Raw genomic sequence first — 55,173 nt, forward strand, 5'->3', positions numbered from 1 at the left:
AGCATATCAAGACGGTTTATGAGGCGCTGGAACCGGCGCTCAGTGTGGCGCTGGGGCGCTCGTGGGAGCCGGTGCTGCGCGGTTACTGGCTGAATGGCACGCCGCACGAGCAGCAGATCAATACGGTGATCGCCATGGTGCGGCTGGGGCTGAACGACGACAACCCGCAGGCGCTGCTCGACCGGCTGCTGGATACGGGCGCGCCGGGCGTGAAGCTGGCCTCGTCGGAGGCGTCTGCCCCCGCGCCGGTGGAGGTGGCCAGTCTGAAAGACGCGGTGCGTCTGATCAAAAACCCGCCGCCGCCGCCTCTTGAGGCCGACGGTCCGGTGGCGCTGGAGGCCGTGGAACCGGAGGTAACGGCCACCGAAGCCCACCGCACGCAGCAGGCCTTTGATGCGCTGGGGCGGTTTGATGCGCTGGTGCGGGCGCGGCTGGAGGCGGCGTTTGAGCTGGCCGACCATGACTATCGCGCCAAGGCCCGTCTGTCGGCGGCGGTGGTGTCGCTGGGGCTGGCATGGGTGTGTGGTGGGGCCTTTGTCTATGCGGATGCAGCGACCTCAGTGCCGCCTCAGACGGTGATGTTGGGTGCTACGATTCTGGGCCTGCTGGCCGTGCCTCTGGCCCCGATCGCCAAGGACCTGACCTCGGCCCTGCGTGCGGCCAGCGACGCCCTGAAAACCGTGACGAACAAGGGGTAGGCCGTGTGGTTTTTCGATGTGCGCGGCGGCCCCAATCCGGGGACCACGGCGGTCGCTGACCTCGGGCAAGCGCGGCTGCATTACGTCACCAAACGCGATGGCGAGGTGATCAAACCCTATGCCAGCGGCGTGCAAACCTATGCCGATGTGGCGCTGCTGGCCCGTTATGTGGCCAACCGCCGGCTGGTCTTTGTGACGCACGGCTACAATGTCACGATGCGTGATGGTCTCAACGCCCTGTCCGGCGTGCGGCAGTTCCTCAGCCTCGATGAAAGCTATCTGGTCATCGGCGTGCTGTGGCCGGGCGAGGGGGGGACGCCGCTCAACTATATCACCGAGCACCACGACGCGATCGCCGCCGGTAAACGCCTCGCTGAGCTGGTCGATACCCATTGCGGCGCGGCGGCTGAGGTAAACTTCATCTCGCACAGTCTGGGCGGGCGGGTCGGTCTGGAGTGCCTGAAGACGGTCAAGCGTCGCTTCCGCGAGGTGTGCCTGACGGCCCCGGCGGTCAATGCCGACGCCTTTGCCAAACGCTATAAGGGCGTGGAGGCCAAGGCCGAACGCATCTCTATTCTGGCCTCAAAGGCCGACAAGATTCTGATGCTGGCCTATCCGCCGGGCAATTTTGCCGCGACCTTTACGGGCGAAATCGACGCGCCGCTGACCGCCGCCCTGGGGCGGACGGGGGCCAAACCACGCCCGGCCAATGTCTCAAACTATCAGATTCCCTCAACCTTCCTGTGGCTCGACCCGGCGGTGGACCGCAATTTCGACCATATGGACTACTATCCGGGGCAGACGATGCGGACCTCGCCCGCCGTGACCCTGCCCGCGCCGATCGACCGCAACAATGCGCGTCCGGCGCAGGCCGCGCGCAATAATCTTTGGCCGCTAATGACCCACGCCCTGCCGAACTGGCCGGCTTAGAGCGGAATGATTTTAAATGGAAACATCATCCCGCTCTAAATTTTTGTTTTGTCGCGATATTTTTGTCGAAAACCGCTCACACTTTTCGACATATCGCTCTAGGAGCCAAAATAGAAAAGGCGCTTGAGACCAGGGGGGAAGTCTCAAGCGCCATCTTCAGCCGGACAGTTCAGGGGGGGGACGTCTGACCGGCTGGTAAGCTGTAGATAGGGTCACCCAGAGGGATTTCCAGACCTTCAGCTCGAAAAAAAGAACTTCAAGGTGCGGCAGGACGCCGCACCCTGTGACCGCCTGTGCCTCAGGCTACAAACGGCAGGCCGAGCGCCTCGGCCACGGCCGCGTGGCGGATATGGCCGCCCGCCACATTCAGCCCGGCCTTCAGGTGCGCATCGGCATTCAGCGCTTCGGCGACGCCCAGCTTCGCCATCTTCACCACAAAGGGCAGGGTGGCGTTGTTGAGCGCCAGAGTCGAGGTACGCGCCACCGCCCCCGGCATGTTGGCGACGCAATAGTGCACAATGCCGTCCACAAGGAAGATCGGGTCCTGATGCGTGGTCGGGTGCGAGGTTTCAAAACAGCCGCCCTGATCAATGGCGATATCAACCATCACCGCGCCGGGCTTCATGGTCTTCAGCATGTCGCGCGTGACCAGCTTGGGCGCTGCCGCGCCGGGGATCAGCACCGCCCCGATGACCAGATCGGCCTCAGCCACGGCAGCGGCCAGAGCGGCGCGCGCCGAATAGGCGGTCTTGACGCGGCCGTGGAACAGGCGGTCGATCTCGATCAACTTGTGCGCCGAGACGTCGAACACGGTTACGTCGGCCTGTAGCCCGGCGGCCATCTGCGCCGCGTTGATGCCCGCAACGCCCGCGCCGATGATGACGACCTTCGCCGGTTCGACGCCCGGCACACCGCCCACCAGCACGCCGCGTCCGCCATAGGCCTTGTGCAGATAGCTGGCCCCGACATGCACCGAAATACGCCCGGCGACCTCCGACATGGGGCGCAGCAGCGGCAGGCCGCCTTGCGCCTCGGTCACGGTTTCATAGGCGATGCAGGTGGCGCCCGACGCCATCAGCGCCTCGGCTTGCGGCTTGTCGGCGGCGAGGTGCAGATAGGTGAACAGGGTCTGATGCGGTTTCAGCCAGGCGCATTCGTGCAGTTGCGGTTCCTTGACCTTGACGATCAGGTCACCCGCCGCAAATGTAGCTTCGGCGGTATCCACGATTGTGGCCCCGGCGGCCTGATAGTCGGAATCACTGAAACCGATGCCCGCCCCGGCCTGTGTTTCAACAAAGACCTGATGCCCGTGGTGGGTGAGTTCCGCCACGCTGCCCGGCGTCAGCCCGACGCGGTATTCGTGGTTCTTGATTTCCTTCGGCACGCTGATTTTCATGGGGTTCCTCCGTCACTTTTGTGATCACAACCTGATTGTAGATAATGATGCGAATTTCGGTGGATTTTCTTGCAATTATGTGGCTTGTGCTGCCGATTTGCGGGATATATTCTCAATTCCATGGCGAACGCTGATAAATTTTCCGATCTCGATTCCTTTGACCGCGAACTGATCAAGGTTTTGCGTAATGACGCGCGGGCCACGGCGGCGGAGCTGGGGGAAAAGGTGGGCCTCAGCCCTTCGGCGGCGCACCGTCGCGTCAAGCTGCTGGAACAGCGCGGCATCATCACCGGCTACCGCGCGGTGATTGCCGAAAGCGTGCATGGCAAGCAGGGCATGGTCTTCGTGCACGTCACGCTTCAGGACCAGCGCCGCGAAACCTTCGAAAAGTTCGAAAAGGCGGTGGTGCAGATCGCTGCCGTCGAAGAATGCCACCTGATGTCGGGTGAGGCGGATTACCTGTTGAAAATCGTGCTGCGCGAAAGCCTGTCCTATGAGGACGTGCACCGCGACGTGCTTTCGACCATGCCGGGCGTGTCCAAGCTGGTGTCGCAGTTTTCGATCCGCACGGTAAAGGCGGTCTGAGTTTTCAGCAGACCTTGGCCCTGAAATTTTGGCCACGAAAAGCACAAAAAATCTGAGTCTTAAAGGGCCGCAGGTCCTTCATCTCGCCTCATTCAAGGGCGCTCCGCGCCGTTATGTGGCTAAGATTTTCGTGTCTTTTCGTGTTTTTCGTGGTTCAATTTACGTCTTACCCGTTCTTGGCCACCCAGTTTTCAAACATCAGGCTGGCCACGGCGCTCAGCTCTTCGCGGCTGAGCGTCCCGTCGCGGTTCATATCGACCAGATCGAAATAGGCCGCGTTTTTGGGGCTGACCGCCGTCAGTTCGGCGCGCGAAATCTTGCCATCCCTGTTGCTGTCGGTCTTGCGGAACTGCTTATCGACCTCGGCATCAAGGCGGCTGCGCAGGGCCTGTTTTTCAGCGGCGGTCCTGGGTGGCGCAACGGTTTCGGCCACAACGGGCAGGGCCGACAGGCTCAGGGCGGGGATCAGCCAGATCAGGGTCTTACGCATGAGGTCACCTCCGGTTCAGGGTGACATCCTAATGCCGGTAAGCGGCAGAATTATAGCGACGCCTCAGATTCCGACGATAAAGGCCAGTTCGTCGAGATCGGCCTCCTGCACGGCGGGCTGGTTCAGGCTGACCGACACGCCAACACCGATGACGACACAGGCGGCCAGCGCCGCGGCCTTATAGACCAGACCGTAGCGCCATTCGGTCAGGCTGCGCTGCGCCACTTCGCGCCAGGCAAAGCCCTGCGGCTGGCGCATGGCCTCACGCGCGATGCGGTCAGACAATCCCGTCGCCGGTTGCGGGGTCTTCCACTGCTGCAATGTGCGTTCGAACTCAGTCATCCTTTACTCCTAACACAGTCTTCAACTGCCGTCTTGCCCGCACGAGCAGCGATTCCACCGCTTTTACGCTCATATTGAGGCTCTGGGCGGCCTCGGCATTGCTGAAGCCTTCGAAATAGCACAGGGCCACGGCCATACGCTGATTGAGCGGCAGTTGCGCCACGGCGGCCCGCACGGCCCCGGCGGCCTGTCTCTGCGACAGTTGCGTCTCCGCATCCGGGTCGCCGTCGCTCAGCGCCTCGGCCCAGTCGTCTATAGACTGGGTTTTGGGCCTGAAACGCCGCGCCCGATCGAGGCAGGCGCGGGTCACGATGGTATAAAGCCAGGTCGAAAAGGCCGAGCGGTCCGGCTCATAACGCCCGGCATTGGCCCACACCTTGGTGAAGGCCGCCTGCACGGCGTCTTCGGCGTCCTCCCGGTTGAGCAGGACGCGGTAAGCCACGGCGTGCGCGCGCGGCAGGTGACGCGCCACGAGCTGACGGAAGGCGGCGGCATCACCCTCCGCCGTCAGCCGCATAAGCTGCGCATCACCGACCGTATCGCGCATCACTTGTCCTTGGGCTCCAGCGGGCGCTTGGGGCCTTTCAGTTCGGCCCGCACCTCTTCGCGCGACAGCTTGCCGTCCTTATTGACGTCGAGGCGATCGAAACGCTCATTGGCCTGTTTCAGGAATTCCTCGCGAGAGATGAAATTGTCCTGATTGGCGTCGGTGCGTTTGAACAGACGCTCCTCGAACTTGTCTCGCATCTCGTCGGCGCGTTTGCGGTGTTCCTGCATCCGCTCCTGCCACAGGGTGGCCTGAGCGAAGACGGGGGAGGCCGCCATTATAAGGCCAGCGGCCATCAGGCTGAAGACGACGGGTCGCATGGGCCTTAGTTCCCTCCGCTCGAAGACGATGAAGACGATGATGCGCCGCCGTCACGCGGGCCACCCCCACGCGGACCGCCCGGACCCATGCGCTCTTTCATGAAGGCGATCATTTCGTCCTTGGTCAGCTTACCGTCCTTGTTGGCGTCCATCATGTCGAAGGCTTCGGGGCGGCGGCCCTTGAACTCATCGCGGGTGATAAAGCCGTCCTTATTGGTGTCCATCTTCGCAAAACGCTCATCAGGCGTCATGCGCGGGCCGGGGCCGCCATTGCCCCAGCCGCCCGGCGGCGGGGATTGGGTCTCGACCTGCGCCATAGCGGCGGCCGGCAGCAGGAACAGGGCGGAAGCGATCAGAAGCGGGGTCTTTTTCATTGGGGTAACCGTCCGTTGGAGGAAAGATATCCCTTATACGGAGCCCTTCGCCAATCCCCTGCGCAGAGGATTCAAACCGTTAAATCTTCATATCCAGCAATCGGCCGGTCATCTCTTCCGCGGTCTTTATCACGGCCAGATTGGCGGCAAAGGCGGTGCGCGCCTCAGACTGATCCACCACGGCCCCCAACAGGGTGGTCGTGTCGCTCCCGGCGGACTGAGCCACCTTCGTCGCGGCGCGGTCAAACATCCGCGTCGCATTCAGAGCCCCCGCCGCTGCGGTATGAAAAGCGATCATCTTACGCCACCTGTCACCGGCGCGTTCGGCATCCGGCCTGTGGATAATGTGCCTGATCGCTTAAGAAGGGACTTAGAAACGGGGTTAATGGGTGGGAGTGCAGCCTGCGCGGCGCCCCAAAGGGCGAAGCCCGTCTTTAACGAAATCTGGGCGTAGCCTCTGAGCGCAAACTAAGATCCATTTTATATTTTCTGCGAAAATATAAAATGGTGCCCCTGGTCAGACTCGAACTGACACACCTCTCGGTACCGGATTTTGAATCCGGCGCGTCTACCATTTCACCACAGGGGCACGCTTTGCGACGGATCGCGGCGGGTGAGGGACGCGTAGTTATCGGCTTTTGCCGGGACTGGCAAGCCCCTCAGGCCTGCGTTTCCACCAATCAGTCGTCGTCGCGTTCGGCGTCGCGGCGGCGCATGTCCTCGCCCCAGGCCGAGATCAGCTCAGAGACGATGGCCAGCAGCGACGGGAAGCGCGAGGCCAGAAGCCCGGCGGCGACGGCGGCGGCGCTGGCCAGCACGGGCGAGCGGCCTTTGAGGGCATCAAGGATGCGCTGGATATGCACGATGGCCGATTGGGCGTGGGCGGCCTGAGTCTGGGCCTTCAGCAGGGCCTGCTGTTCCTCGCGGCGGCGTTTACCCGCCTGCTTGACCAATACATACAGGATCAGCGGCAGGATCATCGCGCCGCCCAGCGCCACCGGCCCCCAGATCGGCCCCAGCCAGATTTGCAGGGCGTTGAACAGGCCGATACTGGCCCAGGCCAGACCGATAATGGCCGCGGCGACCATCAGGACGACGACGATCAGGGTGGTCCGCAGCTCAGATAGCTGTTCCGACAGATTAAACATGACACGCCCCTTTAAAATGAACAGACCGATTGTGCGGCACACTATCGCCGTTTGACAGGCTAGTGGAATGAATTTGACATTTGACACCCAGTTACCGCAACCCGTGCAGTCAAATGTCAAATTCGAGATTCCACTAGAATCCTAAATCCTAGTGGTCTTTTAGATTTTGACATTTGCCTCTAAGCGTGTGGCAAAGCGGTAGCAAATGTCAAAATCAGACCACTAGCGCGCATTCCGAAAAGTGTGAAACGGTATTCGGAATCAAATGCGCGCGAATACAAAATTTCAGGCAAGGATATCCGCGCGATTCTGTAAGAATTCCGTAAAAGCAGAGGCTCATTGATGAAAACGCTGATCGCCGCCCTGTGGCACATGACGGGTGTCATCTGCGCACCGCTCTACTGGTTGCTGTCGGTCCTGTTTCTGTGGGGCGGGATGATCCTCAATGGCGAGGGGAAGCCGGAGGGGCTGTGGGCCATCTGGCTGGTGCTGATCCTGCTGGTCGCGCGCTTTGCTCCGCCGGTGCATAAGCTGGGTGGGCGATGGGTCAATGTGTTGGGCTGCGCGATCTTTGGTCTGTTCGCGCTGATCGTGTCGGTGAGTTAGAGAAGGACTATTTTAGGTAAAAACAACATCTCGCAATAGCACCTCCCCTGATTTCAGGGGAGGTGCTCGCATGTAAATCACGAGGCTCTAACCCGTCTGATCCAGCACGCGGCGCAGGGTGTCGACAATGCGGTCGATGTGCGCCTTTTCGATGATCAGCGGCGGTGACATGGCGATGATGTCGCCGGTGACGCGGATCAGCAGACCGGCTTCGAAACAGCGGTCGAAGACCTCCAGCGCGCGGGCCGTGGGGGCCCCTTCGCGCGGGGTCAGTTCGATCCCGGCGATCAGGCCCAGATTGCGGATGTCGATGACGTGCTTCGCGTCGCGTAAAGAATGGACGGCCTCCTGCCAATAGGGGGACATTTCGGCGGCGCGGGCGAACAGGCCTTCCTCTTCATAGGTTTCCAGCGTGGCAATCCCGGCGGCGCAGGCCAGCGGGTGACCGGAATAGGTATAGCCGTGGAACAGCTCGATCGGGGTTTCCGAAGCCTGCATGAAGGTGTCGTAGATGCGGTTTGACACGCCGACGGCCCCCATCGGCACGGTGGCATTGGTGATGCCCTTGGCCATGCAGATCAGGTCCGGGCGCACGCCGAAATAGTCCGCCGCAAACGGCGTCCCCAGCCGCCCGAAACCGGTGATCACTTCGTCAAAGATCAGTAGGATATCGTGCTTGTCGCAAATCTCACGCAGGCGCTTTAGGTAGCCCTTCGGCGGGATCAGCACGCCGGTCGAACCGGCCACCGGCTCAACAATAACAGCGGCGATGGTCGAGGCGTCGTGCAGCGTCACCAGTCGTTCCAACGCCTCGGCCAGATCGGCCCCGTGCTCAGGCTCGCCTTTTGAGAAAACATTCTGCGGCAGGTGGGTGTGCGGCAGGTGATCGACCCCGGTCAGCAGCGTGCCGAAGTGCATGCGGTTCTTGACGATGCCGCCGACGCTGATGCCGCCAAAGCCGGTGCCGTGATAGGCGCGCTCACGCCCGATCAGGCGCGTCTTGGCGCCATTGCCGCGCATCCGATGATAGGCCAGGGCGATCTTCAGGGCCGTATCGGCGGCCTCCGAGCCGGAATTGGTCAGGAAGACCTTTTTGAGGTCGTAGGGCAGGATGTGGCTGAGTTTGTGGGTGAATTCAAACGCCAGTGGGTGGGCGATATTGAAGGTCGGCGCAAAGTCCAGCACCGCCGCCTGTGTCTGGATAGCCGCCGTGATTTTGGGGCGGTTATGCCCGGCATTGGAACACCACAGGCCCGCCGTGGAGTCCAGAATCTCACGCCCGTCATGGCTGCGGTAATACATGCCGTCGGCTTCGACCAGCAGCTTGTGCCGCCCGGACTTGAAGGCCCGGTTGGGCGTGAAGGGCATCCAGAACGAACTCAGCGCGTCGGGTGAGGGGAATTGATCAGACGCCTCCATAGCCGGGCCTCCCTTAAACAACAGGCATTTCAATTGTCCGTCCACAGCTTACAGGCTATACACAGCTCTACCAGTCTTTTTGTGCGCCGTTTCCCTATTTTGTGATCACATTTTCGAGGCCGTCTCTATGACCTTTCCGGCGCTGAACGTCTTTCCGCCCAACGCCCTGAGCACCGGGGTTGATGGGCGTGACGAGGACGCCTCCGTCCACGATCAGGTCTATGAGGCGCTGGCCAACCTGCTGATTCAGGGGCAGATTCCGCCGGGCAAGTCGGTCTCGCTCCGCACCTTGGCCAGCGGGCTGGGGGTCAGCCCCATGCCGGTGCGTGAGGCGGTGCGCCGCCTGATCGCGCAGAAGGCCCTGGAGCTTCAGCCGTCGAACAAGCGCCTGCGCGTGCCTTCGCTTTCCGAAGACCGCCTGAAGCAGTTGATGATGGCGCGCCAGTGGGTCGAGCCGGAACTGGCTTTCCGCGCCGTGGCGGCGATGACGAAGGACACGATTGCCGAACTGAAGGCCGACGATCAGCGCCTGATGGCGGCTTTGGGTAAGGGCGATGTCGATGGCTATATGCAGGCCAACCACGCCTTTCATTTCCGCATCTACCGGCTGGCGCAGGCGGACCTGTTTCTCGATATGGCCAAGACGTTGTGGTTGCAATCGGGGCCGTTCATGCGCGTGGTCTTCGGGCGGCTGGGGACGGTGCAACTGCCGCAGGACCACCATCAGGAACTGATCCGCGCGTTTGAGACCGGCGACCCGGGGGCCGTGCGCCAGCATATGTCGGACGACGTGCACGAGGGGATGGAACTGATGCTGGAAGCGTTGAAGAGGTAAGCCTTTTCTTCTCCCTGTGCCGACGGTATGTGGCGCAATACCAGCGAAAGCGACAAGGGACGCGGCTGTTGACGTTTCCGAGTCATCCCCTCCCACCATCCGCTGTCGCTGCGCTTCGCGGATGGTCCCCCCTCCCACGGCTTCGCCGCAGGCGGGAGATTAAGGCTTGACGACTGTGTTTGCGCCATGTTCCATTTGTGATCACAAATTGCCGGAGGTTTTGCCATGCTGCCCGCGCCGATTGCCACGCCTGCTGCCGACCTGTCCGGGGTGCTTGAAGCCCTGAAAGCGGTCTTCAGACCCGACAAGGCCTTTATCGACGGGCAATGGACGGCGGCAGCGTCCGGGCGCACCTTCGATAATCACACGCCGCGCGACCATAGCCTGATCAACCGGCTGCCCGCCTGTGACGCCGCCGATGTCGATGCGGCCGTGCGTTCGGCGCGTCAGGCCTTCGAAGACGGGCGCTGGCACCACGTCGCCCCAAAAGCCAAGAAAAAGGTGCTGCACGCCCTGGCCGATCTGATGACGGCGCACGCGGAAACTCTGGCCCTGCTCGAATGTCTTGATACGGGCAAGCCGATCCGCGATGCCCGCGCCGTCGATATCCCTCTGGCCATCAACAGCGTGCGCTACTATGCCGAGGCGCTGGACAAGATCTATGGCGAGGTGGCACCCGCCCCGCAGGGCCGTTTCTCCTATGCCGAACACGAGCCGCTGGGCGTTATCGGGGCCATTGTGCCGTGGAACTTCCCTCTGCACATGGCCATGTGGAAGGTCGCGCCGGCGCTGGCCATGGGCAATTCGGTGGTGCTCAAACCCGCCGAGCTGTCGTCTCTAACGGCGCTCTATGTGGCGGCGCTGGCCATCGAGGCCGGTCTGCCTGCCGGCGTGTTCAATGTGGTGACCGGCTTCGGCCATGAGGCCGGTGACGCGCTGGCCCGCCATATGGAGGTCGATATGATCGCCTTTACCGGGTCGGGCCCGGTGGGGCGGCAACTGCTGAAGGCGTCGGCCGAGTCGAACCTCAAGCGCGTCTCGCTGGAGCTGGGGGGTAAGTCGCCGCAGATCGTCTTTGCCGACTGCCCGGACCTTGAAGCGGCAGCCCAGAACGCCGCCTGGGGCGTCTTCTATAATCAGGGTCAGGTGTGCACGGCGGCCTCGCGCCTGTTCGTCGAAGCCTCTATCAAGGACGCCTTCCTCGAAAAGGTCATCGCCGTGGCCAGGACCATCACGGTCGGCGACCCCTTCGATCCGCAAACCGCCTTTGGGGCCATGATCTCCGAGCGTCAGATGAACACGGCGCTCGACTATATCGCCAAGGGGCAGGCGGGGGGCGGCACGCTGCGGCTGGGCGGTAGCCGGGTGATGTGCGACACCGGCGGCTTCTATGTCGAGCCGACGCTCATTGATGGCATCACGCCGGACAATGTTTTGGCCCGTGAAGAGGTGTTCGGGCCGGTTCTGTCGGTCCTGAGCTTTGAGGGCGAAGCCGAGGCCTTGCGTCTGGCCAATGATACGGTCTATGGGCTGGCCGCCGGGGTGTGGACGGCGGATGTCGGGCGCGCCATGCGGGCGGCGAAACAGCTCAAGGCCGGGCTGGTCTGGGTCAATGGCTGGGACGCCTGCGACATTACGCTGCCCTTCGGGGGCTTTAAACAGTCGGGCTTTGGTCGCGATCGCAGCCTGCACGCCCTATATAAGTATGCCGATCTGAAGTCCGTCTCGATCAGCTATACGGTATAAAGCCATGAAACTCACCCCCGCCATTCTCGACATCCTCGGCGACGCCATCAGCCAGACGCCGCCCGCCTATAAGGCCTTCGCCTCGTATAACCCTTCGACCGGCGAGGTGCTGGCCTATGTGCGCGATATGGGCGCTGCGGAAACCGAGGCCGCCATCGCCGCCGCTCAGGCCGTCATGCCCGAATGGGCGGCGAAAACCGCCAAGGAGCGTGCCAGGATTCTGGAAAAATGGCACGATCTGCTGATGCAGAATCAGGAGGCGCTGGGCCTTCTGGTGTCGCTGGAGCAGGGCCGCGCCATTAAGGAAGCGCGCGGCGAAGTGGCCTATGCGGCGGGCTTCATCGAATGGTTCGCCGAAGAGGGCAAGCGCGCCTATGGCCGCACCATCCCGGCCCCGGTGGCGGGCAAACAATTGCTAACGATCCAGCAGCCGGTGGGTGTGGTCGGCGCCGTGACGCCTTGGAACTTCCCCCTGTCGATGATCACGCGCAAGCTGGGGCCGGCGCTGGCCGCCGGGTGCGCCGCGGTGCTGAAACCCGCCGAAGACACGCCTCTGAGCGCGCTGGCGCTGAAGCAACTGGCCGACAGGGCCGGGGTGCCCGAAGGCCTGATCCACATTGTGACGGCGGCCAGCGGGGCCGAGGTGGGCAAGGTCCTGACCACCGATCCGCGCATCAAAAAGTTCTCCTTCACCGGCTCCACGCCGGTCGGCAAGACGCTCTATGAACAGTGCGCCTCGACCATCAAGAAGATCTCGCTGGAGTTGGGCGGCAATGCGCCTGTGGTGGTGTTTGACGACGCCAACCTCGATATCGCGGTCCCGGCGACGGCCCTGTCCAAGTTCCGCAATTCGGGGCAAACCTGCGTATGTGCCAACCGCATCTTCGTGCAGCGCGGCATCTATGACGCCTTTGTCGAACGCCTGACCGCCGAAGCCAAACGCCTGCAACTTGGGCCGGGCTGGGAAGAGGGCACAGGCCTTGGGCCGCTGATCAATCAGAAGGCCGCCACCAAGGTGACGCAACTGGTCGAAGACGCGGTGGCGAAGGGTGCTAAGGTCGTGCTGGGCGGCAAGGTCGATGAGACTCAGGGGCCGCTGTACTTCCCGGCGACCATACTGACGCACGTGCCGCGTGAGGCCCGTATGTTCGATGAGGAAATCTTCGGGCCCGTGGCGGCGCTCTATCCGTTCGACACCGAAGCGGAGGGAATCGCTCTGGCGAATGACACGCCGTTCGGTCTGGCGGCCTATGCCTTCACGACGGACATCAAGCGCGGCTGGCGCGTCACGCAGGCCATTGAAGCCGGCATGGTCGGCCTCAATGACGGGGTCATGTCCACCGAGGTCGCGCCCTTTGGCGGGGTCAAGGAATCGGGGCTGGGCCGCGAAGGCGCGGTCGAAGGCCTTGAGGAATTTCTGGAGACCAAGTTCATCAGTTTCGGGGGGTTGGGATGAGAGGCGTTTGCGGCAGCCTCCCCTCTGATTTCAGGGGGGATACCGGCTTTAGCCGGAGGGGGGTTAACCCCACCCGTCATACGATCCTGACGGATCGTCTGCCACCCTCCCCTGAAATCAGGGGAGGCTCTGTGAGCGCAAGATGACGTCCCTGTCTGACTTCCTCACCGAACAAAAGCGCCTGTTCACCGCCACCCACCCCAAAACGGTCGCTTTGGCCGAAGCGGCTAAGGGTGTGTGGCGGGGTGGGGTGCCGATGCACTGGATGCACGACTGGGCCTCGCCCGTGCCGCTCTATGCCGAGCGGGCCAAGGACGCCACCCTGTGGGACGTGGATGGCCACGCCTATGACGACTTCTGTCTGGGCGACACCCCGTCCATGTTCGGCCACGGGCGCGAGGAACTGCAACGCGCCATTGCCGCGCAGGCCGGGCAGGGGGTGGGCTTCATGCTGCCGACCCGCTCCAGCCTTGAGGTGGGGCAGCTTCTGAAAGACCGTTTCGGCCTGCCGGTGTGGCAGTGCGCCACCACGGCATCGGACGCCAATCGCGCCGTCATCCGCTGGGCACGGGCCATCACCCGGCGCGCCAAAATCCTGTTTATCGACGGAGCCTACCACGGCATGGTCGATGACGCCTTTGTGGTGCTGAAGGACGGGCAGATCGTTCACAAGACCGGCCTGATCGGGCAGGTCGTCGACCTGACGCAGCACAGCGTCGTCGTGCCGTTCAACGACCTGACGGCGCTGGAGACAGCGCTGCGCACCGGTGAGATCGCCGCCGTCATGCTCGAACCCGTGATGACCAATTGCGGCATGATCCTGCCGATTGAGGGTTATCATGAGCGCCTGCGCACCCTGTGTGACGAGACGGGCACGCTGCTGGTGTACGATGAGACGCACACCCTGTCGTCGGGCTTTGGCGGCTATGTGCGCGAACACGGTATGCGCGCCGACGTCCTGACCGTAGGCAAGGCCATTGCCGGAGGCGTCCCCGCCGCCGTGTGGGGCGTGACCGCCGAGGTCGCCGCGCGCATGGACGCCGCTCAGGCCGCCATCGGGCCGGGTTCGTCGGGCATAGGCACCACCTTGTCCGGCAACGCGCTGGCCATCGCGGGCATGAAGGCCATGCTGAGCGAGGTCATGACCGCCGACGCCTATGCCTGGATGCAGGCCGGGGCCGAAACCCTTGTGGCCAAGCTGAGGGCCGTCATTGCGCAGCATCAGGTGCCGTGGTCGGTGGTGCATGTGGGCGCGCGGGCCGAGCTGGTCTTCGCCGATCCGGCCCCGCAAAACGCCGCCGACATGCGCCGTGCGCTGAACCCGCACCTGCTGGAGGCCCTGCATCTCTATCTGATCAATCGCGGGGTGCTGATCGCGCCCTTCCACAATATGATGCTGATTTCGCCCAAAACCCCACCGGAGGCCATTGACCGCCTCGTGGCGGCGGTGGAAGGGTTTATCACGGAGTACACGCGTTTTTAAAACATACCTCTCCCGTCCACCGGGGAGGGAACCGCACGAGATTGCCGCAGGCAAGCCATATGTGGGGGTGAGGGGGCTTCTGACCCGCATGCCAAGCCAGTAGCCCCCCTCCGTCATTTGCTGCGTAATGCCACCTCCCCCAGCCCGCTGGGGGAGCAGGAAGGATCAAACATGTCTTTACCGCCCCACCCCATGGTTGCCACCGTTGATGAGGCCAAGGCCTTTCTGGAGGCCTACCCGCACATCAACTACTTCGAGATCCTGTTCACCTCGATGACCGGGGTGCCGCGCGGCAAGCGCCTGCGTCGTCACGAGTTGTTGCCCATCTACGAATATGGCCGTTTCCTGCCGGGCTCGATTCTGGTGGTCGATACGCTGGGGGCCGATTGCGAAGAGACGGGTCTTGTCTGGGAAGACGGCGACGCCGATCGCGTAGCGCGACCCGTGCCGGGGACGCTGACGCCCGCGCCGTGGCTGGGGGACGATGTGGGGCAGGTGATGCTCTCCCTCTATGAACTGGATGGCACGCCCAACGACCTCGATCCGCGCCATGTGTTGCAACGGGTGCTCGACCGCTACGCTGCCGACGGCCTGACGCCGGTGGTGGCCTGTGAGCTGGAATATTACCTCGTCGATATCGAGCGGGGACAAAACGGCGAGCTGGTGCCCGCCGCCGGCTTCAATACGGGCCAGACGCCGAAAGGCATTCAGGTCTATGGCCTGCCCGAAGTCGAAGCGCACGGCGAATTCTTCCGCACCCTGTGGGAGACAGCGGATGTGATTAACATCCCGCTGGAAGGGGCGATTTCCGAATTTGCCCCCGGTCAGGTCGAACTGACCCTGAAGCACAAGCCGGATGCGCTGCGCGCCGCCGACGATGCCGTCCTCTATAAGCGCATGGCCAAGGGCGTGGCGCTCAGTCTCGGCATCGAAGCGACCTTTATGGCCAAGCCGTGGGCCGATCGTGCGGGCTCCGGCTTCCACGTACACGTCTCGGTGGCGGATAAGGACGGCAAAAACCTCTGTGCCGACGCCCACCCAGAAGGCTCGCCGCTGCTCAAGCACATGATCGGCGGCATGAAGGATCATCTGGCTGATTGTATGGGCATCCTCGCGCCGGGGGCCAACAGCTATAAACGCTTCAAGGCCAATTCCTATGCTCCGGTGGGCCTGACCTGGGGCGTCAATAACCGCACCGTATCCTTGCGCGTCACCGCTGGCCCCGCCCATACGCGCCACGTCGAACACCGTGTCGCCGGGGCCGATGGCAACCCCTATCTGGTGCTGGCAGCCATTCTCGCCTGCGCCCACCACGGCCTGACGCACAGGATCGACCCCGGCCCCGCCGTGGTTGGCAATGGCTATGCCGTGGCCGCCGAAACCGGCGCAACGCTTCCCACCAACTGGTTCGCGGCGGTCGATTATCTCGACCGGTCTCAGGTGCTGCGCGACTATCTGGGCGAGCGCTTCATCGACATGTATGTGAAGGTCAAAAAGACCGAACAGGCGCGTTTCTTCGAGGAAATCACCGAACTGGACTACGACTGGTATATGCGCAACGCCTGATACGAGTATCGTGAATTTGAAGTTCGCTTCATGTTGATATCGAACGTCGGGCGAACTTCAAATTCAAAAACGATACTCGATACAATAAGTGGTTAGTGTCCTGTTGAATCTGAAATTCGCCAGAGGGCGATATCGAGCGCATGCGAATTTCAGATTCAGGACACTAGAAAGATGACGCATTTGCGAACGTGATCACAGTTGTCGGTTGACAGAAGCCCAATCCCGTATTCTGTTAACGTATCGTCACACTTGGAAGGGGCCAGAGGGACGGCGTCTTCCGTGAGGTTTGCACCACCACCACCGTCACCCGCTGACGGGTTGAAACCTGAGGAGACCGGACATGACTTCATCGCGCACTCACGCCTCACGTCGTTCCTTGCTGCAAGGTCTTGGGGCCGCGGCGGTGGGAATCAGTTTCGGCGGCCTGTCGGCCTGTTCGCAGGGGGCCAGTTCCTCCGGCGGCGAAGGCAACAAGCTGAACTTCTACAACTGGGACACCTATATCGGCACGAATACGCTGGCCGACTTCAAAAAGGCCGCCGGTATCGACGTCAACATGTCGAGCTTCGCCACCAATGACGAGCTGTTCGCCAAGTTGAAGACCGGCAATTCCGGCTTTGACGTGATTGTGCCATCGAATGACTTCGTGGAGCGCCTGTCGCAAGCCGACCTGCTCCTGCCGCTCGATCACGCCAAGCTGCCCAACCTCAAAAACATCGACCCGGCCTTTATGGACGTGGCCTATGATCAGGGCCGCAAGTGGTCGGCGCCTTATACCTGGCTGGTGCTCGGCATCGGCTATCGCAAGTCGAAAATGCCGGCGGGCTTCAAGCCGGATTCGTGGAAGTATCTGTTCGATTCCGATCAGTTCAAGGGCAAGATCGCTGTCCTTTCCGAAGCCGGGGACATGATCCGTCTGGGGGCCAAATATCTCGGCCATTCGGTCAATGGCCTCGATCAGGCGACCATCGACAAGGTCACCGAAATGCTGATCAAGCAAAAGCCCAATATCAAGGTCTTCCACGAAGATGATGGGCAGGACATGCTGCTGGCGAAGGACGTCGATCTGGTTCTTGAATATAATGGCGACATCGCGCAGGCTAAGGCTGAGGACGACGATATCGACTTCATAATCCCTAAGGAAGGCTCGCAGCTCAATTCCGACAACTGGTGCATCCCCAAGGATTCGGCACGACCGGAAAACGCCCACCGCTTCATCAACTATATGATGGACGCGCAGGCCTCTAAGCACATTTTTGAGACCATCCTTTACCCGACGACCAATGCCGCCGCCAAGGCGCTGATGCCGGACAGCTACAAGAACAACCCCATCATCTTCCCCTCGGCTGAGGAACTCGCGCGTTGCGAATACGCCGCCTTCGACGCTGCCAAGGCGCAGGTCTATGAAGACGCCATGACCAAGATCAAGGCCGCCTAGGATCCTCTCCGCCGCCGGTGTACCAGACCTGCGGCGGTTTGTTTTTGTGTAATACCAAGGGTCATTGAAAATGACTCTTGGTATTCCATTCGAGACTGTCTCATGTCGCCGATACATATGAGACAGTCTCGTGTCTTCAACGGCCGGATGCGGTCAGCATCTTCGGCCGTTGGTATAAAGGGACAGCACATGGAACAGAGCTGGCGTCAGGCCAAGGGACTTTTTGCCGCCCTGATGAGCGCGCCGCTCGTCTGGCTGGTCTTCTTCTTCTTCGTGCCGCTGGGCATTGTCTGGCTCTACAGCTTCGGTGAAAACCGCGGCCTGATCGACATTGCCTTTACGGGGACGTGGAGCAACTACGCCAAGGCGCTGGAGCCCCTCTATCTCGGTATCTTCGCCAAGTCCCTGTGGGTGGCGGCCCTGACCACCTTCCTGTGCGTGGTGATCGGTTTTCCGGTGGCGCTGGCCATCACCTTTGCGCCGGACAAGTGGAAGCCGTGGCTGTTGCTGCTGGTCATGCTGCCCTTCTGGACCAATCTGCTGATCCGCACCTACGCCCTGATCGCGGTCCTGCGCAGTGAAGGCTATGTCAATCAGACCTATCGCTTCCTGTGGGAAAACGCGTCGGGCCTGATGACCCTGATCGGGCTTCAGCCACTGGGCACGTTTCAGCCGCTGGAGCTGCTGTACAATAATTTCGCCGTGGTGCTGGGCCTCGTCTATGTGCATCTGCCGTTCATGATCCTGCCGCTCTATTCGACGCTCGACCGGCTGGACCGTTCGCTGCTGGAGGCCTCGCTCGATCTGGGGGCTGGTCATATCCGGACGATGTTCTCGATTGTAATCCCGCTGGCCGGAGCGGGGATAGCTTCGGGCGTGCTGATCACCTTTATCCCGGCGCTGGGGGCCTATCTGACGCCGGACCTTCTGGGCGGCACGGACTCGCAGATGATCGCCAATGTCATCGAAAGCCAGTTCAAGCGCGCCAATAACTGGCCCTTCGGCGCGGCCCTGTGCTTCATTCTGGTCTATCTGACCTTTATCGGTATCGCCATTCAGGGCCTGCTCGACAGCTCGGCGAAGAAGCGGGGGATGGCATGAGCGACGCAGCCACCATGAAGGTAACCCCTGCCAAGAAAGAACGTCCGGGCCCGCTCGACTATATGCGCCGCTGGCCCATTCAGGCGTGGCTGGTCGCGGTGACGATCTTCCTCTACGCGCCGCTGATCTCGCTGATGGTTTTTTCCTTCAATGACTCAAAGCGCAACGTGGTGTGGCAGGGCTTTACGCTGAAATACTATGAAAAGGCCCTGACCAATGCCAGTTTGATCGAGGCGTTCAGCAACTCCCTCGTCATCGCCCTGTGTTCGACCATACTGTCGGTGATCGTGGGGGCCATGGCGGCCATTGCCCTGTGGCGCTTCCGCTTCCCCGGCCGCACCGCCTTTGATGCAGGCATGGCCATCCCTATAGTGGTGCCGGAAATCTGCATGGGCGTCGGGATGCTGGTCTTCTTCGCCAAAATCTTCCCCTGGCCGCAGGGCCTGCCGTGGCCGCTCAATCTGGGGGCCATCATCATCGCCCACGTCTCGTTCAGCTTCCCCTTCGTGGCGGTGGTGGTGCGCGCGCGTCTGGCCTCGTTCAACCGTGAGCTTGAAGAGGCCGCCAAGGATCTGGGGGCCAGCGAATGGCGCACCCTGATGGACGTGCTGGTGCCGCATATCCAGCCGTCGCTGATCGCCGGCGCCCTTCTGGCCTTCACCCTGTCGCTCGATGATTTCGTCATCACCTTCTTCACCTCCGGGCCTGACACCGTGACCTTCCCGGTGAAGATCTATTCGATGGTGCGCTTCTCGGTGACGCCTGAGGTCAACGCCGCCTCGACCATACTGATCGTGGTGACGGTCCTGCTCACCTTCCTCGCCTTGAAATTCCAGGGGACCAGCGCCCTGACCGCCGGCCACGGCCCCGAAAAGAAGTGACGGAGACACCTGATGTCTGAAGACAAGACCATCATCAGCTTCGAGAACGTCTCCAAGCGCTTTGGCAAGAATACCGCCGTGGACAATGTGTCGCTCGACATCAAGGAGGGCGAGTTCTTCTCCCTGCTGGGGCCGTCGGGCTGCGGCAAGACCACGCTTTTGCGTATGCTGGCCGGGTTTGAGATGCCGACCGAGGGCCGCATCCTGATCGACGGCAAGGACGTTTCCAACACCCCGCCGAACAAGCGTCCGGTGAACATGGTGTTTCAGTCCTATGCCGTCTTTCCGCACATGAGCGTGCTCGATAACGTCGCCTACGGCCTGAAGATGGACGGCGTGCCGCAGGCGGAGCGCCGTCAGCGCGCCGAGGAAGCGCTGGAGCTGGTCAAGCTCGGCGGCTTCGGTGAGCGCAAGCCCGACCAGATGTCGGGCGGTCAGCGTCAGCGCGTGGCGCTGGCCCGCGCGCTGGTCAAAAAACCCCGCGTTCTGCTGCTCGATGAGCCCCTGTCGGCGCTCGATGCCAAGCTGCGCGACGCCATGCGTACCGAGCTGGCGCTTCTTCAGGAGAAGGTCGGCATCACCTTCATCATGGTCACCCACGATCAGGACGAGGCCCTGGCCATGGCCACGCGCTGCGCCGTGATGAACCGCGGCCTGCTGCAACAGGTGGCCACGCCCTTTGACCTCTATGAGTTCCCCAATTCGCGCTTTGTCGCCGACTTTATCGGCAGCGTGAACCTGTTTGAAGGCACGCTCGACGTCGATGAGCCGGACCACGCCATCATCAATACGCGCGACATCGGCCCCATCTATCTCGACCACGGGGTGACCGGGGCGACCGGGGCGACCGTCTGGGCGGCGCTGCGTCCGGAAAAGATCGAGATGGAGAAGTTCGATCACAAGCCGACCAAGATGGAAGACGCCCCGGAAGGCTACAATATCGTCGCCGGGACCATCCGCCTGATGACCTATCTGGGCTCAGAAACGGTCTATGAGGTCGAGCTGCAAAGCGGCCGCATGGTCAAGGTGCTGCGCTCCAACCTGACGCGCTGGGATCAGGAGGACTTTACTTGGGACGAAAAGGTGTGGCTGTCCTTCAACGCCTGCGCCCCGGCGGCCTTGCTGAGCTAGGCGCTTTCCATTGCGCATCACCAACGAGTTTGGCGTATAGCACCAGAGGTGGGTTCATCCTCCCTTACACCTCCCTGCCTTTGGCGGGGAGCCGGGCGGCCGGTGCCGGGGACCGCACGAAGCTTGCGAAGCAAGCGAGATGCGGTGGTGGGGGTTCTTGCTTTCCCAAAACCCACCCACTGACATTTGCAAAACCCCCGCGTCAGGCCCTTCTCACGGTGGGGCGGTTGGGGGCTGTGTCTGCGTCCCTTGCCCGCGTAATTGCGCCACCAGTTGCGCCGCTTTCGACGGCTGCGGCGTCAGACCGGGCAGAGCCGCCGGAGCGCGGGGCGCGTTCGGCTGAAACCCAGCCCCCGCAGCCCTCACCGCCGCCTGAGCCCCCGCCACCGGCGTCAAACCAGGCACAGGCAGGGGACGATCAATCACCCTGGCCGCCATCTTAGTGGTTTCGGTCGCCACAGACGGGCTCGCCACAGCCGCAGCCTCCGCAGGCGAAGCCTTCGCGGCCTCAGGCGTAACCCCTTTTGGCGCAGACGCTGGCACCGTGTCGGCTTGAGGACGCGGCGAGGTGGCTTCGCGTTTCGCCGCCTCCCACCACGGCCCCAGCTCGGTGCGCCGCGCCTGCGCCCACTTCAGCGTTCCGGCCGGTGAGACGCGCGCCTTGAGCGCTTCGTTGTAGTGCTGCGCCCGTTCGGCCTCCAGCTTGCGCGGATCAAGCGCCTGGGTTTCGGCGCGGTCGCAGCGGCTATAGATGCGCTCAATGACCGCCGCCACACGCACCGCGCGCTCAACGCCTGGCATGTCTTCGGGATCGTCCAGAGCCTCGGCGCGCAGCAGCATCCGGTCGGCAAAGGCGCGCAAACGGCGGCGCCGAACCTCCGGGCTTAGTCTCTCCTCTGTGCTGTGCGTGTCCAAAGCCATGCCCACAGGATGCCCCGGCTTTCATCGAGGGGGATAGATTTAGAGCGATGTGCGGAAACGGAGTTCGGCGAAGCCAAAAGTGTGAGCGGTTTTCCGCAAAAACATCGCGACAAAACAAAAATTTAGAGCGAAATGACGATTCCACTCAAAGTCATTTCGCTCTAGTTTTCAGGGAACAAAATAGCCTCGAAATCCTGCGCGCCATTGAGGATACGCTGGATGACGATGTGATCGTCGCGCACGGCGTAAAAGATCAGATAGTGGCCATAGGGGCGGCGACGGATGCCAAAGGCTTCGAAACGCTGCACGACCTGATAGGCGTGAGGCCTGTCCGCCAGTTCATAGGCGGCGTGGATCAGTTCATCGACAAAGGTTTCAGCGCGAAGCGGACTATCCTGAGCAATATAGAGTGCTATGGCCTCCAGATCGGAAACCGCCGGTTGGGAGAGGATAACCCTCACGCCTTGGCGCGACGGGCCGCCGCGTCTCTGATTTTGGCTTTGACTTGCGCAGCGGCGTCTTCCAGCGACATGACGCGGCCTTCGGCTTCGGCGGTCAGGGCTTCGGCCAAGGCCTGATCCAGCGCCGCCAACCGGCGTTCACGCGCTTCGACCATGCGCAGTCCGTCGCGCACGACTTCGCTGGCATTATTGTAGCGACCGTTTTCGACAAGGCCCTTGATAAGCCCTTCGAAATGATCCCCCAAGCTGACGCTCGTGCCCATCAAAGCCTCCGATTGTGTTATTAGATGATACTTGGCTGTGGGCGAAATGGCAATGGCAGGTTCGCTAACAAGCCCGCATCCGGTCGGCAAAGCCGCGCAAACGGCGGCGCCGAACCTCCGGGCTTAGTCTCTCCTCTGTGCTGTGCGTCTCGAAAGCCATGCTCACAAGATGCACCGGCTTTCAGCGAGGGGGCTAGATTTAAAGAAGAACAAATTGGAATCGTCGAGAACTGCGATGTCAACGTATTGATAAATAATACTTGTCTATGGAGTGGGTCGGAAAGCGCTGGCAAACGTGTTCAAGCGTTTTCAGGGTTTGCCGATCCGTAGCGCGTCGCTCGCGCGGCACGCTCCGCTCTTCCTCTTTGGATTTGAATTTCGTAAAAATGATAAAATACTAAGCTGCTGAGACCGACTCGATACTGAGCGGAATATCTGCCGGCACGTTCTCAGCCGCGGGCTTGGTAGAACTGTTTTCATCGACAGCTTTGATAATCAGTTGTTCCAGTTGCCCTCGCAGAAAAGTTGCGCCGACCAACCAACGGGAAACGAGCGCCAAAAATCATTGAGGAAGGCGCCGAATTGCATCTTCGACGCCGGAACGATCCCGATGGGGCCAAACCAGGGCGAGTAGGGCTCCATGCTCTCACGAATGAGATTGCCGCAGCCTAGGTTTGCGATTACCTTGACGCTATTCGAGCGTCGGTAAGGCGCTCAAATGGGAAAGTCCGTTGCCCCCCATGAATAGCAAAGCTACCAAAGGAAAATTTATGAATTTATTTCGGTCGGTGATCGTCTCATTGGTATGCTTAAGTAGCGGCAAAACTGTCTTCGCTGAAGTGCGGGGCCTGCCAATTAGTTTGACTTCAGCCATAGCGACGCCTGTGCAGGTCAAGTCGCCGAAGCCTGCTGAACAACTGACATGGGCGAAAGTGCCTACTGCACGCGATTTTTTAAGCCAGTTTCCCGCGAAGGCCAGGAAGGAAAAGGTTGACGGAAATGTCATAGTCGAGTGCGTCATACTGGACATGGCTGGGCATGTGCAATGTCAAGTAGCTTCCGAGACTCCGGAGGGTTACGATTTTGGCAAGGCTACAGTTTGGGTAATGGAGAAAAAAGCGCGTGCAACGGTAAAGAGCCCAGCCGACATTGGTCGAATAATCAAACTCAGGCAAGTATGGGTAAGATAACAAAATCATTCCTTATTTTCAGGCCATATGAGGTTTAGCGGTTGAAAGCTTTTTTCCGCAGAAATTTCGATAGTCTTCGATTATGCGTGTAATTCAATCTTAAGAGACCTTATCAACTTCCCGCCCGAAAAGTTGGTTGCTTTGGCGAAGGGCCTCTTCTAAAGATACCGGCGAACTTCTTCCTCCATAGGGACGGGACTTCAAAGCTTTAACCGTAATCTCCGTTAAGGTTTAATCTTTGGTCACCCAGCGATGCGCCCGCAGCATGCCCTTCGGAAAACCGCTCTTTGGTCGCATCCTCTCTAAAACCCCTTGCCCTTTTGGGGCAAATGTTCCACTGAAAGCCGCAGATTTTCAGGAGGGGTGCATCCATGTTCGGCTGGTTGTTCGGCAACAAAAAATCGAAGACTAAGGCTTCTCAGACCCAAGCGTCTCAGGCCCCGGTCGTGGATGCCCCGGCAGTAACGGAGACTCCCGTCATGACCAAAGCGACACGTACCGAAACCGATACCTTCGGCCCCATTGAGGTCGATAATTCGAAATATTGGGGTGCGCAGGCGCAGCGCAGCCTCGGCAATTTCAAGATCGGCTGGGAAAAGCAGCCCCTGCCAGTGGTGCGGGCGCTGGGGATCGTCAAGCGCGCGGCGGCGGAAACCAATCAGTCTCTGGGCAAGCTGGACGCCACCATCGCCAATGCCATCATTCAGGCGGCCAACGAAGTGATCGAGGGCAAGCTGAATGACCACTTCCCGCTGGTGGTGTGGCAGACCGGTTCGGGCACGCAGTCCAACATGAACGCCAACGAAGTCATCTCCAACCGCGCCATCGAAATTCTGGGCGGTGAGATGGGCTCGAAAAAGCCGGTGCACCCCAACGACCACGTCAATATGTCGCAGTCGTCGAACGACACCTATCCGACGGCCATGCATGTGGCCTGCGCCGAGCAGATCGTGCACGACCTCTTGCCGGCGCTGAAGCACCTGCACGCCGCGCTTGATACCAAGGCGAAGGCCTGGGCCGAGATCATCAAGATCGGCCGCACCCATACGCAGGACGCGACGCCGCTGACGCTCGGTCAGGAGTTTTCGGGCTATGCCAAGCAGGTCGAAAACGGCATTGCGCGCATTGAATCGACGCTGCCGGCGCTGATGCAACTGGCGCAGGGCGGCACGGCGGTCGGCACCGGGCTCAACGCGCCGATCGGCTTTGCCGAGGGCGTGGCCGAAGCCATTGCGCGTATCACGGGGCTTGGCTTCACCACGGCGCCGAACAAGTTTGAAGCGCTGGCGGCGCATGACGCCATGGTCTTTTCGCACGGGGCCATCAATACGGTGGCCGCGTCGCTGTTCAAGATCGCCAACGATATTCGCTTCCTCGGCTCGGGCCCTCGCGCGGGCTTAGGCGAACTGGCCCTGCCGGAAAACGAGCCGGGCTCGTCCATCATGCCGGGTAAGGTTAACCCGACCCAGTGCGAGGCGCTCACTCAGGTCTGCGTGCAGGTGTTCGGCAACCACGCCGCCCTGACGTTTGCGGGTTCGCAGGGGCATTTTGAACTGAACGTCTTTAACCCGGTGATGGCCTATAACTTCCTGCAATCGGTGCGCCTGCTGGCCGACGCGGCTGTATCGTTCACCGACAACTGCGTGGTGGGGATCGAGCCGCGCATCGACAATATCCGTAAGGGCGTCGAAAACTCGCTGATGCTGGTGACGGCGCTGAACGGGCGTCTGGGCTATGACGCCTGCGCCAAGATCGCCAAGACCGCGCACAAGAACGGCACGACGCTGCGCGAAGAGGCGGTCGGTGGTGGCTACCTGACCAATGAAGAGTTCGATCAGTACGTCCGCCCGGAAAACATGGTCAGCCCCGGTTAATGGGCGGGTCGGTTTCGGCAAAATAAGAACGGGCGGAAGATCAGTCTTCCGCCCGTTTTTTTGGCCGTTTGGTTTTGGTGTCTGGCTGTGCGGTGGGCATCAGCGCCTCCCTGTCGTTACGCGTCACAGGTCATTTAGAGCATTCGTCGGCTCAGTTGAGCCGCCTCAAGGCTCTAAATTTTCTGCTTTAGCGCGCTTTTTTATCCGAAAAGTGCGTCACACTTTTCGGCAAGCGCTTTGTCAGCATCGCTCAGATGACGAGCAGGGCGACGGTGGCGAGGGCGGCAAACGACAGGAAGAACAGGCCGGTTAATGCGTTGGTCATGGGACTTATCCTTAAGCGATGGTGAGGAGGGAGATCGCGCAGAAGGCGGTGATCGACAGGAAGTAGAGCGGGGTGAGGTAGCGGGTCATGGTGTATACCTTTCGGGTTATGTAAGTAATGACTCAGATGCTGAGCAGGGCGATGGTCAGGAAGGCGGCAAAGCTGAGGAAGGCAGCGCCGGTCAGAGAGATTTGCATGTCGATATCCTTTCGGTTTGATAAGTATTCGGTTTGAGGTTTGCTTGTGTGGGGCGGCGTTTCGCCCGCCGGTGATGTGGGTATGCCGCAGCCTGCCGATAGTTTCAAATTAAATGAACGTCATGAACGGGATTTAATCATTTGATTTATTTAATGAATTTTGTGTAATAACTTACAGGCCTGTAATGTGGCCAAAAGCTGAGGCCGATCAGGGCTTTATCCGGCGTGCCGCATTTGCTATAGCGTATCTGTTCCCGACGAGACGCGCCGTACCGGGACCGGAGTCAGCGCATCCCCAAAAGTGCCAAGCGGTTTTGGGGTACGGGTGCGCGGCAAAAAGGCCGGGCAGACAAGACGACGCTCCCTGACATGATGTTTTCAAAGGAGTCTGTCATGACGACGGTCTTGCCGATGCCGTGGGTGTATCTGATTATTGCCGGGCTGCTGGAGGTGTGCTGGGCCATCGGGCTGAAATACAGCCACGGCTTTACGAAGCCAGTGCCGAGCCTGTTCACGCTGGTGACGCTGGCCGGGAGTATGTTTTTGCTGGCCAGGGCTGCGCAAAGCTTGCCCATCGGCACGGCCTATGGCGTGTGGGTGGGCATCGGGGCGCTGGGGGCGGCGATCCTCGGCATCGTGCTGTTCCACGAAGCGGTGACGCCGATGCGGCTCCTGTTTCTGGGGATGCTGCTGGTGGCGATTATCGGGCTCAAGGCGACGGCGGCTTAAGCCTGTTTATGATTCAACCTGAACGAAACGCGCTCTCAGAAAGGCCCCCACCACCACATCCCACCCGTCTTCGCTTAGGCTCAGACAGGCTCGTGCGGTCCCCGGCACCGGCCGCCCGGCTCCCCGCCAAAGGCGGGGAGGTATAATGGAGCGCGCTTTTACGCCAGCCGCACAAAAAACAGCACCCACATCGTCAGCAACACCGTCACGGACCCGGCAAAGGCCAGCAGGCGGAACAGGATGTGGTTGATCGTCACGTGGATCAGGCTGTGCAGGACCCGCAAGGCCACATAGGCCCAGGCCAGTATCAGTTGCCCATCGCTGACCGTTTTCGTGACAAACAGCATCAGGCACAGAACGTAGAACAGCACCGGCAGTTCAAACAGGCTCGAATAGTTGCGGCTGATCAGGCGGCTCTGTTTCGGCACCCGCTCGCTTTCGCCAAAAGCGAAGTCGCGCGGCGTCACCTGTCCGGCCTTGGCCGCGGCGATGCGCGTGATCAGGATACCCGTCAGCATGACAAAGGTGAGGGCGGCCAGCGCGCCCATCGGCCACAGGATCAGAAGCGTATTGGGCATGGAACCTCCGTTTTCATGTTTTTGAGCATGACACGATCCGCCGCTTTCGGCTACTGACGCCTCCTGACCGGCGCGGCTGCCATGCGTGCGGCCCCATCCGAAAGCTGTGCCATGCTGACCGCCCTGTTTCGCCGTTTTGAGCGCCTGATCGACCCGTTCCGACCCTATCCGGAAACGACGCCGCCGGCGTCGATCGTGCCCTATTTCCTCGTCTATCTCCGTCAAACCTGGCCCGTCTTTGCCGGCGTTCTGGCGGCGGGCCTGCTGGTTACCCTGACCGAGGTGATGATCTTCCGCTTCATCGCCGACATCGTCGATATCCTCAACACCACAAAGCCGTCGCAGCTTTGGGCGCAGCACGGGCACTATTTTATCGCCATGCTGTTATTGTTAGGTCTTGGCTGGCCGCTGCTGGTGCTGATCCAGTCGCTGCTGCTGCAGCAGGGGGTGACGACCAACTTCCCGGCCCTGATCCGCTGGCAGTCGCACCGCCACGTGGTGCGTCAGTCGATGAGCTTTTTCTCCAACGACTTTGCCGGCCGCGTGGCGTCCAAGGTGGTCGATAGCGCGTCGAGCGTGCGCAACACCCTGATCACGCTATGCGACACCTTCCTCTACGTGCTGGTCTATTTCTCCAGCGCACTTTACCTGTTCTTTCAGGCCGATATCCGCCTGATCGTGCCGCTGAGCCTGTGGCTGATCAGCTATGGCCTGATCTGCTGGCGCTTCGTGCCGAAGCTGTCGAGCGCCTCTGAGCAGGCCTCCGAAGCCCGCTCGGCGCTGGTCGGTCGCGTGGTCGATAGCTACACCAATATCCAGACGGTCAAGCTGTTCGCCGATCCGTCGCGCGAAGACGCCTATGTGCGTGAGGCGCTGGAGGACAACACCGCCAAATGGCAGCAGCAACAGCGCCTGATCACGCGGCTGGATATCCTTGTGGCCTGTCTCAATGCCGCCCTTCTGCTCTCGACCGGCGTGCTGGCCGTGTGGCTGTGGGGGCAGGGGCTGATCACCGTCGGGGCCATCGCTCTGGTCGGCGCCTTGACCCAGCGCGTGCTTAACATGTCCGGCTGGGTGATGTTTCAGGTCACCAGCCTGTTTGAAAACATCGGCACGGTGCAAAACGGCATCGAGACCATCGCCAGAGCCCACAGCGTCAGCGACGCCCCGGACGCCAAGCCGCTGAGCGTCACGGCGGGTAAGGTGCAATTTGAACGGGTCCGCTTCAATTACGCCGAAGGCAAACCCGCTTTGAACGGCATCGACCTGACCATCGCAGCGGGCGAAAAGATCGGGCTGGTCGGGCCGTCCGGCGCGGGCAAATCGACGCTGGTCAATGTCTTTTTGCGCCTTTACGACCTCAGCGAAGGGTGCATCCGCATCGACGGGCAGGACATTGCGCACGTCACGCAGGATTCCCTTCGCGCCCATATCGGCATGGTGACGCAGGACACGTCGTTGCTGCACCGTTCGATCCGAGCCAATATCGCCTATGGCCGGCCAGGGGCCTCGGATGACGAGATCATCGAAGCCGCCCGCCGCGCCCACGCCTGGGACTTCATCCCCGACCTGCGCGACAATAAGGGTCGCTCCGGCCTTGACGCCCATGTGGGCGAGCGCGGCGTTAAGCTGTCCGGCGGTCAGAGGCAGCGCATCGCCATCGCCCGCGTCCTGCTCAAAAACGCGCCGATCCTGATCATGGACGAAGCCACGGCGGCGCTCGATTCCGAGGTCGAAGCCGTCATTCAGGACAGCCTGATCGAGCTGATGCAGGACAAGACGGTCATCGCTATCGCCCACCGCCTGAGCACCATCGCGCGGATGGACCGGCTGGTGGTGCTGGAAGAGGGGCGGATTATCGAAACCGGCACCCATGCGGAGCTTCTGGCCGCGCAGGGCCTCTATGCCCGCCTGTGGGCCCGCCAGACGGGCGGCTTTATCGCGGAGTGATCTCTACACCAGACCGTCCAGCGGTTTGACGCTCAGCGCGCCGGGGAAGACGTCGGTCTGTAGCCGGCGCACATCGGCCCCCAGATGGTCGCGGGCCACGCCCATCACCACAGCGCGCAGGTCGGTGGTCGGGGTGAGGTCGCGCCCTTCGTAGAGCTGCGCGCCTTTCAGGCCCGGCCAGTCGGCGATGACTCTCCCGCCCTTTACCGCACCGCCGGCAAGGAAGGCCGTCGTGGCCTGACCGTGGTCGGAGCCCTGCGTGCCGTTAAAGCGCGCCGTGCGGCCAAATTCGGTCGCCACCAGCACCACCGTGTCGGCCCATTTCGCCCCCAGACCCTCTTCAAAGGCGGCCAGAGACTGATCGAGCCCGCCCAGAAGCTGCGTCAGGCGACGTTGTTCGGCGGTGTGGGTGTCCCAGCCATCGAAGGCCATAGCGGCGATGCGCGGGCCGTCGTCGCGCCCCATCAGGGCTGCCGCGCCCTTGGCCATATCGACCATGGCTCCGACCGGGCCGCCGCCGCCCATCATCGGGTTCATGCCCGACGCGATCTTGCCGGTGTCGATGCCTTCTTGCAGCACGGTCATCAGGGCCGGGTCTGTCTCGCCATAGAGGCGCAACAGGCGCGGGGCGAGGTCGGGATCGGCGGCCTTCAACTGTTGCGGGGCCCAGCCGAGTAGGGGCGCTTCGCCACGGATGACCAGCGGCGTCAGCGTGCCGACCGACAGGGATTTTTGCACGGCGCCGATCTTTGCCCCTTGCCCCAGCGACAGGATCAGGCGGTTGAGCCAGCCCGTATCGGAGTGGCCGGGCACATCAAAGCCCGACTCCAGCACGTCCTGCCCGTCGAAGTGCGAGCGGTTGCGATAGGGGGTGGCTGAGGCGTGGACAATCGCCGCCTGACCCGCGCCATAGAGGCGTTTCAGGTTGGGCATGGCCGGGTTCAGGGCAAAAAAGCCGTTGAGCGGCAGGGCGTCGCCCTCCCACGCCGGGGGACGCAGGGCGGCGAAGTCTGGGTCACCGACTGGTGGCACGGCGGCCAGGCCATCGAGCGCGCCACGCAGGATGATGACTACGAAGCGCGGATCACGTCCCGCGGCAAAGGCGCTCTGCGGCAGGACAGCCGAAGCAAACAGGCCGGTGGAGGCGACGAGGAAGGAGCGGCGGTCGATCATTTTTCAACGCCTCATGAATTCGGGGGAGAGGAGCACGAGGGCCAGGCCCTGCGGACGGGTTTCGGCCAGGGCGACCGAACGGCGGGTGGTCTCGGAGATCAGGCCTTTCAGCCGCTCTTCGGCAAAGACGCGCGGATCGGTCTTTTCGGCCAGCCGCTCGGAGAGCTGATAAGCGAGGTCGAGGCGGTTGTTCAGGCCTTCGGGCGTGGCCCAGACGCTGGCCAAATCGGAAAAGCCGTTGGGGCCGGGCGGCTGCCACAGGGGCTGACCCAGCACGCGCAGGGTTTGCAGGAAGCGCTGCGGCTGGATCGGCGTATCGAGCGCCCGCAGGCTGGCGATCACATATTCCTGCGGGGTCCGCAGCTTGGCGCGCGGCGCGCTCCAGCTCTCCTCGGCGGCGATCAGGGTCGCATAGACGGCGCTGAGGTCGCCGTCGGTCTCAAGGAACCGCTGGCTCACCCGTTCGACCAGAGCCGGTGGCGGCTGATCGCTGACGAAGTGGCGCACCAGCTTGGTGGCGATGTGTTTGGCGGTCGCCGGATGGCGGGCGAGGTCTTCGAGCACGCGGATGCCCTGCGCTTCGCCGTCATCGGCATAGGTCTTGCCCAGGATCGTCTGCGGGCCCGGTTCGTGGGCATTGGGGTTAAAGCGGAAGCCGTCGCCTTGTCCGCTTCGGTTGATCCCCCAGCCGGTGATCACCTTGGCAAAGCGCGTCACATCGGCCTGCGTGTAGCCGCCATTAACGCCCAGCGTGTGCAGTTCGAGGATTTCACGCGCCAGATTCTCATTCAGGCCGCGCTTGCCATTGCGGTTGGCTCGGGCGTTCGGCCCGATGGAGGCGTCATTATCCAGATAGACCTGCATGGCTGGATGGCGCTCGGCGGCCAGCAACAGGTCGCGGAAGCGCCCGGTGATATACGGGCGGATGGCCTCGCGCTCATAGGCCCCGGCCAGTATCCGCACGGGCAGGCCCTTATCGACCGACACGGCGAAGTGGTTGGCCCAGAACATCACCAGCCGCTCATGGAAACCGATGCGGGCGTCGCCCCAGACCTTCAGCCGCGCGGCGACCTCGGCAAAGCTGACGGCCTGGGGCAGGCGCTGATCGTCCATCAGGGGCGCGGGCTTGCCCGGTTTGCCCGCCATATCGGGGGCGGCCATAGACGGGGTGTCGGGCGCGGGTGTCTGGTTTTGCGCCCTGATCTCGCGCCGCTCTTTACGGGCGCGGTTATAGGCGGCCAACTGCGTGAGCAACTCCGGTGTCGGCGGCAGGGCCGTGGAAAAGCCCAGATCGCGCTGCACGTCGCTGAGGCTCATACTGAGGGTCGGGGGGGATTTCAGTTCCGCCAGCAGCGCCTCGCGCGCCTCACCGGAGGCGGCGCCGAGGCCCCTTGGCGTGATGCCCAATCCGAAACGGCTGAACGCGATGGCGGCTCGTGTGTCCGGGCTCATGACGCCTCCTCTGTCTTTATTACAGAGGTGATACGTAAGGAGCTGGCGCGACCCTTCGCTTACTTCTGCAACTGATACAGCGTGATCTTCACAGGGTCGCCGTTGGAGTAGTTATAACCCTCGATGGTTTTGACGGCGCGCGGCCTCAGACCGGCGGCGCTGACGGCCTTGCGGAACTCCGCGTCGTGGCGGCCTTCGACGCACACCGGACGCCCTTGCAGAAGGGCGGCGGCGGCCTGTTCCGGCGTGTCGGCCAGCTCGGTTTCCGTGCCCATGGCAAAGACGAAGGACGGTTCGGCATAGCCCAGCGTCGCCACCGGCCCCGGTTGCAGGCCCTTGCGCGGGTCAAGGCCGGTTTCGACCAGCGCCGCTTCGAGATTACGCGACATCCACAGGGGCTTAAGCTCCGACAGGGTGGCGACGAAGCCGAGGTGCGCCACCACGCCCGCGCCGATCAGACAGGCCAGCGCCGTGTTCATATGCTGACGCCACAGGAACAGCGCCGCCAGCCCCCCGATCAGCAGCGCCGCGGCGGCCACGATGGTGACCAGAACCGCCACGCCGGCATGACCAAACTCGGACAGGCCATAGGCGGCGATGACGGTGATCAGGAAGCCACCGAACAGGCCCAGCCCGGTGTTCATCACCTTGGCCCAGGTCTTCAGCGGGATCGAGAGCCCCAGCACGGCCAGCAGCACCAGACCGCCATAGGTCGGCAGCGGATAGTGGACCAGCTTGGTGGGTGAGGCTTCAAAGATCAGGAAGCCCGGCACGAACCAGCAGATGGCAAAGCGCACGGCGGGCTCCGCATAGCGCGTCAGCGCCGTTTGCAGCGCGCCGCCCAGAAGGAAGCTTAAGGGGAAGAACAGAAGCGGCAGGGCCAGCGTATGATAGCCGGGCCAGGCGAAATGACCCTCAGACCCCGACACCAGCTTGGGCGCAAAGTCGTCGCCGATGGCCGTACCCCAGAAGCCGCCGTCGGTCGCTATGGTGATGGCGATGGCCCACGGCCCGACGATCAGGGCGGTGATCAGCAGCCCCCACGTCCAGCCGAGGTGTTTCAGCCAGTCGGCGGCACCGGGCACCTTGGCCTTCAGATCCCAGCCCAATAGCGCCAGCGCCGTGGCGGCGAACATCATCGGCCCGATCGGTCCCTTGATCAGGACCGAGCCGCCGAAGGCCAGCCAGAAGATCAGCTTGTACTTCGTCAGTTTGGGCTTTTCGCTGAGGTCCGTGCGCTGTCGATAGGTGGCGTAGATGCGCGCCAGCGCCATCAGGAACAGGGTGGTCAGGCCGCACAGCACCGCATCGGTCTTGGCGATAAAGGCTTCGCTGGACAACAGGAAGGAGACGCCGAACAGTACCCCGGCGATCAGACCCTGCCGGCGGTCAAACAGGAAGCCCGCGCCCCAGCTCATGGCAAAGGCCGCCAAAGCCGCGCCCAACAGCGACGGCCAGCGGTAAGAGAGGATGTCGCGCGCCGCCACGTCCGAGGTCAGCGCGGTCGAAGCGGCCTGAAGCCAGTGGATGCCGACCGGCTTCTTGTGCCGCGGACGGTCCTGATAGCTGATATTGATGAAGTCCTTCGATTCCAGCATCTGGCTGGAGGCCTGAGCGAAGCGCGATTCGTCGCGGTCGAGCGGCGGGATCAGCAGGGCGCAGGGCAGGCCAACCAGAAAAGCGATGATCGCCGCCAGCAGCGGGCCGCGCAGATCAGGGCTCAGGGGGGAGAAGGTCTTGCTGGACATAGGCAAAGCGGGCTCACAGGGGCAAAGCGGCCTCACAGGCGCGAAATCCGGGTGCGGCGGGGCACCGGACTCCTGATGAGGGGGTGTTCGGTTTACGCTTAACCGCAAACCTGATAAGACGCCAGACTCATATTACCGCTGGTCGCGCCGACCACGCCTCCCTTTCCCGCAAAGAGCCGCTCATCCATGTCCGTACCCGTGTCCGTCGTCGTTGCCGTCCACAATGAAGAGGGGGCCACCCCGCAGGTGGTGCAGGAGCTGAAAAGCGTGTTTGACGCGGGCCTTGGGGCCGGGAATTACGAGCTGGTGTTTGTGGACGATAAATCGACAGACGCGACGCCGCAGGTGCTGAGCGGGTTGAAAGCCTCGGTGCCGGAACTGCGTGTCATCCGCCACGAAAACAATGTGGGTAAGTCGGGCGGCGTGTTCACGGGCGTGCTTCATGCGCACGGTGACATCATCGCCATGATGGACGGTGATGGTCAGAACCCGGCTTCGGACGTTCTGAAGGTGGCGCAGATGCTGATGGCCGCCGATGCCAGCGTGGGCATGGTCGCCGGTGAGCGCCGTCGTCGTCAGGACACGGCCTCAAAGAAATGGGCCTCGCGCTGGGCCAACGGCATCCGCAGGAACCTGCTGAAAGACGGCTCGAACGACACCGGCTGCGGTATCAAGGCCATTCGCCGCGACCTGTTTCTGCGTCTGCCCTATTTCGACAATATGCACCGCTACATCCCGGCCTTGGTCAACCGCGAAGGCTATGTTACGCTTTTTGAACCGGTCGATGACCGCCTGCGCACGACGGGCAGCTCCAAATACACCAACTGGGGCCGCCTGAAGAACGCGCTGACCGACCTGCCGGGCGTCATGTGGCTGAACAGCCGCCGCCGCCTGCCGGGGCGGACCACAGAGGTTTAAACCTCTCTGAGAACGGGGTTAACGGGATGGCTAGTCAGGAACAGCGAAACGCGGTAGTAGGTACAGCAGTCATCTCGCAAACGGGGAAGCACATGGCGAATGCACCGGCCAAGAAGGACGAGGGGGGGATTCTGACGGCCTTCCCGATGCTGGCCATTCCCGTTGCGGTGTATAATATCGTCGCCCTGTTCCACATGTTCGGCAGCGACGCCAATTCCGCCTATAATGGCCTGAGCCACGTGCTGTTCAGCGTGCCCATGCCGTCGGCCGGGACGAAGTGGCTGATCTCCACCGGCGATGTCGTGGTGTTTATCGGCCTGATCATGCTGTTTTTCGAGCTTCTGAAATCGACCCGTTCGGACAGCGTGGCCATCGTCAATCACTCGCTGTCGATGGTGCTGTTTATCATCTGTCTGGTCGAGTTTCTGCTGCTGCGCCCGTTTGGCACGTCGACCTTCTTCCTGCTCACCACCATGACCCTGCTCGATGTGCTGGCCGGCTTTATCGTGACCATCATCACCGCCCGCCGCGATCTGGAATTTGGCTGAGCGTCACAGGTTTGAAGTGTACGGGTTGATGCCCTGCTGGATGAGCCTGTCTTGCAAGGCGTGGAGCATTTTAACCGCCGCTACGCCGCTTTTCATACCTTCGCGTGCCTCGGTTTCGCTGATTTCATCTTCGCGGATGACAACCTGATGCGATCCAGCATCATAGCGCACAAAATAACGGTTGCCGCGCCGCCAGATTTGCAAATCCGCCAGTTCAAACAGTAGCTTGTCCATTCTCGAAGCCCTTATGCTGAAACGCCGGACGGCACTACTCAATCGTCCAACTCATCTTCCCGGGTTTGGCTTTGCCGAAACCTGTTTCCAGGGGAGGCACCGTAGCGGGATGGTGTTTCCAACTAAAATAGCCCCCCTACGTAAACAGCGTGAAGATGGTAGCGATCAGCAGCACGTCGAAGGTCTTGGTCAGGATCGGCATCAAGGTAGGCATGGGACGCTCCGCATCAGATGCGGGGCGCGCTGCAAAAGCCGTGCCGTGCGGTTAAAGCACCTTAACCTTAAACCCGTTTCCGGCGCTAAAAGCGGAATGACCTTTGATGGAATAATGCCACTTTAGAAACCACAGATTGGACAGATTACACAGATTATCCGTGTGTGTGTCGTCAGTATTGGCGCGCAGAACCTATCTGTGAAATCTGTGTAATCTGTGGTTAAATCCATATGGTGCGAAGTTTTTTCTTGCCGCCAAGATGGCCGTATTGGCCGAGATCATTATGTTTCCATCATAATGATAGAATTCTTTGCGGCAGGCTCTATATCTTCTCACGCTTGATGCGGCCCGGTGCCGGGCGGCGGTCGTTCGGCCCGGAATATTCGGACGCCAGATAGGTCTTTTTTGCCCGCCCCAGCGTCTCCGGCCCGCCGCGCAGGCCGCGCTTTTCGCCGCCGCCCAGCACCTGCGCCGCATAGTCCACATTCTCATAGGCCTTGTTGACCCGCCGCGTGGACGAGGGTTCGTGTTCCACAGCGGGACCAGCAGGCACAGGAAGGTTGGGCTTTTTCGTCATTCTGTCGGCAAAAGAAAAGGGGCGAAAACCGAAGCTCCCGCCCACTCTACACCCATAGTCTTAAAACAGAGTCTATTTGCGCGTCGCCAACTGGTCGATCTGCGCCTTCATGGCCTCGATCTGCTGACGCAGTTCATTGACCTGATCGCTGTCGGCCGCAGGCGCGGGAGCCGCAGCCGGGGCCGCCGGTTCGGCCGTGCCCGCGCTGGGGGCCGCGCCGGGGGCGGCAAAGGAGAAGGGCGAGAACATGCGCATGGCGCGGTCAAACATGGCCAGGTTCTGCGCCACCTGCTCATCGAAATAGCCGAGCCCCGGCGCGCCGCCAAAGGCCTGAGAGAATTGCGAGCGGAAGCGCTCCTGCTGCTTGGCAAAACCGTCGAGCGACATTTCCAGATAGGTCGGCAGAAGGTTCTGCATCGAGTCGCCATAGAAGGAGATGAGCTGACGCAGGAACTGGATCGGCAGCAGGTTCTGACCGCGGCTCTCTTCTTCAAAGATGATCTGCGCCAGCACGCCGCGCGTGATGTCGTCGCCGGTCTTGGCGTCATAGACGATGAAGTCGATATTCTGACGCACCATGTCCGACAGGTTGTCCAGCGTCACATAGGAGCTGGTGGCGGTATTATACAGACGGCGGTTGGCGTATTTCTTGATGACCACGCGTTCCTGATCGCCGCGTTTGGTCTTCGTTTTGGTTTCGGTCATGCCTTGATCCTGACTCCCCCTGTACGGGTCCAGTGTGATGCCATCTTCGCGGTTCATATTGCGCAACATGATCCGTCGCGCAGATGCGAAAAGCGAAGAGGTTTTCCGCGGCTTTTTATGCTTATGCGGAAGAACTGCACCTACTAAATGGCTATTCCCTCAGTTGTTCAAGGGGTGTGCGGCGATAAAGCGCGTGTGCGTGTGCAAAATGCGGTAAATCTGGCGTGATGGTTGTGCACATGCGAAAAATTTGCGCTCAAAATCACGTGTTTGGAGACTTTTGCACATATTTTGTGTCGTGACACCGTCACGCCTTTGGGGCAGGGTCCGAACCGTCAACTCGCCGGATACGCGCGCAAATGAGCGGTTGCAAGGGAAACGTCCGGTTATTTTCAAAAGGGAATTTTCATGTCGGTAAGCTCTGTGTCTGACGTGGTGATAGTGGCTGCGGCCCGTACACCGGTCGGTTCGTTTCTGGGTGGTTTGGCCTCTTTGTCGGGGGCGGAGCTGGGCGCCCATGTGATCCGGGCCGTGCTGGAACGCTCCGGCCTCAAGGCAGAAGAGATCGACGAAGTGATTCTGGGTCAGGTGCTTACCGCCGCGCAGGGGCAGGGACCGGCCCGTCAGGCGGCGATCAAGGGCGGCCTGCCCAACACCACCCCGGCCTGGGGCATCAACCAGATCTGCGGCTCGGGCCTGCGCGCGGTGGCGCTCGCCGCGCAGCAGATCGCGCTGGGTGATGCGAAGGTGGTTATTGCCGGCGGTCAGGAAAGCATGTCGCAGGCCAACCACGCGGCCTTCCTGCGCAATGGCCAGAAGTTCGGCGACATCTCGTTTGCCGACACCATGATCAAGGACGGCCTGTGGGACGCCTTCAACAACTATCATATGGGTCAGACGGCCGAAAACATCGCCGCCAAGTGGGAGATCACCCGTCTGGCGCAGGACGAATTTGCCGTCGCCTCGCAGAACAAGGCCGAAGCCGCTCAGAAGGCCGGCAAGTTCGACGCCGAAATCGCGCCGGTGACCATCAAGGGGCGCAAGGGCGATACGGTCGTCGATAAAGACGAATTCATCCGCCACGGCGCAACGCTCGACAGCGTGGCCGGCCTCAAGCCCGCCTTCCTGAAGGACGGCACGGTGACGGCGGCCAATGCGTCGGGCCTCAATGACGGGGCGGCGGCGCTGGTCCTGATGTCGGCCGACGAAGCGGCGGCGCGCGGCCTGAAACCGCTGGCGCGCATCAGGTCGTGGGCCACGGCGGGCGTCGATCCGGCTATCATGGGCACGGGCCCGATCCCGGCCTCGAAAAAGGCGCTGGAAAAGGCCGGCTGGAGCGTCGCCGATCTCGACCTCGTCGAATCGAACGAAGCCTTTGCCGCTCAGGCCCTGTGCGTCGTCAAGGAACTGGGTCTTGACACGTCGAAGGTCAATGTCAATGGCGGCGCCATCGCCATCGGCCACCCGATCGGGGCGTCGGGCGCGCGCATCCTGACCACGCTGATCTTTGAACTGAACCGCCGCGCGACTGAGGCGGGCAAGCCGCTGAAGGGCCTTGCCACGCTTTGCATTGGCGGGGGGATGGGGGTTGCCCTGACCGTCGAGACCGTCGCCTAATCTCACCTCCCCACGGCGTGGGGAGGTGGATGCGAATGAAATGAGCAGACGGAGGGGTATGACCGTCAGAGCCGTACCCCTCCACCGCTTCGCGGTCCGCCTCCCCACAAGGTGGGGAGGAGAACAGGGCCGGATTTTAAACCTACAGGATCAAAAAATATGAGCAGAGTTGCATTGGTTACGGGCGGGACGCGCGGTATCGGCAAGGCGATTGCCAAGCGCCTCAAGGACGCTGGCTTCAAGGTGGCCGCCGGTTACGCCGGCAATGAAGAAAACGCCAACCGCGTCGCCGAAGAGCTGGGCGTCTTCGTCGTCAAGGGCTCGGTGGCCGATTTCGCCGACTGTCAGCGCGCCGTGGCCGAGGTTGAGGCCGCTTTGGGCCCCGTCGAGGTGCTGGTCAATAATGCCGGCATCACCCGCGACGGCTTCTTCCACAAGATGAGCCAGCAGCAGTGGCAGGAAGTCATCCACACCAATCTCGATTCGATGTTCAACATGACCCGCCCGGTTATCGAAGGCATGCGTGAGCGCGGCTATGGCCGCATCATCAACATCTCGTCGATCAATGGTCAGAAGGGTCAGGCCGGTCAGGCCAACTATTCGACGGCCAAGGCGGGCGTCATCGGCTTTACCAAGGCGCTGGCGCTCGAATCGGCGGCCAAGGGCATCACGGTCAACTGCGTCGCCCCCGGCTATACCTCGACCGAAATGGTCTCGGCCATCGCCCCGGCGGTGCTGGAAAAGATCGTCTCCGGCATCCCTGTCGGGCGTCTGGGCACCCCCGAAGAAGTCGCCGAAATCGTCGCCTTCCTGGCGTCGGACATGGGCAGCTTCATCACCGGCGCCACCATAGCCGTCAATGGCGGTCAGCATATGGCCAGCTAGGCCTTATGCAGGCTGTGCCGCATATATGCGGAGAACGTGTCCCTCGCCATCTCGATGGCGGGGGATTTTTCATACCTTATACCGTTGCGGCACGCCCATTTGAGAGCGGTTATCATTCGCGCGCTGGTTTGTGACAAAAATGCCGCAATCGCTTGTCATTCAACGATTAGCGCCGTTAAGACACCTCCGGCCTGTCCTAATTCCGCCTATTTCCGTGCGTAGTTTACGCCCCGATGACACAGCCTCAGTTCACATTGCGTCCCACCCGGTTTCAGACCCTTTGTCGGGCGCTCTGCCTTCTGATCCTCGCCCTTTGCCTGCCGGTTGCCGGCGTGGCGCAGGCGCAGGCCGAACGCACCTTGCGCGACTCGCTGATTGGCCGGGCGACGCCCAATGACGGGCGTACCAATGCGCCGCCGACCGTGGCGCGTTTTACCACCGACCGCGGGGCCAGCTTTGTGCTGGACCGCAGCCGCCGCAACCCGCTGATCCAGTTCGATGGCGACAGCGAGGTGTGGGCGCTTACCCCGACGCCCGGTCCGATGGGCGATATCATCTTCAAGAACGATCTGGGCGAACCGGTGCTGAAGGCGACGCGCTGGGGCGGTATGATCCTGTTTTCAAAGGACCGCCCGACGGGTGATCCGGTGGCCGTGGCCGGCCGCGCCGAAGCCTTTGAGCCGGGCCATATGTCACCGTCGCAACTGTTCCAGCATCTGGTGCGCACCTCCAAAAAGGCCTCGGCGGCCCTCAGCCGTCTGGTGCGCTTTGAAGCCGATGTGCAGACGCCGGGCGCCGACTATCTGTTCGCTGACGCGGCGACCGTGACCGCCGATGCCATTGTCGAAATGTCAGCGACCACAAAGGGGCGCAAACTTCTGGCCCCCGTGCAGGAGGTCAAGCTGATCGAAGGCCGTCCGCCCAGCGCCTGGGTCGAAGGCGATACGCTGATGCTCAAGCTGGACCTCAGCAAGGGTTGGGGCGGCCGACCGTCGTCTAAACGTGTGATGAAGGTGCTGGCCAGCGGCGGCAACGCGCCGTAAGGGTGCCGATCAAAACCGGTCCTTGGCCGCTCTGATTTCGCCGAACTTTGCGGCCTGAGCGGCAAAGCCGCTTTTTCTCAGCGGATAGACCACAAACGGATTGGTGGCGATTTCGTCGGCCAGACGCATGGGCACGGTCGGCTCGTCGCGCGCCCGGCGGGCGCGAATGTCCGCCGCGCGCGCTTCCAGTTCCGGGAACTGACCCAAACTCTCGGCAAATTTCAGGTTCGACAGCGTATATTCGTGCGCGCAGTAGAGCGTCGCCTGCGGATCGAGCGCCAGCAGCCGTTGCAGGCTGCTCCACATGTCTTCGGCGCTGCCTTCGAACAACCGCCCGCAGCCCAGCGCAAACAGGGTATCCCCGACAAAGGCCACCTGTTCCGACGGCGCGCAATAGCCGATATGGCCCAGCGTATGCCCCTTGAGGTCGAGCACGTCGAACACGGTCTGGCCCAGCGCGAACCGGTCACCTCCGCTTAAAACCTGATCAAGCGGTGCGGCCTTACGCACCTCTTCGGGGCCGTAGATCAGGCAGCCATAGCGGTCTTTCAGCGCCGCATTGCCGCCCGTATGGTCCGGGTGCCAGTGGGTGTTGAGGATGTAGTCGAGCCCCCAGCCCTGCGCCGTCAGGGCCGCCGTCACCGCTTCGGCATCGGGGGTGTCGACGCAGGCGACCTGACCCGAGGCCTGATCGCGGACCACAAAGCCGTAATTGTCGTTGAGCGCCGGAAACTGATGAATTTGCAGGGCCGACATGGCAAAATCCTCCCCTAAAGCGCACAAAGCATCCTATATAGGAGGTCTGATCCCCTGAGGACCCGCCTTGCGTCGTATCGTATCCGAACTGAGCCGTTTCTATGCCACGCCCGAAGGCGCGGTGACAAGGCGCATGGTCGCGCAGAAGCTGGCCGAAGCCTGGCCCGATGTGACGGGGTCGGATGTGCTGGGGCTGGGCTACACCACACCCTATCTTGATACGTTCAATGGCACAGCGCGGCGCGTGATCGCCGCCATGCCGTCGGCGCAGGGGGCGGAAATCTGGCCCGAAGGGCTGAAAAGCCGCTCAACCCTGGTCGATGAGCAGCACATGCCGTTTCCCTCGGCCCTGTTCGACCGGATTTTCCTGATGCACGCGCTGGAGGAATCGCCCAACCCGGAAGCCCTGCTGGTCGAAGCTTCGCGCTGTCTGACTACTAACGGACGGCTGATTCTGGCCGTGGTGGCGCGCGGCGGCCTGTGGACCCACGCCGAAAAGACGCCGTTCGGCCATGGACAGCCCTTTTCGCGCACGCAGTTGGAAACCCTGCTGCGGGCGGCAGAGCTGGAACCGATCGCCTGGTCCTATGCGCTCTATGTGCCGCCCCTGCGTTCGCTGCTGCGCTGGGCGCAGACCTTTGAAGAGTGGGCCCCGCGCGTGTGGCCCTATCGCGGCGGGCTGATCCTGATGGAGGCGGGCAAGCGCGTGATCCGCGCGCCGGTGCGCGGCACGGCGGTGTCGGTGATCGACGATATCCGCGACAAGCTGGGCGTACCGCTGCCGCAACCCACGCCGCAGGGGCATTGATGATACCCTCCTCCCTGTCGCGCAGCGATGGGGAGGTGGATGCGAACGTAGTGAGCAGACGGAGGGGGCGAAGCTAACCAAGGCTTCAGAGTGCACGGTCGTCCGAGGGGTCCCCCTCAGTCAGTTCGCTGCGCTCACGGCCACCCGGACCGGCGGCCCGGTCCCCACGGCAAGCCGTAGGGAGGAGATTAGTTCTTGAACCGTGACGGCTTTCGCGTCCATAAGCGGGCTAGAAAAAGGAACACGACTCATGATGAAACACCTGATCGTCATGCGCCACGGCAAGGCCGAAAAGGACAGCGCCTCGGGCGAGGATTTCGAGCGCAACCTGATGCAGCGCGGCGTGCGCGAAGCGGCCGCCGTCGCCGAGGCGCTGAAAGCGCGCGGCCTCAAACCCGACTACGCGCTGGTCTCCGCGGCGCACCGCACGCACCAGACCTTTGACGCCGTCAAGGGCGTGCTGGGCGACATAGCCGGTGAGGTGCGCGACGATATGTTCAATATGGGCGCGTCCGACCTCCGCCGTCTGGTCGAAGCGCACGAAGAGGCGGGCGATTGCCTGCTGATCATCGGGCACAATCCGGGTATCCAGTATTTAGTGCTCGACTATATGACCGAAGGGGCGGCGTCCCAGGTCGATATCGACCGGGCGCGCGGCTCGTATCCGACGGCGGCCGTGACGGTGTTTACGGTCGATGTGGCCGGTCGCCCGATCTTCGACGACCTGCTGAAGCCCAAAGACCTGATCGGGGGCGAGTGATGGACCTCTACCGGCTGGCGCTGAAACCGCTGCATCTTCTGGAGGCCGAAGACGCCCACGCGGTGACGATTCTGGCGCTGAAATCAGGGTTTGGGCCGCGTTCCAGCTATGATCCGCCGGAACTGCGCACGGAAATCGCCTTCACAGGCGGGACGCTGGCCGTGCGCAATTGCGTCGGTCTGGCCGCCGGGTTTGACAAGAATGCCGATGTGCCGCTGGCCATGAGCGGCGCCGGCTTTGGCTTTGTCGAATGTGGTACGGTGACCCCCCTGCCGCAGGCCGGTAATCCGCGCCCGCGCCTGTTCCGTTTGAGCGAGGACGAGGCGGTGATCAACCGCATGGGCTTTAACAACAAGGGGCTTGAGGTCTTCGCCAGCCATCTGGAGCGCTATCAGGGCCGCGCCTCGGCGCCGGTGCTGGGGGCCAATATCGGGGCCAATAAGGACGCCACGGATCGCATGGCCGATTACGTCACGGGCCTGAAACGCCTGTGGGGCCTGTCGTCCTATTTTACCGCCAACATCTCCTCGCCCAACACGCCGGGCCTGCGCGCCTTACAGGGGCGGGCGCACCTTGATGAGCTGCTGGGGCAGATTGCGGCGACGCGCGCCGATCTGGTGCGGGTGACGGGCAACAACTATCCGATCTTCCTCAAGATCGCGCCGGACCTCAGCGAGGAAGAAATCGCCGACGCGGTGGAGGCGACCATCGCGCACGGGCTCGATGCGCTGATCGTCTCCAACACCACGATCGAGCGGCCGGAGTCGCTGCGCTCAGCTCTGGCGACGGAAACGGGCGGCCTGTCGGGCGCGCCGCTGTTCGGGCTTTCGACCTCGGCGCTGCGCAGTGCCTATAAGGTGGCGGCGGGGCGGCTGACCCTGATTGGCGCGGGTGGCATTGCCTCGGGGGCCGACGCCTATGCCAAGATCCGCGCCGGGGCGTCGCTGGTGCAACTCTATTCGGCGCTGGTCTATAAGGGGCCAGGGCTGATTGATGAGATCAAGCGCGATCTGGTGCAGCGCCTGCACGCCGATGGCCTGACGCATATTTCGCAGGCGGTGGGTTCGGGGGCTTAAAGAGACCTCTGCCTTCTTATACCTCCCCAACTTGTTGGGGAGGGGGACCACACGAACCGCCAGCGGCGGTGAGATGTGGTGGTAGGGGGGGCTTTCTTAAACCGGCTCCATCCGGTTGGCCGTCAGCCGCGCCATGGCGCAGATAAACAGCACAAAGATCAGGTTATTCTGCCCCAGAATGAAGCTTTCCGACAGGATGAGGAAGCTGAAGATACACAGGGCCAGAACCGAAAAATAGCCGTCCCGTACGCGCGCAAAGCGGAACAGGGCGCAGAAGAAGGTGACGGCCAGACAGCTCCCGAACAGGATCACGCCCACCCAGCCCAGTTGCACCAGCAGGTCCAGCCAGCCATTGTGCGCCGACGGCACGTCCCAGTTGGTCTCCTTCTTGACGATCTGGTTGGGGATGGAATCCGGCCCCCAGAAGGCCTTGTAGCCGTATCCCAGCCACGGACGCTGATCCGACAGCCTCAGCAGCGACTCCCATATCTGGGTGCGCCCGGTCAGGGTCGGGTCCTTGCCCAGCGCCTTGAACACGGCTTCGGGCATCAGGAAGAAGACCGCGCCGCCGATCAGCGATGCGGTAGCACCACCCCAGACGAACAGCACGCTTTTCACGCCGCCGCTGCGCAGCGCCGACAGGACCGGCATGGCCCCCAGCGCCAGCAGGCAGGCCAGAAGCGACGTTTTTGACCGCGACATGATAATCAGGAAGAAGATCAGGGCGGCGGACCCGATCCACAGGGCGCGCCGTTCGGGCAGCAGGAAGGCGCTGGCGCAACAGGCGACAAAACCAAAGGTCATCAAAGACGCCATCTGGTTCTTTTCGTGCCACAGGCCGCGCCAGGCCCCGGCATTGATGTCGTGATGCACGCCCATGGTGGGGTAGAGGAGGGCGGCCAGAATGCTGCCGACCGCCATGACGGCGAAGGTGCCGCCGACGATCTGCGTCAGGTCTGAGCCTTTGAAACGCGCTCCCAGATAAAGGCCAAACAACAGGGTAAAGCCCAGCGCCAGTGAGCGGCGGCTGGTGACGGAGGGATCAATCGACCACCAGCCGGAGGCATAGCACAGGGCCAGCAGGGCGGCGGCCATGACCAGCCCCGGCAGGACGCGCAGGAAACGGTCGGCCCGCACCACGCTGAGCAACAGGGTCAGGCCATAGACGGGCAGCCACAACAGGCGCATCCACGACACTTCACCGCCATTTTCCTGATTGGGGGCAAACAGCGGGGCCCACAGGGCTTCGGAAAACATGAAGACGCAGAAGGCCGCCAGCAGGGCCTCGATGCGAAACAGCATGAGGGCTGCCCCGTTCAGAGGGGGCTCTACGGCGTCACGGCGGTCGCTCGCGCGGACCGGTCGCGGATAGTCGTCACGTTCGTAGGCGGGCGTCGCAGGCATGGGAGTCCGAAGGCGGGGGACTCTAAACCTATCATTGAAATGTCAAGATGCGCTTAAATTTGCGCATTGCGGCGCACTCAGAAGGGAGAGAACTTTTCCATCAGGTTCTGGCTGACCGGGGCGGACTGCATGCGGCTGACGTCGCCACGCCCGCCATAGGAGATGCGCGCTTCGGCCAGTTGCGTATGTTTGATGATATTGGCCGAGGAGATGTCCTGCGGATTGACGATGCCGGAGACGATCAGTTCGCGCACCTCGCGGTTGGTCCGCACCTCCTGCGAGCCCTGAATGATCAGATTGCCATTGGGCAGGACGCCGGTGACGATGGCGGCGACGGTGAGCGAAATCTTTTCCGAGCGATTGACGCTGCCGCTGCCCGAAAATTCGGCGGCGGTGTTGTTCGACAGGCCGGCAGCGGCATTGTACTCACTGGGCAAAATCTTCCCCAGCGACGATTCCAGCCCGAATACGCTGGGCACCGAGCCCGTATAGCTGCCGTCGCGCTTGCGCGAGGTGGTGTTCTGCGTCTGCGCCTTGTCGTCGATGTCGATGGTGACGGTCAGGATGTCGCCGACGTGGCGGGCGCGCTGGTCCTTGAAGAAGGCCTTGGCCCCCGTGCGCCACAGCGAATTGGCCGAGGCCGAGGTCGAGGCGGGGGCCGCATAGACCTGCTGCTGCGGCACCAGTTGCGCCGGATAGCCCATCGGTTGCAGGGACGGGCCGTTGACGGCTTCGTTGACGCTGGCGCAACCCGACAGGGCGGCGGCGGTCAGAGCGGCAACGGTGACAAGAACGGGGAAACGCATGGGTTTGCCTTAACGGGAGGAATAGAGGGCGCGGTTGCGCAGGCTTTGGGCGGCCTCACCGACGGCGGCGCTGCCGGGGCCGGTGACAACGGCTTCGATCAGTTTTTTGGACGCGGGGTTCTGCACCATGATCAGGTCGCCGACCGCACCGTCCTTCTGGGCCGGGCCGGTCATGGACAGGCTGACGCCGTTCATTTCAAACGTCACCTTGACCATTTCGGCGCGCCTGATGACCAGGGGCGCGGTCAGGTCGCCGGGGCGGACCATGCCGCCTTCGCGCACGGGCACGCGCACCGTCTTGCCGATGGCGGTTTCAGGGTCGCTGATCAGGCTGCCGCCCGCCAGATGCGCCTGCACCGGTTGCCAGGCGATGTCGGCGGCGGCGACCACCTCACCGGCGCTGAGGGTACGGGTGAAGACCAGCACGTCCTTGGTGCGCCCGGCTTCGGCGCGGGCTTGCGTGGACGTTGTGCCATCGGCGCCTGCGCTGACGATGATGCGGCGCAGGCCCTGCGGATTGGGCCACGACTGCCCGGCCTGACGCGCCCTGGCCTGAACCTGACCGGCATCGAGGACGGCGCTTTGCCCGACGCGCGTGCCGACGACCACGTCCGAAGCGGCCCCCGCATTGTCGAACAGATCGCCCAGCGTGATGCGCCCGTCGCCGTCGGTGACCTGCGCCTTCAGCACCAGCGTCGCCTGCGCCTGCACAGGCGCGGCGGTCATCCCGATCAGGCTGAGGGCCACGGCCCCGGTCAGCATCAGCATATAGACCGAACGGTGCATCAGCTATATCCTTAGTTGCGCAGGCTGCTGGTCACCGACAACATTTCGTCGGCGGTTTTGATGATTTTCGAATTCATTTCATAGGCGCGCTGGGCGACGATCAGCGAGGTGATTTCCGACACGGCATCGACGTTCGAGGCTTCGGTATAGCCCTGCATCAGGGTGCCGTAGCCGACATCGCCCGGCGTGCCGATATTGGGCGCACCCGAAGCCCCCGATTGCAGATACAGGTTGTCGCCAATGGCTTCGAGGCCGGCTTCGTTGAAGAAGCTGGCGACCTGAAGCTGACCGATGACGGTGGGGGCGGTGACGCCATCCTGTGTCACCGACACCTGACCGGTCTTGGAGATGGTGACTTCCTTGGTGTCCTGCGGAAAGGTGATCTGCGGCTGCACCAGATAGCCATCGTCGGTGACCAGTTGCCCCTGATCGTTGACGGCAAAATTGCCGGCGCGCGTATAGGCGGTTTCCCCCGACGGCATCAGCACCTGAAAATAGCCGCGGCCATCGACCATGATGTCGTAAGGATTGTCGGTGCGGGTGGGGGAGCCCTGCGTCAGGATGCGATAGACGCTGCCCGTCTTGACGCCGCCGCCGACCTGAATACCGGTGGGGACGACCGTGCCGGATTCCGAAGACTGCGCGCCCATCCGCTCGACATTCTGATACAGAAGGTCCTGAAACTCGGCGCGCTGCTTCTTGAAGCCGACCGTGTTCATGTTGGCGATGTTGTGCGAGATGGTATCGACATTGAGCTGCTGAGCCGACATGCCGGTGGTGGCGGTTCTCAAAGCACGCATGGGTTATACTCCTTACGCTGCGCGGCCAAGGCGCTCGACGGCGCTGCGGTTCAGTTCGGCCTGTTGTTCGATAATCTTGGTCACCGAGGCGTAGGCGCGGTTGATTTCGACCAGTCGCGTCACCTCGCTCAGGGCGTTGACGTTCGAGGTTTCAATCATGCCCTGCCGCAGGCGCACATCGGTGGCCGGGTCTGGCGCGACATTGGTGGTGGCGCGGAAGCGGTTGTCGCCCTGTTTTTCAAGGTCCGACAGGCTGGCGAAGCGCACCACGCTGATGCGGCCCGCGCGCACGATACCGTCGGTGCTGCGTTGCGAGACCACGCCGTCCGCCGAGATCGACGGCGCGCCAAATTCGGGATTGAGGCGGATGTCGCCGCCATCGCCCTGCACCGGCAGACCATCGCCGGTGACCAGCACGCCCTGCGGCGATACGGTAAAGGCGCCGTCGCGCGTATAGAGCGGGCCGTTGGCGCCGTTGATGACGAAAAACGCGGCTTCGCCTTCGATGCCGACGTCGTAATCGCCGCCCGTCGGGGTCAGGGCCCCTTGCGAAAAGTCGCGGCCGACGCCCTTGTCATAGGCAAAATTGGCCGGGGCGCGGATCGGCAGGTTATAGGCGGGGCGGCCCTCTTCGGGTTCGACCAGCAACTGCTCGAACTTGTAGCCATTGGTGTTCATATTGGCCAGATTGTTGGCCGTGACGTCCAGTTCGCGGCGCAAAACCAGCTGACGCGACAGGGCGACATAGCTCGCATTATCCATTGTCGGCCTCCTTCTGCGACGGCGCGTTAACCATGTTTCACAAGAAGCAAGAGCCGTGCCAGCCGGGCGAAAAATTCAACGCGCTGAATCTGTTGGGAAAAATCCGGAGGCAGCCGAACGCTTCAGTCTGAGGCGGCAAAAACTGCCCTGATGCCCCCCCGCAACGGCGGCGTGCGCCGCGCCCTTTTGCTTTCGTTACGCGGAATTAATTGGACGTCTGAGATGAAACTAACGATGCTAGGGCCAAGAGGGCGGGGCGCGTCCGGCACGGGTGTCGGAAAGGGCGGTCGTTTCTCATCTGTTTTTAGGGGCGTCAGGGGCGGAAACCATCCGTTCGCCTTCGCGCAGCCTGGGGAACCTGTTTATGTCTTTGGCTCTATCTACGCTTATCTATGAATGGCGGCGCTATATGGCCGCGGTCATAGCGCTGGCTGTGGCGGGTCTGCTGGTGTTGTCGCTGGTCGGCATGTTCATGGGGATCGGTAAGAACTTTACCGCCACCATCGACCGCTCACCGGCCGATCTCATGGTGCTGCCGCCCGATTCGCAAGGCTTTGGCTCAAGCCAGCCGCGCCGCAATATCCCGACCCTTTATCAGCACCCCGAAGTGGTGGAGGTCATGCCCTATACCCAGCGCTGGGCCATGTGGGCGAACTTCCCGTCGCCGGGGCAATCGGCCAAGCGCGACGGCGTGCAGGTGATCATCGTCGATCCGATCGAAGGGGCGGTGACCCTGCCGACCGACTTCCCCGAAGACGTCATTCTGGCGCTTCAGGAGCCCTATTCGGTGGTGGTTGATGCCACCTCTCTGGCCAAGCTGGGCGTTAAGGTCGGCGACAAGGCGCAGATGAACGGCCGTACCGTCAATGTGCGCGCCACCATCACCAACTACCCCAGCCTGTTCAACTCGATGGTCTTTATGTCGCGTCAGACGGCCAAGCTGCTGAGGCTTTATGACGAAGGGCCGCGTGTCGGTTCGCTTCTGGTCAAGCTGCGTGACCCGTCGCGCGCCGCCATTGTCGCTCAGGACCTCAATAACATGAGCAACAAGCAGTTCCGCGCCTGGACCCGTGAGGACCTCGCCCGTGAAAATCAGGCGGAAATGTTCAAGGAATCCTTCATCGTCATCATGCTGGGCTTCATGCTGATCGTCGGTGTCTTCATCGGGGTGGTCATCACCTGGCAGACGCTTCAAGGGGCCATTCTGGCCAATATCAAGGAGTTTGCGTCGTTGCGTGCGCTGGGCGTCTCGATGGGCAATCTCAACCTGATTATTATGGAGCTGAGCTTCTGGGTCGGGGTGGCCGGCCTGATGATGACGGGCATCCTGCTGGTGGGCGTCACCGCGCTGGCCAATGCCGTCGGCCTGACCATGTTCTATCCCCTGTGGTCGATTATCACTATCGCCATCATGTTGCTGACGATCGCCGTCATTTCCGGCCTTCTGTCGCTTGGCGTGCTCAAAAAGAGCCAACCTGCGGATCTGCTGCGATGACCGGAAAACTTGCTATCGAAGCCAAGGGGCTGACCAAGAGCTACAAGATCGGCAAGATCAAGCAGCCGGTGCTCAAGGGCGTCAATTTCACCGCCTATCATGGTCAGGTGACCATGGTCATGGGGCCTTCGGGTTCGGGTAAATCGACCCTGATCGCCGCCTTGTCCGGCCTGATGAAGCCCGATGAGGGCGAGGTGGTCGCGCTGGGCGAAAGCCTGTGGAAAAAGAAAAAGGCCAAGATCGACAAGTTCCGTCTCGATCACTGCGGCTTCATCTTTCAGGGCTTCAACCTCTTCCCGGCGCTCAATGCCACCCAGCAGGTCGAGCAGGTGCTTAAATACTGCAAGGTCAAGAAGTCCGAAGCGCGCAGCCGTGCCATTCAGGCCCTGACCGAGGTGGGGCTGGACAAGCGTCTGAGGCAGACGCCGTCGGCCCTGTCGGGTGGGGAAAAGCAGCGCGTAGCCATCGCGCGGGCCCTGTCCAAGAACCCGCAGCTTTTGTTTGCCGACGAACCGACCTCGGCGCTGGACTCCGTGTCCGGGCAGGTGGTCATCAAGCTCCTCCACCGCGCGGCCAAGGAGCACGGAGCGGCGGTGATCGTGGTGACCCACGACCCGCGCCTCGAAGCCTATGCCGACCGCGTCATCCATATGGAAGACGGCGAAATCCTCAGCGACACCTTCGTCAACAGGCCTGAAGACCTCCCGCCTTCCGCCCCCCACGCCTGATCAGAGAACGACACACCATGCGCACCTCTCACACTCCTAACCCCGCCCGTAAACGCCCGTCAAAGGCGCTCTTGCTCCTCTTGGCCGCGCCGCTGGTCCTCAGCCTGACCGCCTGTAACCCCCCGGCACCGGGCGGCAAGGACGCCAAGAAGGGCGAAGCCGCTGCGGCCAAGCCCATCGTTTCGCCCTATGCGGCCATCGCCAATGGCAAGGCCGACGTCGAAGGCGGCGTCATCGAAGTCGCCGCCCGCCGCGCCGGCGTCGTGCACGAAGTGCTGGTGCAGGAAGGCGATGACGTGAAGAAGGGGCAGGTGCTGGCCCGTCAGGAAGCCGATACGGCGCAACTGGCCGTGCAGCGCGCCCGCGCCAATGTGGTTGAGGCTCAGGCCTCCATGCGCCTGACCGAGGTCAATCTCGACACGGCCAAGCGCGAATACGCCCGCTATCAGAAGCTGGCGGCGACCAATTTCGTCGCGGGTCAGAAGCTGGACGCGCAGGCCGACCTGATCCGTGAGGCCGAGGCGCGTCTGGCGGCGCAGCAGGCGTCGGTGCAGACGGCGCAGGCCGCGCTTGCGCAGGCCAATTTCGATCTGGAGCAGACCTATGTGCGCGCTCCGATGGATGGCCGCATCATCCGTCGCTTTGCCAACCCCGGTTCGGGCACCTCGACCCTGAACGTTTCGACCATGTTCCAGCTGGTCCCGGCGGCGGCCGAACGTATCGTGCGCTCGGAAATCGTCGAAAGCTCCATCCCGGACGTCAAGCCGGGGCAGGAGGTGGAAATCATTCCCGAAACCGATCAGACCAAGGTCTATGTCGGTACGGTGAAGCGCATGGCCGCCACCTTCGGTTCGCGCAAGCTCCTATCCGACAGCGGCAATGAAGCCTCCGATGAGCGCGTGGTCGAAGTGGTCGTCACGGCAGACAATGCGCCGCTGCTGATCGGTCAGCGCGTGCTGGTCAAGTTCATGAAGCCCGGCGAAAAGGCGGGCATCAAGCGCACGCCGCCCGCACCGGCGACGCCTGAGAAGAAGTAAGGCCTGAAAATAAGCGCAGGGTTTCAAACCTGAAGAAGACAGCAACCCCGGTACATACGTGCCGGGGTTGTGCTTTGTAACGCGGCTGACATTGGCTTGCGCACTCATTTGGCTAAGGCTGTCTTTACCCAATATATTAACCTGCCGGCGTTATCTGGTGGGAAAAGAACGAGCCCCGCCGGATGAGCGTAAGCGTTAGCCCCCTTCCCCCCCAACCCAGAGCCGGGGGCGCCAGTCTCGATGTCCTGCGCTTTCTGGCGGCGGGGTTCATCCTGCTGTTCCATTTCGGTGAGTCGGCCCCGCGTCCGCTGGGCGATCTGATCCCCGTCCTGTGGCAGGGCTGGCTGGCCACCGATTTCTTCCTGATGCTGTCCGGCTTTATCCTGATGCGCGCCTATGGTCCGCGTTTGGCCGAACACCGGGTTGGCCCGGTCAGCTTCGTCAGCCGCCGCCTCCTGCGCCTGTGGCCCTCGCACATCGTGGCGCTGCTGCTGCTGCTGGCGGTGGTGACTCTGGCGACTCTGCAAGGTCATCCCCCCGGCCACGCCGAAAAATACACCCTGTCCGGCTTTGTCGCGCAACTGATGCTGGTGCACGGGCTGGGGGTCAGTCAGATACCGGGTTGGAATGTACCGACCTGGACCCTGTCGGCGCTGGTCGTGTGCTACAGCCTGTTCAGCCTGAGCGCCGGTCCTCTCTACCGCCTGAAACGCCCGGCATTGGCGGCGGCTGTGGTCGGCGTGCTGGGGTTGGGGCTGGGGCTGGCCGCCCTGATTGGCCATGCCTTCGTCGATCTGCCGTTTCAGTATGGGCTGATCCGGGCCCTGCCGCTGTTCTTTATCGGGGCGCTGCTGGAGCGCCTGACCGCCGGGGTAACGGTGTCGCAGCGGGCCTACGTCATCGGCATGGCGATCACCTTGTGTACGGTTATGGTTCTGGGCAGCCTGTTGCGCCACACCCTGTCGGATGTGGTCATACTCGCTGCGCTGGCCACCGTTCTGGTCCTGTCGGCGGGGGGGCGCTTCCACGAAAGCCATCTGACCAGGCGGCTGGGCCGGGCCTCTTACGCCCTGTTTCTGATCCACACGGTCGTGGGGGCGGTCGCCCTCGGCATAGACGGAATGCTGATGCACCGCTTCGCCCTGTCCGAGCCGGTGCACTGGATCGTCTGGGGCCTGTGCGTGGCCGCGGCGATCGTCGCGGCCTTCGTGTTCGAGGCGTGCGTCGATCGCCCGCTGAGTCAGTGGGTTGCCGCGCGCCTGAATGTCTCAGAAAAAATTAGAGCGGAATGAGTCATTCCGCTCAAGCCGCCATTGAGGCGGCGGCCAAGGTGGCGGGGAGCCCGCACCCGGCGAGGGACCCAAAAATTCCTAGAGCGATGTGCGGAAAAGTGTGAGCGGTTTTCCGCAAAAACATCGCGACAAAACAAAAATTTAGAGCGAAATGACGTTTCCACCTAAAGTCATTTCGCTCTAAACCGCGTCCAGCCCGATATCGAACACCGGAGCCGAGTGGGTGAGGGCGCCCACGCTGATCACGTCCACGCCGGTTTCGGCAATGGCGCGTACCGTGTCGAGATTGACGCCGCCGGAGGCTTCGAGAAGCGTCGCGCCCTTGACCAGCGCCACGGCCTCACGCAGTTCCTCCAGATTGAAGTTGTCGAGCATCACCACGTCCGGCCGGAACGGCAGGGCCTGTTTGAGTTGGGCCAGCGAATCGACCTCGACCTCGATCTTCATGGTGTGACCGGCCGAGGCCTTGGCCAGTTCCAGCGCCTTTTCGACGCCGCCGCAGATGGCGATATGGTTGTCCTTGATCAGGATGGCGTCGTCCAGGCCATAGCGGTGGTTATGGCCGCCGCCGCACTTGACGGCGTGCTTCTGGAGGCCGCGCAGCAGGGGCAGGGTCTTGCGCGTGCAGGCGATGCGCGTCGGCAGGTCTTCGACCAGTCGCACATAGGTGTGCGTCAGCGTCGCCACACCTGACAGGTGCGACAACAGGTTCAGCGCCACGCGCTCGGCCGCCAGAATGGCGCGCGCATTGCCTTCGACGCGCGCAATCACATCCCCCGGAGCGACTTCGGCGGCGTCGGGCTTGACGACCTCAAAGCGGATATGCGGGTCCATCAGGCTCATGGCCAGCCGCGCGCAGTCGATGCCGGACAGGATACCGGCTTCGCGGGCCTTGAACTCCGCCTTGAAGCGGGCGCGCGGCAGGATGACGGCGTCGGCGGTGACGTCACCGGCCAGCCCCAGATCCTCGCGCAGGGCGTCGCGGACCACGGGTTCGATAAGCAGGTCAGGCAGTCCGGTGATATACATCTTAAGCCACTTCCTTTTGCGTTTGCCTCTGTATCAGGCCACCCTCTGTCAAGCGGACGAAGGTGCGTTGACCCTCAGTCGCCGTTGCGGGGTAGTCCTGACGGTAATGAGAACCGCGACTCTCCCGCCTTTGCAAGGCGCATTGCGCGATCAGGCGCGCCGCGACCAGAGGTAACGCACCTTTGAACGCGGCCTCCAGCCCCGTGATCGTTTCCAGCAGGGTTTTAAGGCCTGTTTCATCGCGGATGACGGCGGCGTGCGCCTGCATGGCGGTGCGCAGGGTCTTCAGCGCCTCAGGCGTCAGGCGCGGCGCGGGCAGGGGGCGCAGCGCCCCGTCTGTATCCGGCGCAAATCCGCCGCGCGCTGCGACCTCAGCGGCCTTACGGCCGACGCGCTCCCCGAAGGCGGCGGCCTCCAGCAGGCTGTTGGACGCCAGACGGTTGGCCCCGTGCACGCCGGTCGAGGCGCATTCACCGACGGCAAACAGGTTCGTCAGGCTGGTCTGGCCATCGATATCGGTACGGATGCCGCCCATGTGATAGTGCGCCGCCGGGGCGACCGGGATGGGCGTCGTGCGCGGGTCGATGCCCGCCGCCATGCACGAGGAGAAGACGGTCGGAAATTCGTGCGGGAAGTGCTCGCCAATCGCTTCCCGGCAGTCCAGATACGCGCCGCCCAAGGTCGTATTGGCGCGGTGTACGGCGCGCGCCACAATGTCACGCGGGGCCAATTCGCCATCCGGGTGATCGTCAAAGGCAAAGCGGTGACCATACTTCGTGATCAGGGTTGCGCCTTCGCCACGCAGGGCTTCGGTCGCCAGAGGGGCGGGGTCGGCCCCGATGTTGATTGCCGTGGGGTGGAACTGCACGAATTCCGGGTCGGCGATTTCGGCCCCGGCCAGAGCAGCCATGGCCATGCCTTCGCCGCGCAGATTGGCCGGGTTGGTGGTCACGGCAAACAAGCCGCCCGATCCGCCCGACGCCAGCACCACGACGGGGGCAAAGACCTCAATCGGGCGACCGCCGCGTTCGACCACGGCCCCGATGACCGTCTGAGCGTCGGATCGGATCAGGCCGGTGGCGACCGCGCCTTCCCAGATGTCGATGTGCGGCGCGGCCTTCGCGGTGGCCACCACGGCCTCCAAAATCTTCTTGCCGGCCAGATCGCCACCGACGCGCGCCACGCGGGCAAGGCCGTGCGCGGCTTCGCGGTTGAGCACGAACGAGCCGTCAGCGTGGTGGTCGAAGGGCGCGCCGATGGCGTTGAGGCGGCGTACCACGTCCGGCCCCATACCGGTCAGGGCGTGGGTGGCGGCGGGGTCATTGATGCCGGCTCCGGCGATCAGCGTGTCCTGTGCGTGGGCTTCGGGGGAATCCTGCGGGGACAGGGCCGCGGCGATACCACCCTGCGCCCAGGCTGACGAACAGGCGGCACCCAGCTCGACCGGGGCCAGCACCAGAGTCGGCTGCGGTGCGGCATTAAGCGCGACCGATAGCCCGGCCAGCCCTGCGCCGATGATTAGCGGACCGTTGTGGATGTA

General features: G+C 62.4%; 56 protein-coding genes and 1 tRNA gene (2 of these 57 cut by a window edge). 29 read left to right on the forward strand and 28 right to left on the reverse strand.

Translation table 11 applies throughout. From position 1 onward, the window contains the following. Nucleotides 1–698: the 3' portion of a hypothetical protein gene (locus tag ACK8OE_RS08020; RefSeq protein ID WP_410272127.1), read on the forward strand. 148 nt of this gene lie to the left of the window's left edge; 698 of the gene's 846 nt are visible here — the last part of the coding sequence; its start codon lies off the left edge, out of view; its stop codon occupies nt 696–698. A 3-nt stretch (nt 699–701) separates the two neighbouring features. After that, nucleotides 702–1,628 (forward strand): alpha/beta hydrolase, encoded by a 927-nt coding sequence (locus tag ACK8OE_RS08025; protein ID WP_410272128.1) that lies wholly within the window; start codon nt 702–704, stop codon nt 1,626–1,628. A gap of 298 nt (nt 1,629–1,926) precedes the next feature. Here the strand turns inward: ACK8OE_RS08025 and ald are convergent, their stop codons facing one another. After that, nucleotides 1,927–3,024, reverse strand: a complete 1,098-nt coding sequence (gene ald / locus ACK8OE_RS08030; RefSeq protein WP_410272129.1) for an alanine dehydrogenase — start codon at nt 3,022–3,024, stop codon at nt 1,927–1,929. A gap of 120 nt (nt 3,025–3,144) precedes the next feature. Between ald and ACK8OE_RS08035 the strand changes: the two genes are divergently transcribed. Then, complete coding sequence (locus tag ACK8OE_RS08035; RefSeq protein WP_013479302.1) at nt 3,145–3,609, forward strand: Lrp/AsnC family transcriptional regulator; 465 nt, start codon at nt 3,145–3,147, stop codon at nt 3,607–3,609. A 166-nt stretch (nt 3,610–3,775) separates the two neighbouring features. Here ACK8OE_RS08035 and ACK8OE_RS08040 read toward each other — a convergent pair whose 3' ends face one another. The 8 genes from ACK8OE_RS08040 to ACK8OE_RS08075 form a co-directional block, all read right to left on the reverse strand. Further along, nucleotides 3,776–4,099, reverse strand: a complete 324-nt coding sequence (locus ACK8OE_RS08040) for a hypothetical protein (RefSeq protein WP_290796232.1) — start codon at nt 4,097–4,099, stop codon at nt 3,776–3,778. Nucleotides 4,100–4,162: 63 nt separating this feature from the next. Beyond that, on the reverse strand, nt 4,163–4,441 hold the full coding sequence (locus tag ACK8OE_RS08045; RefSeq protein WP_410272130.1) for a hypothetical protein: 279 nt from the start codon (nt 4,439–4,441) through the stop codon (nt 4,163–4,165). Further along, nucleotides 4,434–4,988 carry a sigma-70 family RNA polymerase sigma factor gene (locus ACK8OE_RS08050; RefSeq protein WP_410272131.1) on the reverse strand — a complete coding sequence of 185 codons (555 nt, stop codon included), beginning with the start codon at nt 4,986–4,988 and terminating at the stop codon, nt 4,434–4,436. Before ACK8OE_RS08050 ends, ACK8OE_RS08045 begins: the two co-directional genes overlap by 8 nt. Further along, a complete protein-coding gene (locus ACK8OE_RS08055) occupies nt 4,988–5,308 on the reverse strand; it encodes a hypothetical protein (RefSeq protein WP_410272132.1) in 321 nt (106 codons plus the stop codon). Before ACK8OE_RS08055 ends, ACK8OE_RS08050 begins: the two co-directional genes overlap by 1 nt. Before the next feature lie 5 nt (nt 5,309–5,313). Next, nucleotides 5,314–5,682, reverse strand: coding sequence for an EF-hand domain-containing protein (locus tag ACK8OE_RS08060; RefSeq protein ID WP_290796239.1), 369 nt, complete (start codon nt 5,680–5,682; stop codon nt 5,314–5,316). A 79-nt stretch (nt 5,683–5,761) separates the two neighbouring features. Next, nucleotides 5,762–5,980, reverse strand: coding sequence for a flagellar basal body rod protein (locus ACK8OE_RS08065; protein WP_410272133.1), 219 nt, complete (start codon nt 5,978–5,980; stop codon nt 5,762–5,764). 207 nt (nt 5,981–6,187) lie between these two features. Beyond that, nucleotides 6,188–6,271, reverse strand: a tRNA-Leu gene (locus ACK8OE_RS08070). Between the two features lie 91 nt (nt 6,272–6,362). Further along, complete coding sequence (locus ACK8OE_RS08075) at nt 6,363–6,830, reverse strand: hypothetical protein (RefSeq protein ID WP_410272134.1); 468 nt, start codon at nt 6,828–6,830, stop codon at nt 6,363–6,365. Nucleotides 6,831–7,172: 342 nt separating this feature from the next. On the opposite strand from ACK8OE_RS08075, the gene ACK8OE_RS08080 reads away from it, so the two are divergent. Then, nucleotides 7,173–7,436: a hypothetical protein gene (locus tag ACK8OE_RS08080; protein WP_410272135.1), complete on the forward strand. Its 264-nt coding sequence runs from the start codon at nt 7,173–7,175 to the stop codon at nt 7,434–7,436. Nucleotides 7,437–7,523: 87 nt separating this feature from the next. Here the strand turns inward: ACK8OE_RS08080 and ACK8OE_RS08085 are convergent, their stop codons facing one another. After that, nucleotides 7,524–8,855 carry an aspartate aminotransferase family protein gene (locus tag ACK8OE_RS08085; protein ID WP_410272136.1) on the reverse strand — a complete coding sequence of 444 codons (1,332 nt, stop codon included), beginning with the start codon at nt 8,853–8,855 and terminating at the stop codon, nt 7,524–7,526. A 127-nt stretch (nt 8,856–8,982) separates the two neighbouring features. Here ACK8OE_RS08085 and ACK8OE_RS08090 point away from each other — a divergent pair, with 127 nt between their 5' ends. From ACK8OE_RS08090 to ACK8OE_RS08130, 9 genes are all read left to right on the forward strand, one after another. Beyond that, complete coding sequence (locus ACK8OE_RS08090; protein ID WP_410272137.1) at nt 8,983–9,690, forward strand: GntR family transcriptional regulator; 708 nt, start codon at nt 8,983–8,985, stop codon at nt 9,688–9,690. A 225-nt stretch (nt 9,691–9,915) separates the two neighbouring features. After that, the gene (locus tag ACK8OE_RS08095; protein WP_410272138.1) at nt 9,916–11,436 is read left to right on the forward strand and encodes an aldehyde dehydrogenase; all 1,521 of its coding nucleotides are present in this window, start codon (nt 9,916–9,918) and stop codon (nt 11,434–11,436) included. Nucleotides 11,437–11,440: 4 nt separating this feature from the next. Next, nucleotides 11,441–12,892 (forward strand): NAD-dependent succinate-semialdehyde dehydrogenase, encoded by a 1,452-nt coding sequence (locus tag ACK8OE_RS08100; protein WP_410272139.1) that lies wholly within the window; start codon nt 11,441–11,443, stop codon nt 12,890–12,892. 142 nt (nt 12,893–13,034) lie between these two features. After that, nucleotides 13,035–14,375 (forward strand): aspartate aminotransferase family protein, encoded by a 1,341-nt coding sequence (locus ACK8OE_RS08105; RefSeq protein ID WP_410272140.1) that lies wholly within the window; start codon nt 13,035–13,037, stop codon nt 14,373–14,375. Nucleotides 14,376–14,567: 192 nt separating this feature from the next. Further along, nucleotides 14,568–15,941, forward strand: coding sequence for a glutamine synthetase family protein (locus ACK8OE_RS08110; protein ID WP_410272375.1), 1,374 nt, complete (start codon nt 14,568–14,570; stop codon nt 15,939–15,941). Nucleotides 15,942–16,281: 340 nt separating this feature from the next. After that, complete coding sequence (locus ACK8OE_RS08115; protein WP_410272141.1) at nt 16,282–17,379, forward strand: PotD/PotF family extracellular solute-binding protein; 1,098 nt, start codon at nt 16,282–16,284, stop codon at nt 17,377–17,379. A gap of 189 nt (nt 17,380–17,568) precedes the next feature. Next, complete coding sequence (locus ACK8OE_RS08120) at nt 17,569–18,480, forward strand: ABC transporter permease (RefSeq protein WP_410272142.1); 912 nt, start codon at nt 17,569–17,571, stop codon at nt 18,478–18,480. 14 nt (nt 18,481–18,494) lie between these two features. Continuing rightward, nucleotides 18,495–19,361: an ABC transporter permease gene (locus tag ACK8OE_RS08125; protein WP_410272376.1), complete on the forward strand. Its 867-nt coding sequence runs from the start codon at nt 18,495–18,497 to the stop codon at nt 19,359–19,361. A 12-nt stretch (nt 19,362–19,373) separates the two neighbouring features. Next, the gene (locus tag ACK8OE_RS08130) at nt 19,374–20,492 is read left to right on the forward strand and encodes an ABC transporter ATP-binding protein (protein ID WP_013478344.1); all 1,119 of its coding nucleotides are present in this window, start codon (nt 19,374–19,376) and stop codon (nt 20,490–20,492) included. A 213-nt stretch (nt 20,493–20,705) separates the two neighbouring features. Here ACK8OE_RS08130 and ACK8OE_RS08135 read toward each other — a convergent pair whose 3' ends face one another. The 3 genes from ACK8OE_RS08135 to ACK8OE_RS08145 form a co-directional block, all read right to left on the reverse strand. Beyond that, nucleotides 20,706–21,413: a hypothetical protein gene (locus ACK8OE_RS08135; protein WP_410272143.1), complete on the reverse strand. Its 708-nt coding sequence runs from the start codon at nt 21,411–21,413 to the stop codon at nt 20,706–20,708. 161 nt (nt 21,414–21,574) lie between these two features. Then, a complete protein-coding gene (locus ACK8OE_RS08140; protein WP_410272144.1) occupies nt 21,575–21,874 on the reverse strand; it encodes a type II toxin-antitoxin system RelE/ParE family toxin in 300 nt (99 codons plus the stop codon). Next, a complete protein-coding gene (locus ACK8OE_RS08145) occupies nt 21,871–22,137 on the reverse strand; it encodes a type II toxin-antitoxin system ParD family antitoxin (protein WP_410272145.1) in 267 nt (88 codons plus the stop codon). The genes ACK8OE_RS08140 and ACK8OE_RS08145 overlap by 4 nt, the downstream gene beginning before the upstream one ends. A 740-nt stretch (nt 22,138–22,877) precedes the next feature. Between ACK8OE_RS08145 and ACK8OE_RS08150 the strand changes: the two genes are divergently transcribed. From ACK8OE_RS08150 to sugE, 3 genes are all read left to right on the forward strand, one after another. Continuing rightward, nucleotides 22,878–23,327 carry a hypothetical protein gene (locus ACK8OE_RS08150; protein ID WP_410272146.1) on the forward strand — a complete coding sequence of 150 codons (450 nt, stop codon included), beginning with the start codon at nt 22,878–22,880 and terminating at the stop codon, nt 23,325–23,327. 479 nt (nt 23,328–23,806) lie between these two features. Next, nucleotides 23,807–25,201, forward strand: coding sequence for a class II fumarate hydratase (gene fumC, locus ACK8OE_RS08155; protein ID WP_410272147.1), 1,395 nt, complete (start codon nt 23,807–23,809; stop codon nt 25,199–25,201). 933 nt (nt 25,202–26,134) lie between these two features. Beyond that, nucleotides 26,135–26,452 carry a quaternary ammonium compound efflux SMR transporter SugE gene (gene sugE, locus ACK8OE_RS08160; RefSeq protein WP_366509248.1) on the forward strand — a complete coding sequence of 106 codons (318 nt, stop codon included), beginning with the start codon at nt 26,135–26,137 and terminating at the stop codon, nt 26,450–26,452. A 158-nt stretch (nt 26,453–26,610) separates the two neighbouring features. Here sugE and ACK8OE_RS08165 read toward each other — a convergent pair whose 3' ends face one another. After that, nucleotides 26,611–27,030 (reverse strand): MAPEG family protein, encoded by a 420-nt coding sequence (locus ACK8OE_RS08165; protein ID WP_410272148.1) that lies wholly within the window; start codon nt 27,028–27,030, stop codon nt 26,611–26,613. An 81-nt stretch (nt 27,031–27,111) separates the two neighbouring features. Here ACK8OE_RS08165 and ACK8OE_RS08170 point away from each other — a divergent pair, with 81 nt between their 5' ends. Further along, on the forward strand, nt 27,112–28,980 hold the full coding sequence (locus tag ACK8OE_RS08170) for an ABC transporter ATP-binding protein (RefSeq protein ID WP_410272149.1): 1,869 nt from the start codon (nt 27,112–27,114) through the stop codon (nt 28,978–28,980). A 3-nt stretch (nt 28,981–28,983) separates the two neighbouring features. Here the strand turns inward: ACK8OE_RS08170 and ACK8OE_RS08175 are convergent, their stop codons facing one another. Genes ACK8OE_RS08175 through ACK8OE_RS08185 form a run of 3 tightly spaced genes read right to left on the reverse strand, consistent with a single transcriptional unit; the run spans nt 28,984 to nt 33,353 of the window. After that, entirely contained in the window at nt 28,984–30,153 is a 1,170-nt protein-coding gene (locus tag ACK8OE_RS08175) for a DUF1501 domain-containing protein (protein WP_410272150.1), read from the reverse strand. Nucleotides 30,154–30,156: 3 nt separating this feature from the next. Then, the gene (locus ACK8OE_RS08180) at nt 30,157–31,605 is read right to left on the reverse strand and encodes a DUF1800 family protein (RefSeq protein ID WP_410272151.1); all 1,449 of its coding nucleotides are present in this window, start codon (nt 31,603–31,605) and stop codon (nt 30,157–30,159) included. Nucleotides 31,606–31,664: 59 nt separating this feature from the next. Further along, nucleotides 31,665–33,353: an ArnT family glycosyltransferase gene (locus tag ACK8OE_RS08185; protein ID WP_410272152.1), complete on the reverse strand. Its 1,689-nt coding sequence runs from the start codon at nt 33,351–33,353 to the stop codon at nt 31,665–31,667. A gap of 186 nt (nt 33,354–33,539) precedes the next feature. Between ACK8OE_RS08185 and ACK8OE_RS08190 the strand changes: the two genes are divergently transcribed. Beyond that, nucleotides 33,540–34,271: a glycosyltransferase family 2 protein gene (locus tag ACK8OE_RS08190; protein ID WP_410272153.1), complete on the forward strand. Its 732-nt coding sequence runs from the start codon at nt 33,540–33,542 to the stop codon at nt 34,269–34,271. A 92-nt stretch (nt 34,272–34,363) separates the two neighbouring features. Continuing rightward, the gene (locus ACK8OE_RS08195; RefSeq protein ID WP_290799806.1) at nt 34,364–34,819 is read left to right on the forward strand and encodes a hypothetical protein; all 456 of its coding nucleotides are present in this window, start codon (nt 34,364–34,366) and stop codon (nt 34,817–34,819) included. 3 nt (nt 34,820–34,822) lie between these two features. Here ACK8OE_RS08195 and ACK8OE_RS08200 read toward each other — a convergent pair whose 3' ends face one another. From ACK8OE_RS08200 to phaR, 3 genes are all read right to left on the reverse strand, one after another. Beyond that, the gene (locus ACK8OE_RS08200; RefSeq protein ID WP_410272154.1) at nt 34,823–35,053 is read right to left on the reverse strand and encodes a hypothetical protein; all 231 of its coding nucleotides are present in this window, start codon (nt 35,051–35,053) and stop codon (nt 34,823–34,825) included. Between the two features lie 536 nt (nt 35,054–35,589). Beyond that, nucleotides 35,590–35,802 carry a hypothetical protein gene (locus tag ACK8OE_RS08205; protein WP_232037006.1) on the reverse strand — a complete coding sequence of 71 codons (213 nt, stop codon included), beginning with the start codon at nt 35,800–35,802 and terminating at the stop codon, nt 35,590–35,592. A 114-nt stretch (nt 35,803–35,916) separates the two neighbouring features. Next, nucleotides 35,917–36,549 (reverse strand): polyhydroxyalkanoate synthesis repressor PhaR, encoded by a 633-nt coding sequence (gene phaR / locus ACK8OE_RS08210; protein ID WP_410272155.1) that lies wholly within the window; start codon nt 36,547–36,549, stop codon nt 35,917–35,919. 423 nt (nt 36,550–36,972) lie between these two features. On the opposite strand from phaR, the gene ACK8OE_RS08215 reads away from it, so the two are divergent. From ACK8OE_RS08215 to ACK8OE_RS08225, 3 genes are all read left to right on the forward strand, one after another. Next, entirely contained in the window at nt 36,973–38,166 is a 1,194-nt protein-coding gene (locus ACK8OE_RS08215) for an acetyl-CoA C-acetyltransferase (protein ID WP_410272377.1), read from the forward strand. Nucleotides 38,167–38,325: 159 nt separating this feature from the next. Next, on the forward strand, nt 38,326–39,051 hold the full coding sequence (gene phbB / locus ACK8OE_RS08220) for an acetoacetyl-CoA reductase (RefSeq protein WP_290799672.1): 726 nt from the start codon (nt 38,326–38,328) through the stop codon (nt 39,049–39,051). A 233-nt stretch (nt 39,052–39,284) separates the two neighbouring features. Beyond that, nucleotides 39,285–40,094, forward strand: a complete 810-nt coding sequence (locus ACK8OE_RS08225; RefSeq protein WP_126421032.1) for a DUF4908 domain-containing protein — start codon at nt 39,285–39,287, stop codon at nt 40,092–40,094. 9 nt (nt 40,095–40,103) lie between these two features. On the opposite strand, the gene gloB is transcribed toward ACK8OE_RS08225, so the two are convergent. Next, complete coding sequence (gloB, locus tag ACK8OE_RS08230; protein ID WP_410272156.1) at nt 40,104–40,850, reverse strand: hydroxyacylglutathione hydrolase; 747 nt, start codon at nt 40,848–40,850, stop codon at nt 40,104–40,106. 67 nt (nt 40,851–40,917) lie between these two features. Between gloB and ACK8OE_RS08235 the strand changes: the two genes are divergently transcribed. The 3 genes from ACK8OE_RS08235 to ACK8OE_RS08245 all read left to right on the forward strand — a co-directional run bounded on the left by ACK8OE_RS08235 (nt 40,918) and on the right by ACK8OE_RS08245 (nt 43,494). Next, entirely contained in the window at nt 40,918–41,658 is a 741-nt protein-coding gene (locus tag ACK8OE_RS08235; protein WP_290799670.1) for a class I SAM-dependent methyltransferase, read from the forward strand. A 250-nt stretch (nt 41,659–41,908) separates the two neighbouring features. Further along, nucleotides 41,909–42,418: a SixA phosphatase family protein gene (locus tag ACK8OE_RS08240; protein ID WP_410272157.1), complete on the forward strand. Its 510-nt coding sequence runs from the start codon at nt 41,909–41,911 to the stop codon at nt 42,416–42,418. Then, a complete protein-coding gene (locus ACK8OE_RS08245; protein WP_410272158.1) occupies nt 42,418–43,494 on the forward strand; it encodes a quinone-dependent dihydroorotate dehydrogenase in 1,077 nt (358 codons plus the stop codon). Before ACK8OE_RS08240 ends, ACK8OE_RS08245 begins: the two co-directional genes overlap by 1 nt. Nucleotides 43,495–43,590: 96 nt before the next feature. Here the strand turns inward: ACK8OE_RS08245 and ACK8OE_RS08250 are convergent, their stop codons facing one another. The 5 genes from ACK8OE_RS08250 to flgF form a co-directional block, all read right to left on the reverse strand. Then, nucleotides 43,591–44,898 (reverse strand): O-antigen ligase family protein, encoded by a 1,308-nt coding sequence (locus tag ACK8OE_RS08250; RefSeq protein WP_410272159.1) that lies wholly within the window; start codon nt 44,896–44,898, stop codon nt 43,591–43,593. 77 nt (nt 44,899–44,975) lie between these two features. Continuing rightward, on the reverse strand, nt 44,976–45,704 hold the full coding sequence (flgH, locus tag ACK8OE_RS08255; protein ID WP_410272160.1) for a flagellar basal body L-ring protein FlgH: 729 nt from the start codon (nt 45,702–45,704) through the stop codon (nt 44,976–44,978). A gap of 9 nt (nt 45,705–45,713) precedes the next feature. Further along, nucleotides 45,714–46,490: a flagellar basal body P-ring formation chaperone FlgA gene (flgA, locus tag ACK8OE_RS08260; protein ID WP_410272161.1), complete on the reverse strand. Its 777-nt coding sequence runs from the start codon at nt 46,488–46,490 to the stop codon at nt 45,714–45,716. 11 nt (nt 46,491–46,501) lie between these two features. Then, nucleotides 46,502–47,290 carry a flagellar basal-body rod protein FlgG gene (gene flgG / locus ACK8OE_RS08265; RefSeq protein WP_290799664.1) on the reverse strand — a complete coding sequence of 263 codons (789 nt, stop codon included), beginning with the start codon at nt 47,288–47,290 and terminating at the stop codon, nt 46,502–46,504. Between the two features lie 12 nt (nt 47,291–47,302). After that, a complete protein-coding gene (gene flgF, locus ACK8OE_RS08270; protein WP_410272162.1) occupies nt 47,303–48,052 on the reverse strand; it encodes a flagellar basal-body rod protein FlgF in 750 nt (249 codons plus the stop codon). 364 nt (nt 48,053–48,416) lie between these two features. Here flgF and ACK8OE_RS08275 point away from each other — a divergent pair, with 364 nt between their 5' ends. The 4 genes from ACK8OE_RS08275 (at nt 48,417) to ACK8OE_RS08290 (ending at nt 52,604) form a co-directional block, all read left to right on the forward strand. Further along, on the forward strand, nt 48,417–49,547 hold the full coding sequence (locus ACK8OE_RS08275; protein ID WP_290799662.1) for an ABC transporter permease: 1,131 nt from the start codon (nt 48,417–48,419) through the stop codon (nt 49,545–49,547). Continuing rightward, nucleotides 49,544–50,275, forward strand: coding sequence for an ABC transporter ATP-binding protein (locus ACK8OE_RS08280; RefSeq protein WP_290799661.1), 732 nt, complete (start codon nt 49,544–49,546; stop codon nt 50,273–50,275). Before ACK8OE_RS08275 ends, ACK8OE_RS08280 begins: the two co-directional genes overlap by 4 nt. Nucleotides 50,276–50,292: 17 nt before the next feature. Further along, entirely contained in the window at nt 50,293–51,312 is a 1,020-nt protein-coding gene (locus ACK8OE_RS08285) for an efflux RND transporter periplasmic adaptor subunit (protein ID WP_290799660.1), read from the forward strand. 182 nt (nt 51,313–51,494) lie between these two features. Next, nucleotides 51,495–52,604 carry an acyltransferase family protein gene (locus ACK8OE_RS08290; protein ID WP_410272163.1) on the forward strand — a complete coding sequence of 370 codons (1,110 nt, stop codon included), beginning with the start codon at nt 51,495–51,497 and terminating at the stop codon, nt 52,602–52,604. A gap of 180 nt (nt 52,605–52,784) precedes the next feature. Here ACK8OE_RS08290 and nadC read toward each other — a convergent pair whose 3' ends face one another. Continuing rightward, nucleotides 52,785–53,633 (reverse strand): carboxylating nicotinate-nucleotide diphosphorylase, encoded by an 849-nt coding sequence (gene nadC / locus ACK8OE_RS08295; protein WP_410272164.1) that lies wholly within the window; start codon nt 53,631–53,633, stop codon nt 52,785–52,787. A 1-nt stretch (nt 53,634) separates the two neighbouring features. Further along, nucleotides 53,635–55,173: the 3' portion of an L-aspartate oxidase gene (locus ACK8OE_RS08300; protein ID WP_410272165.1), read on the reverse strand. 15 nt of this gene lie beyond the right edge of the window; 1,539 of the gene's 1,554 nt are visible here — the last part of the coding sequence; its start codon lies beyond the right edge, outside the window; it ends in the stop codon at nt 53,635–53,637.

Origin of the sequence: Asticcacaulis sp. W401b, from assembly GCF_046503825.1 — a bacterium.
In the GTDB taxonomy this organism is placed as follows: domain Bacteria; phylum Pseudomonadota; class Alphaproteobacteria; order Caulobacterales; family Caulobacteraceae; genus Asticcacaulis.

Coding starts and splice junctions, on each gene's coding strand:
- phbB (WP_290799672.1), top strand. CDS start 38,326: ATGAGCAGAGTTGCATTGGTTACGGGCGGGACGCGCGGTATCGGCAAG.
- ACK8OE_RS08055 (WP_410272132.1), bottom strand. CDS start 5,308: ATGCGACCCGTCGTCTTCAGCCTGATGGCCGCTGGCCTTATAATGGCG.
- ACK8OE_RS08085 (WP_410272136.1), bottom strand. CDS start 8,855: ATGGAGGCGTCTGATCAATTCCCCTCACCCGACGCGCTGAGTTCGTTC.
- gloB (WP_410272156.1), bottom strand. CDS start 40,850: ATGTCGGCCCTGCAAATTCATCAGTTTCCGGCGCTCAACGACAATTAC.
- ald (WP_410272129.1), bottom strand. CDS start 3,024: ATGAAAATCAGCGTGCCGAAGGAAATCAAGAACCACGAATACCGCGTC.
- ACK8OE_RS08175 (WP_410272150.1), bottom strand. CDS start 30,153: ATGATCGACCGCCGCTCCTTCCTCGTCGCCTCCACCGGCCTGTTTGCT.
- ACK8OE_RS08050 (WP_410272131.1), bottom strand. CDS start 4,988: ATGCGCGATACGGTCGGTGATGCGCAGCTTATGCGGCTGACGGCGGAG.
- ACK8OE_RS08045 (WP_410272130.1), bottom strand. CDS start 4,441: ATGACTGAGTTCGAACGCACATTGCAGCAGTGGAAGACCCCGCAACCG.
- ACK8OE_RS08075 (WP_410272134.1), bottom strand. CDS start 6,830: ATGTTTAATCTGTCGGAACAGCTATCTGAGCTGCGGACCACCCTGATC.
- ACK8OE_RS08040 (WP_290796232.1), bottom strand. CDS start 4,099: ATGCGTAAGACCCTGATCTGGCTGATCCCCGCCCTGAGCCTGTCGGCC.
- ACK8OE_RS08165 (WP_410272148.1), bottom strand. CDS start 27,030: ATGCCCAATACGCTTCTGATCCTGTGGCCGATGGGCGCGCTGGCCGCC.
- ACK8OE_RS08180 (WP_410272151.1), bottom strand. CDS start 31,605: ATGAGCCCGGACACACGAGCCGCCATCGCGTTCAGCCGTTTCGGATTG.
- fumC (WP_410272147.1), top strand. CDS start 23,807: ATGACCAAAGCGACACGTACCGAAACCGATACCTTCGGCCCCATTGAG.
- ACK8OE_RS08115 (WP_410272141.1), top strand. CDS start 16,282: ATGACTTCATCGCGCACTCACGCCTCACGTCGTTCCTTGCTGCAAGGT.
- ACK8OE_RS08190 (WP_410272153.1), top strand. CDS start 33,540: ATGTCCGTACCCGTGTCCGTCGTCGTTGCCGTCCACAATGAAGAGGGG.
- ACK8OE_RS08090 (WP_410272137.1), top strand. CDS start 8,983: ATGACCTTTCCGGCGCTGAACGTCTTTCCGCCCAACGCCCTGAGCACC.
- ACK8OE_RS08245 (WP_410272158.1), top strand. CDS start 42,418: ATGGACCTCTACCGGCTGGCGCTGAAACCGCTGCATCTTCTGGAGGCC.
- ACK8OE_RS08065 (WP_410272133.1), bottom strand. CDS start 5,980: ATGATCGCTTTTCATACCGCAGCGGCGGGGGCTCTGAATGCGACGCGG.
- ACK8OE_RS08125 (WP_410272376.1), top strand. CDS start 18,495: ATGAAGGTAACCCCTGCCAAGAAAGAACGTCCGGGCCCGCTCGACTAT.
- ACK8OE_RS08120 (WP_410272142.1), top strand. CDS start 17,569: ATGGAACAGAGCTGGCGTCAGGCCAAGGGACTTTTTGCCGCCCTGATG.
- sugE (WP_366509248.1), top strand. CDS start 26,135: ATGCCGTGGGTGTATCTGATTATTGCCGGGCTGCTGGAGGTGTGCTGG.
- ACK8OE_RS08290 (WP_410272163.1), top strand. CDS start 51,495: ATGAGCGTAAGCGTTAGCCCCCTTCCCCCCCAACCCAGAGCCGGGGGC.
- ACK8OE_RS08095 (WP_410272138.1), top strand. CDS start 9,916: ATGCTGCCCGCGCCGATTGCCACGCCTGCTGCCGACCTGTCCGGGGTG.
- ACK8OE_RS08285 (WP_290799660.1), top strand. CDS start 50,293: ATGCGCACCTCTCACACTCCTAACCCCGCCCGTAAACGCCCGTCAAAG.
- nadC (WP_410272164.1), bottom strand. CDS start 53,633: ATGTATATCACCGGACTGCCTGACCTGCTTATCGAACCCGTGGTCCGC.
- phaR (WP_410272155.1), bottom strand. CDS start 36,549: ATGACCGAAACCAAAACGAAGACCAAACGCGGCGATCAGGAACGCGTG.
- ACK8OE_RS08060 (WP_290796239.1), bottom strand. CDS start 5,682: ATGAAAAAGACCCCGCTTCTGATCGCTTCCGCCCTGTTCCTGCTGCCG.
- ACK8OE_RS08110 (WP_410272375.1), top strand. CDS start 14,568: ATGGTTGCCACCGTTGATGAGGCCAAGGCCTTTCTGGAGGCCTACCCG.
- ACK8OE_RS08130 (WP_013478344.1), top strand. CDS start 19,374: ATGTCTGAAGACAAGACCATCATCAGCTTCGAGAACGTCTCCAAGCGC.
- ACK8OE_RS08200 (WP_410272154.1), bottom strand. CDS start 35,053: ATGGACAAGCTACTGTTTGAACTGGCGGATTTGCAAATCTGGCGGCGC.
- ACK8OE_RS08225 (WP_126421032.1), top strand. CDS start 39,285: ATGACACAGCCTCAGTTCACATTGCGTCCCACCCGGTTTCAGACCCTT.
- ACK8OE_RS08035 (WP_013479302.1), top strand. CDS start 3,145: ATGGCGAACGCTGATAAATTTTCCGATCTCGATTCCTTTGACCGCGAA.
- ACK8OE_RS08170 (WP_410272149.1), top strand. CDS start 27,112: ATGCGTGCGGCCCCATCCGAAAGCTGTGCCATGCTGACCGCCCTGTTT.
- flgG (WP_290799664.1), bottom strand. CDS start 47,290: ATGCGTGCTTTGAGAACCGCCACCACCGGCATGTCGGCTCAGCAGCTC.
- ACK8OE_RS08275 (WP_290799662.1), top strand. CDS start 48,417: ATGTCTTTGGCTCTATCTACGCTTATCTATGAATGGCGGCGCTATATG.
- ACK8OE_RS08240 (WP_410272157.1), top strand. CDS start 41,909: ATGATGAAACACCTGATCGTCATGCGCCACGGCAAGGCCGAAAAGGAC.
- ACK8OE_RS08250 (WP_410272159.1), bottom strand. CDS start 44,898: ATGCCTGCGACGCCCGCCTACGAACGTGACGACTATCCGCGACCGGTC.
- ACK8OE_RS08135 (WP_410272143.1), bottom strand. CDS start 21,413: ATGGCTTTGGACACGCACAGCACAGAGGAGAGACTAAGCCCGGAGGTT.
- ACK8OE_RS08280 (WP_290799661.1), top strand. CDS start 49,544: ATGACCGGAAAACTTGCTATCGAAGCCAAGGGGCTGACCAAGAGCTAC.
- ACK8OE_RS08145 (WP_410272145.1), bottom strand. CDS start 22,137: ATGGGCACGAGCGTCAGCTTGGGGGATCATTTCGAAGGGCTTATCAAG.
- ACK8OE_RS08195 (WP_290799806.1), top strand. CDS start 34,364: ATGGCGAATGCACCGGCCAAGAAGGACGAGGGGGGGATTCTGACGGCC.
- ACK8OE_RS08105 (WP_410272140.1), top strand. CDS start 13,035: ATGACGTCCCTGTCTGACTTCCTCACCGAACAAAAGCGCCTGTTCACC.
- flgA (WP_410272161.1), bottom strand. CDS start 46,490: ATGCACCGTTCGGTCTATATGCTGATGCTGACCGGGGCCGTGGCCCTC.
- ACK8OE_RS08150 (WP_410272146.1), top strand. CDS start 22,878: ATGAATAGCAAAGCTACCAAAGGAAAATTTATGAATTTATTTCGGTCG.
- ACK8OE_RS08100 (WP_410272139.1), top strand. CDS start 11,441: ATGAAACTCACCCCCGCCATTCTCGACATCCTCGGCGACGCCATCAGC.
- ACK8OE_RS08080 (WP_410272135.1), top strand. CDS start 7,173: ATGAAAACGCTGATCGCCGCCCTGTGGCACATGACGGGTGTCATCTGC.
- flgF (WP_410272162.1), bottom strand. CDS start 48,052: ATGGATAATGCGAGCTATGTCGCCCTGTCGCGTCAGCTGGTTTTGCGC.
- ACK8OE_RS08185 (WP_410272152.1), bottom strand. CDS start 33,353: ATGTCCAGCAAGACCTTCTCCCCCCTGAGCCCTGATCTGCGCGGCCCG.
- flgH (WP_410272160.1), bottom strand. CDS start 45,704: ATGCGTTTCCCCGTTCTTGTCACCGTTGCCGCTCTGACCGCCGCCGCC.